Source organism: Bradyrhizobium sp. RD5-C2 (genome assembly GCF_019972155.1).
Taxonomy (GTDB): domain Bacteria; phylum Pseudomonadota; class Alphaproteobacteria; order Rhizobiales; family Xanthobacteraceae; genus Bradyrhizobium.
Map to the genome: position 1 here is coordinate 1 of NZ_BOVL01000003.1, position 41,134 is coordinate 41,134.

Genomic DNA, 41,134 nt, shown 5'->3' on the forward strand with positions numbered 1-41,134 from the left:
CCAGGAAGCTGCTGACGGTCCTCAATGCCATCATGCGAGACCGAAAGCCGTACCTGCAAACCAAACCAACATAACAGTTGCCGGATCGCGCTTCCCTTGCCCGGGACGGCAGCGGAAATTACTGCGAGAGATTCCTCAGCAGTAACTCCAGCGCCGCCTTCGCAAACGCCTGCATGTTGGCCTGCCGGTCGCCGCTGGCGGTTTCCAGTGTGATCACCTGTTGCTGCGGACCTGCGACCGCCATGCAGCTATGGCCGGCGGCATCGCCGTAGCGGTTGCCGGTGGGGCCGGCGGCGCCGGTCTCCGACAATCCCCAATCGGTCGAAAGGCGTTCGCGGATCTGCCGCGCCAGCAATTGCGCATAAGGCTCCGACGACGAGCGGAGGCCGCGCATGGCGTCGTCGGGAATGTCCATCAGCGCGCGCCGCGCATCGCGGGTGTAGATCACGCCGCCGCCGAGAAAATAGGCCGATGCGCCGGGCACGGCGAGCAGCGATGCCGAGATCAGCCCGCCGGTGGAGGATTCCGCGACCGCGATCGTCTGCTTGTTCGCGATCAGCTTCGCGGCGACCTGCTCAGCGATGGATATGAGTGCGTTCATCGGCGCTCTTTCTCGTTGCTTGCCATGAAAATAGCGTGGGGCGTTCTGCCTTCCTAGCACACCACGTAGGCGTCTGCCGAGTTGCGGATATTGGCACGGCCTGCTTGTATGTCGGACAACAACCATGCGACGCCCCCGACAGTTCTTGTGAGAGCGTCTCGCAGAGGAAACACCATGACGTCGCCGATCGCGGGTGGCGTGGATTGCGATCTGCATCCCGCTGTGCCTCACCTCACCAGCCTGCTGCCGTACCTGAACGACTACTGGCGCGACCAGGTGACGACCCGCGGCATGACCGACCTGATCTCGCAATCCTATCCGACCAACTCACCGATCGCCTCTCGGCCGGACTGGCGGCCGGCGCAAGGCAAGCCGGGATCGAGCCTTGCCGACATGCAGCGCCAGGCGCTCGATCGCTTCGGCACGGCCACCGGCATCTGCAATCCGCTCTATGGCGTGCAGATGGTGTTCTCCGAGGACATGGCCGATGCCTTCTGCCGCGCGCTGAACGACTGGCTGGTCAAGGAATGGCTCGACAAAGACGATCGCCTGCGTGGTTCGATCGTGATCCCCGTTCAGAGCATCGAGAAGGCGGTCGCCGAAATCGAGCGGTGTGCGCCGGACAAGCGCTTCGTGCAGGTGCTGATGCTCGTGATGGGCGACATGCCGCTCGGCAAGCGTCACTACTGGCCGATCTACGCCGCGGCCGAACGGCTCGGCCTGCCGATCGGCATCCATGCCGGCAGCGCCTATCACAACCCGCCGACCTCGGTCGGCTGGGGCTCCTATCACATCGAGGATTACGTCGCGCAGGCGCAGGCGTTCCAGACCCAGCTCACCAGCCTGATCGTCGAGGGCGTGTTCGCGCGCCATCCGAATCTGAAGATGGTGATGCTGGAGTCCGGCTTCACCTGGCTGCCGCCGTTCCTGTGGCGGCTGCACAAGTTCTGGCGCGGCGTGCGTATGGAAACACCGTGGGTCGACCGCGCGCCGCTGGAGATTGTGCGTAGCAACATCCGTTTCTCGCTGCAGCCGGTCGACGCGCCGCCAGACGGCGACACCTTGAACCGGCTGTTCGACCATATGCAGTCGGACGAATTGATCCTATTCTCGACCGACTACCCGCACTGGCAGTTCGACGGTGACGAGGTGCTGCCGAAGGGGTTATCGCAGGATCTGGTCCGCAAGATCATGATCGACAATCCGCATGCGACCTATCCGCGCTTGCAGGTGAAGGAGACGACGCCATGAACATCCAGATTCGGGAACGTCCCGACGGGGCCGCGTCGACCAGCGTCAAGACCGCGATCGCCGATTGCGACATCCATCCGGCACGCGCGACCAAGGACGAACTGCATCCTTATCTGGCCAAGCGCTGGCACAGCCATCTCGAAACCTTCGGCGTCCATCCCTATCAGGGCATGATGGAGGGGCCGCCCTATCCGAAGGCGCAGCCGAATGCCTCGCGCCGCGATGCCTATCCGCCGGAAGGCGGCCCGCAGGGCTCGTCGCTGTCCTTCATGCAGAAGCAGCACCTCGATCCCAACAATGTCGCGCTCGGCGTGCTCAACCCGCTCAACACCGGGCAGGGCATCCGCAACCAGGATCTCGCCGGCGCGATCTGCGCGGCGGTCAACGACTGGCAGATCGAGAAATGGACCAGCAAGGATTCGCGCCTCAAGGGCTCGGTCGTCGTCGCCAATGAGGACGGCGTCTCGGCCGCGGCCGAAATCCGCAGGCGCGCCGGCGACAGCAATTTCGTCCAGGTGCTGCTGCTGAGCCGCAATGTCGAGCCGCTCGGCCAGCGCCGTTACTGGCCGATCTATGAGGCGGCGCAGGAGGTGGGATTGCCGATCGGCGTGCACGCCTTCGGCTTCGGCGGCAACCCGATTACCGCCTCGGGCTGGCCGAGCTATTACATCGAGGAGATGGTCGGGCATTCGCAGTGCCAGCAGACCGCGCTGGCGAGCCTCGTGCTCGAGGGCGTGTTCGAGCGCTTCCCGAAACTGAAGATGGTGATGGTCGAGGCCGGGTTCGGCTGGGCGCCGTCGCTGGCGTGGCGGCTCGACAAGGTGTTTGCGCGGCTGCACGCCGAGGTGCCGCATCTGAAGCGCAAGCCGTCCGAATATATCCGCGATCACATCTGGTGGACGACGCAGCCGATGGAAGATCCGGAGAGCCGCGACCATCTATTCCAGACCATCGAGTGGATCGGCTGGGACAAGCTGCTGTTCGCGACCGACTACCCGCATTGGGATTACGACGAGCCGTCGCGGGTCCTGCCGGCCGGCGTCAGCGACGCCAACCGCAAGGCGTTCTATCTCGACAATGCGAAGCAGCTGTACGGTATCGCATGATCCGGAAAAGTGGGAACCGGTTTTCCGAATCAGATCATGCGTGAGAACAACTAGATGGCGCGTCATGTGATTGCCCCGGTGGACGAACTGCCGCCGGGTTCGCGAAAATTCCTCGAGATCGACGGACGGCCGATCGCCGTCTTCAACGTCAAGGGCGAGTTCTTCGGCCTGTTGAACCGCTGTCCGCATCAAGGCGCGGCGCTGTGCGAGGGGCCGCTGATCGGGCTTGCCTCGTCGTCAGACCCCGGCGAGATCGAATACACCAAGCTCGGCGAGATCCTGCGTTGTCCCTGGCACGGCTGGGAGTTCGACATCCGCACCGGCCAGTCCTATTGCGACCCGCGCCGCTTCCGCGTGCGCGCCTACCCCGTCAGCGTCGAGCCGGGCACCAATGTGGTGAAGGGGCCGTATGTCGCTGAGACCATCAAGGTCGCGGTCGAAAGCGACTACGTCGTGGTGGATCTCTGACCACCCGTTATTCCAGTTGTCATTCCGGGGCGTCGCGAAGCGGCGAGCCCGGAATCCATTCCACCGCTTGTTCTCCCGCCCGATGGATTCCGGGTTCGCTTCGCGCCCCGGAATGACGGCGGTTGGAACTTACTCCGCCTTGCCTTGCATCACCTGGCGTTCCCGCGCGTAGCGCACCAGCGCGACGAAGCGGTAGATGCCGTGCACGAACTTTCCGTAGGGCATGGTGATGAACAGCGCGAACACCACGCCGAGATGCAGCGCGAGTAGCGGGCCCATCGCGGCGCTCTCGCGCCACAGCAGCAAGGCAAGGCCGGTAATGCTGGTCAGGAACAGCATCAGGATGAATGCGGTGTCCATGTCCATCTGCTGCGCGTCGACCAGCACGCGGTCGCGTTTCCATTTCTCGCTGAGCAGCCCGATCGGGCCGACCACGAGGCCGATGCCGCCGAGCGTGCCGAGCACCACCGGCAGGTCCCACCACGCATAGGGCGCCTCGCGCGCCAGCAGGTAGTGGTACAGCGTGCCGACGCAGGTGGCGGCGAAGCACAGGGCGAAGCCGTAGAAGGTGAAGTGGTGATACAGCTTGCGGCGGTCGGTCGGGTGATCGTCCTCGTTGAAGCAGCCGACGCCGCCGCCGTCGAGGTAGCGCAGCTCGCCGGCGTCACGGACCGCCTGCAGCAGCGATCTTGCGTCGGTCTTCATGCCGACGGGCTCGCCGATATCGCGCCAGAACGCCCGCACGCCCATCACCAGCGCGAGGATCGCGTAGAGCAACGCGGCGCCGAACAGCAGCGCCATCGCATTGTGCGGCATCAGTTTGTAGAATGCGCCGGGCCCGGTGTGGATGCCCGTGAGCGCGCCGCGGTCGTTGATCGCGGCGAAGCCGAAGATGAAGGCGGCGACGCTGATTGCTGCGATCAGGCTGATGACGAGGCCGTTGCGCGCGAACGCGCCCGCAAAGGCACGCGGCCAGGCGTAGGCGGCGTAGGACTCGGCGCGCGCCACCGCCAGCGTCTTCGGGACGTTGACGTTGAATTCGTGCGGTGGCGAGAACTGGCAGTCGGTGTAGCAGGCGCCGCAGGCGTGGCAGAGGTTGGCGAGATAGTTGAGATCTCCGTCGGAGAAGGCGCGCCGCATCTCCATCGCGGGAAACACCGCGCACAGGCCCTCGCAATAACGGCAGGAATTGCACACCGTCATCAGACGGTCGGCTTCCTGCAAGATCCTCGTCCCGTGCATCGCGCCAGCCTTGTCCTCAGTTCCGCGCATTCTTCGCCGCTTCCCGTCCGGCGACGCGGCCGAACACGCTGCCGATGGTCATGCCGATGCCGGCGGCGTAGCCCTTGCCGAGCACGTTGCCGGCCATGATCTCGCCGGCGGCGAACATGTTGGCCGACGGCTTGCCGTCCTTCATCAGCATCCGCGACTGCTTGTTCACGCGGGTGCCGAGATAGGTGAAGGTGATGCCGGGCCGCACCGGATAGGCGAGATAGGGCGGCGTCTCGATCTTGCGCGCCCAATGCGTCTTCGGCGGCGTGATGCCTTGGGTAGCGCAGTCGTCGAGGATCGTGTGGTCGAACGTGCCGGGCTGCACCGCGGCGTTGAAGTCCGTGATGGTCTTTTCCAGTGCTGATGCATCGAGCTCGAGCTTGCCGGCGAGCTCGGCGATCGTCGCGCCCGCGATCGGCGGAAACAGCGTCGGCATGAAGCTGGTCACGACGGTGGAATCGAAGATGATGTAGGCGATCTGGTCCGGCTGTGCGGCGACCAGGCGGCCCCAGATCGCGTAGCGCTTCGGCCAGATGTCCTCGCCTTCATCATAGAAGCGCTCGGCATGCTTGTTGACGACGATGCCGAACACGACCGAGTCGTGGCGGGTGATGATGCCGCCGTCGAATTTCGGCGCACGCGCATCGATCGCCACCGCATGGCATTGCGTGGGATCGCCGATCTCCTGCACGCCCTTGGCGAGCAGCATCTTGAGGATCGCGCCGCGGTTATAGGGCGTGCCGCGGATCAGGAAATTGTCGGCGGCCTCGCCCCAATATTGCTTCAGCCATTCGATATTGGCCTCGAAGCCGCCGGCCGCCGCGACCAGCGTCGAGGCGCGCACCTCGGTCTTGCCGCCGACCGGCTGCTTCAGCTGCGCCGACAGGAACATGCCGTCCTCGATCACGAGATCGATCACCTCGGCATCGTAGAGGACGTCGACGCCGAGCTCCTCGGCGGTGCGATAGAGTGCGTTCAGCATCGCGCGGCCGCCGCCGAGGAAGAACGAGTTGGTGCGGCCAAGGCTGAGCGTGCCGCCGAGCGAGGGCTGCCAGCGCACGCCCTGTTCGACGATCCAGTTCAATATGTCCTTGGACTCGTGGATCATGAAGCGGGCCAGTTCCTCGTCGGTCTGGCCGCCGGTCACCAGCAGCAAATCCTTCCAGAACTCCTCCTCGGTGTAGGGGCCGGTGAGGATCTCGGTCGCCGCGTCATGGGCGCAGCGCATGTTGCGGGTGTGGCGGGTGTTGCCGCCGCGGTAGAATTTCGGGGCGCCCTCCAGCACCAGTACGGAGGCGCCGGCGCGCCGTGCGCTGATCGCAGCGCAAAGGGCGGCGTTGCCGCCGCCGATCACCAGCACGTCGAACCTGCGCGTCAGATCAACCATGCGCTCTTGTTATCGTTGTTGGCATGGAAAGCAACATGTCGGGGCAGGCGATCGGCCTGCCCCAATTGCATGCACAGAATCAGGCCGCAACCGTCTCGCGCTGCTCGATGGTCTGGCCGCCACGGTAGACGATTAGCGCGGCGATGATGCCGAGAACAGCGCCGAACATCAGCCAGTAGGCCGGCGAGGCCTTGTCCTGCCCGGTCATGGCGATCAGCTTGGTCGCGACAAAGGGAGTCGACGTGCCGAATATGCCCGCCGCCAACGCGAACGCGATCGAGAAGCAGGTGGTGCGGACATGCGCCGGCACGATCTCGACCAGGCATCCCAGCATCGTGCCGCTGTAGACGCCAAAGTAGAACGAGAACATCATCTGCACAGCCAGCAGTTTTCCGAGCGTGGGCTCATGCGCGAGCCACGACAGTGCCGGGTAGGCGGTCACGAACGACAGGCTCGCGATCGCGATCAGCACCGGCTTGCGGCCGATTCGATCGGACAGCGCGCCGCCGACCGGATTCCAGATGAAATTCGTTACCGCAACGAGCAGGGTCACCAGCAGTGTCCCGGAGGCCGAAAGGTGCAGTTCCTTGCCGAAGCCGGGCGCATATACGGTGATGAAATAGAACGTCGTGGTGGTCAGGACCGCGATCATCATGCCCAGGATGACGATGCGCCAGTTCTCGAGTGCCGAGGCGAACACTTCGCTTGGCGTCGGGTGCTTCTTCATGGCCAGGAAGGCCGGCGTCTCCTCGAGCGAACGCCGCAACATGAAGATCACGGGAATGATGAGGCATCCGATGAAGAACGGGATGCGCCATTTGGCGACGCCGCCGCCGATCGCATCCAGGAAAGTGTCGCCCGGAATCACCTCTCTCAGGACGAAGCCGATCACGGCCGCAACAAAGATGGCGACCTGCTGGCTGGAGGATTGAAACGAGGTGTAGAATCCGCGGTTGCCGGGCGTCGCGATCTCGGAGAGATAAACGGAGACGCCGCCCAGTTCGACGCCGGCGGAGAAGCCCTGGATCAGCCGGCCAATCAGCACGATGATCGTTGCGGCAATGCCGATCGATGCGTAGGACGGGCAGAAGGCGATCACCACCGTGCCAAGCGCCATCAGCGCGAGCGTCACGATCAGGCCCCGGCGGCGGCCGATGCGATCGATGTAGGAGCCGAGCACGACCGCGCCCACAGGACGCATCAGCGCGCCGAGCCAGAATACGCCATAGGCATTGAGCAGCGCCGCGGTCTCGTTCTGGGCGGGGAAGAATGCTTTCGCGATGTCCTGCGCATAGAAGCCGAACAGGAAGAAGTCGAATTGCTCGAGGAAATTGCCGCTGGTCGCACGCAGGATGGCGCCGAGACGCGACTTGATTTGCGGTGCTTGCGATGAACTCGACTGCGACATAACGCCCATTCCTCCCCGTGACACAAAGGCCGGCGCAAATTGTCTCGCCGGCCAAGGCAGTTAACTGCCATATGCGGCAATTTGGCACGGCTGTTCGGCGCGACCAACCCGAAATCACGCCGCCGCCATTGGAAAAAAGCCGTAGGTGGAAATCTCGGAGCGCTTTCGCACGCAGCTTCAGCGCCGCGTGCGCCGCATCAGGGCGTCGTATGTGCCGCGGCGCCGAGCCAGGAGCGAAATGCCGAGAGCTTCGGTGAATCGGCGCGTCCCTGCGGCGTGACCAGGTAGAAGCCGGCGTCGGCCGGCAGCGCGATCTTGAAGGGAACCACGAGGCGGCCCTTGGCGATGTCGTCCTGCACATAGGAGGTACGGCCCATCGCGATACCGATGCCATCGATCGCAGCCTGGATCGTCACGAACAGCAGGTCGAAGGTCACCCCCGGCTGCTTCGAGATGTCGGTCGCAAGGCCGGCTGCGGTCAGCCACAGCCGCCAGTCGTCGCTGTTGGCGTTGCTGGTGTGCAGCAGCACATGGTCCCTGAGGTCTTCGGGGCATTTCAGCGGCCTGGTTCCATCCAGCAGCGACGGACTGCACACCGGAAACAGCTCATCCGCCATCAGCCAGTCCGAGCGCAGACCGGCCCATTGTCCGCGGCCGTAGCGGATCGCCGCATCGACCTTGTCGCGCTGGAAGTCGACCAGGCTGGTCGAGGTGGTGATGCGGACATCGATGCCGGAATGCGCCTCCTGGAATGCCGACAGCCGCGGCAGCAGCCATTTGGCGGCGAGCGATGCCAGCGTCGAGACGGTCAGCACATGATCGTCGTCCCGGCGCAGCAGGCGATCAGTCGCGAGCCTGAGGTCATTGAAGGCGGCGCGGACGCCGGGAAGGTATTCGGCGGCCTCCGGCGTCAGGCTCAACGAGCGGTTCTGGCGCACGAACAGACGGACGCCGAGCTCTTCCTCGAGGCGCCGGATCTGATGACTGATCGCGGTCTGCGTCACGTTCAATTCGGAGGCCGCGACCGTGAAGCTCATGTGCCGCGCGGCGGCCTCGAATGCCCTGAGCCCATTCAGTGAAGGCAGACGGCTGGTCATCTCCGGATGGTCTCCAAAAACATGACTTTAATTCATGCGAAGCGGTACAAAGTGTCGTTTGTGAACAGGCCGAATAGCTCCGATATTGGGCCCAACAGGTTACCGATAGGAGCCGCAAATGTCCATTTTCACCCATGAATCGATGACAAATCATCATACGCCGGGCCTGTGGAATCAGGTCGGCGAGACCCTGCACGTCTGGTGGGATCGCTATGAGCGCCGCCGCGAGCTGTCGCAGTGGACCGAGCGCGACCTGCACGACATCGGCATGTCCCGCAGCGACATCGTTTTCGAGACCGACAAGCCGTTCTGGCGGGCCTGAGAAGGACGCCATCGCCGGCGCCGCCTCGATCGAGGGGCGCCGGCCAATTCTTCACCCGAGGAGCGTGTCATGACTGCGCTGCATCTCGACGATCTCAAGCAATACTCTGATGTGCTGCGCGCCAAGAACGGCAGCGAGATCAAGGTGCGCTTCGTCGAGCCGCGCGATCGTGAAGAGCTGCAGAATTACATCCGCTCGCTCTCCGCCGGGTCCCGTTACAATCGCTTCCTGGGTGCACTAAGCGAGCTGCCGAAGATGGAGCTCGAACGTTTCATTCACGTCGGCGAGGCTGACCGGTTCACGGTGGTCGCGACGATGCTGGTCGATGGTTTTGAGACCATCGTCGGCGAAGCCCGCTATGCCTTCCATGCCGATACGTCGAGCGTCGAGTTCGGCCTGTCGATCGATGACCGGTGGCAGGGCCACGGCCTTGGCAAGGCGCTGTTGAAGAATCTCGAATGCCGCGCGGCGTCTTTCGGAGCGGAGCGCATTTTCGGCGACACGCTGCGGTCGAACGCCACGATGATCGGCCTCGCCCGCAAGTCCGGCTATGCCTTCGCTGCAAGCCCCGGCGATTGGAAGCTGGTGCGCTTTGCGAAAGAGATCCACGTCGAACCGCAAGACATTCCCTGTGCCAGCTGGCGGCTCGCCGCCACTTCCCGCTCGGCCACGATGTCCTCGCTTGCGGTTTGACTGACTAGGCCCGGTTCTGGCCCCTCCAGAACCGGGCCCTTTTCTTTTTGATTGCGCCGACCCGTAGCTCGATGAAGCGGAGCGCAATCCGGGATCGCTCTCACAGCGGAGAAGCCTGTCCCGGATTTCGCTGCGCTCCATCCGGGCTACGTGCTCTTGCCACGATTCTTGCTCGTCATGCGCGGGCATCCATCCACAGAAAGCGTTTGTCGTGCGATGGATTGCCGGATCAAGCCCGGCAATGACGGCCGCGCAAGCGGAGGCTTAGTTGCCCCGGAACACCGGCTTGCGCTTCTCGATGAAGGCCTGCACCGCTTCCTTGTGATCGGCCGTCGTGGTCAGGCGGATCAGCCGTTCGGCCTCGTGGTCGCGCGCGGTGGCGAAGTCGAATTGCAGCGCCTCGTCGAGATTGTCCTTCATGTAGCGCAGCGCCAGCGTCGGGCCTTCGGCCATCGACTTCGCCAGCGCGAACGCTTCGTCCTGCAGCGTCTCGTCCGGCACCACGCGGTTCACGAGGCCGATCTGCTCGCACCTCGCGGCATCGACCTTCTCGGAGGTGAACATCAGCTCGCGGGCGCGCGAGGTGCCGACCAGGCGCGTCAACAGCCAGGCCATGCCGTAGTCGCCGCTCAGCCCCACCCGCAGATAGCCGGTCGAGATGAAGGCAGATTGCGCCGCGATCCTGATGTCGCAGGCCATCGCGATCGCAAGGCCGGCGCCGACCGCGGGTCCAGGCAGCGCGGCAATGGTCGGCTTGCGCACCGAGGCGAGCGCGCCGGTGAGCAGGCGCTGGCGCTCCTGCAGGTCCGCGACCTTGTCCTCATAGGACATTTCGAGCTTCTTCGGGTCGCGATTGGCGCCCATGCCCTTGACGTTGCCGCCGGCGCAGAACGCCTTGCCGGCGCCGGTGACGAGCAGCACGCCGACCTCGGGGTTCTCGCCGCAGGTCCGGATCATCGTGCGCAGCGCCGGCGTCAGCGTGTCCGACAGCGAGTTGCGGGCGTCCGGGCGGTTCAGCGTGATAACGGCGACGCGGTCGCGGATCACGCAGAGCAGTTCGTCGGTGCCGGTCTCGATCTTGATTTCAGCGGTCATGGTTTCTTCCCTGTTTCCTTCGTCATTGCGAGGAGCGAAGCGACGAAGCAATCCATCTTTCCCCAAGACGAGGCATGGATTGCTTCGCCCCGCTCGCAATGACGGGCGTGGCGGCGGTTGGCATAGAGCCTACGCCGCTTGCATGATCTCCGTCATCTCAAAACTTCTCAACCCAGGGCCGCAATTCCAGCTCCCAGGTCCAGGCGCTGCGTGGCTGTTGCAGCACGTTCCAGTAGCTCAACGCGATCGCGTCGGGATCGAGCATCGAATCCGGGCGGTCGGCGGGCTCGGTGCGCGCGGCGCTGCGGATGCCGCCGTCGATCACGAAATGCGCGACATGGATGCCCTGCGGCGACAATTCGCGCGCCATGCTCTGCGCCAGCCCGCGCAATGCGAACTTGCCCATCGCGAACGGCGCTGATTGCGCATAGCCCTTGACGCTGGCGGAGGCGCCGGTGAACAGGATCGCGCCCTTCTTGTTGGGCAGCATGCGCTTCGCCGCCTCCTGTGCCACCAAGAAACCGCCGAACGCCGAGATCGCGATCGCCTGCTCGACCTCGGAAGGGACGAGTTCAACGAAGGGTCCGCGCGAGCGGCCCGAGGCGTTATAGACCACGAGATCAGGTGTTCCGATCTCGCGTTCGACCAGGCCGAACAGACGTTCGACATCCTCGGCCTTGGTGGCATCGCAGGCATAGGCGCGCGCGCCGGTCTCGTTGCACAACGCACCAAGTTTCTCGATGCTGCGCGCGCCCAGCGCCACGCGAATTCCCTCCCGCGAAAATAGCCGCGTCAGCGAGGCGCTGAGGCCCTCGCCGGCGCCGACGATCAGGGCGATCTTGTACTTCGGAATATCCATTGGGCTTTCCTTTGCGAGGCCGGAGGAGGATAGTCGTGCCCAAACAAATGAGCACCGCAGCCGGGAATTCAATGCAGCCGCACAAGCAGGATCCGAAAACGTCGTCCGCCAGCCAGCCGGGCCTGTTGGCGCCCGATACGACGGGAATGAACTTCTACCGGGCCGATCCCGCGCTGATCGATCTTCTGAAACTGCATCTGCCCGAGGCGTTGTTCCGCCATATCGAGCCGCATCTCGACCGGCTCGGTGGATTGGCCGGCGGCTATCTCGACGAATGCGCGCGGCTCGCCGACCGGCATACGCCGGTGCTGCATCAGCGCGACAAGTTCGGCCGCGACGTGCAAACAATCGAATATCATCCGGCCTATCGCGAGATCGAGAAGGCGGCCTTCGGCGAGTTCGGCATTCACGCGCTGTCGATCCGCAAGGGCATCATGGGCTGGCCCGACAAATATCCTGTGGTGGCCAAACACGCCTTCACCTTCCTGTTCAACCAGACCGAATTCGGCATGGGTTGCCCGATCAACGTCACCGATGGGTGTGCAAAGCTATTGGCGAATTTCGGCAGCGAGGCGCTGAAGGCGAAATATCTCGACGGCCTGACCCAGACCGACATGAGCAGACTGACGCAGGGCGGCCAGTTCATGACCGAGAAGGAGGGCGGCTCCGACGTCGGCACACTGACCACACGCGCCGTGCAGGAGGGCGACCACTGGCGGCTCTATGGCGAGAAGTGGTTCTGCTCGAATGCCGACGCCAAGGTGGTGATGCTGCTGGCGCGCCCCGAGGGCGCGGGGCCGGGCACCAAAGGTGTCGGCCTGTTCCTGATGCCGCGCTTCCTCGACGACGGCTCGCAGAACCATTACCGGATCGTGCGGTTGAAGGACAAGCTCGGCACCCGTTCGATGGCCTCGGGCGAAATCAAGCTCGACGGCGCGATCGCGTATGCCGTTGGCAAGCTCGACCGCGGCTTCGTGCAGATGGCCGAGATGGTGAATTCGTCGCGGCTCTCCAACGGCGTGAAGTCGACCGCGCTGATGCGCCGCGCCTGGCACGACGCGATCACGGTCGCGAGGGGCCGCGTGGTGTTCGGCCAGCGGATCATCGATCTGCCGCTGGCGCGGCGGCAATTGATGAAGATCATGCTGCCGACCGAGCAGGCGCTGTCGATGAGCTTCCTCACCGCCGATGCGCTCGACCGCGCCGAGGCCGGCAGCCAGGATGCCGCGGCATTGCTTCGCATCCTGACGCCGACCCTGAAATTCCGCGCCACCCGCGACGCCCGCAAGGTCTGCGGCGACGCGATGGAGATGCGCGGCGGCATCGGCTACATCGAGGAATTCGTCACGCCGCGGCTGCTGCGCGATGCGCATCTCGGCTCGATCTGGGAGGGCACCGGCAACATCGTCGCGATCGATGCACTGAAGCGCGCGGTCGGACGTCATGGCGCCGACAATGCGCTCGCCGCCGATCTGCATGCGCGGCTCGATGACAGCCCAAACGTGCCGCAAGCCTGGCGCAACCGGCTGCGCGATCTCGGCGACCGTGCGATCGGGTTTGCGCGCGAAGTCGCAAGCCGTATCGACAATGAGGGCGATGCGCGGCGCGCCACCAGCCTGCTCTATCATGTCGCGAGCGCGGTCGCGCTGGCATGGGAGGGCGGACGCATCCACGAGAGGCGCGGCGATGCGCGCCGGCTGCTGCTGTCGCGGATGGTGATCGATCACCGCGTGATGCCGGGCGATCCGTTCCGGCTTGCGGAAAATACCGTTCAGCGCCGGATGACCGAGCACCTGCTCGGCGATCGTGCCGTCGGCATGGCCGAGGTTGGCGAATTGCTATCAGCAGCGTAGTCTGCCGCGCGAGCGCAACGCTTAATCAAAACAGAAACGCCAAGGGAGATCCCGATGAAGGCCGCCGTCCTGCATGAAGTCAATCAGCCGTTGGTGATCGAGGATGTCAGCGTACCCAATCCGGGGCCGCGCGAGGTCTTGATCCGCACCGCGGTCGCGGGCCTCTGCCACTCCGACCTGCATTTCATGGAAGGCCTCTATCCGCATCCGCTGCCGGCGGTGCTCGGCCATGAATCGGCCGGCGTGGTCGAGAAAGTCGGCTCCGACGTCAATTACGTGAAGCCCGGCGATCACGTCGTCACCTGCCTGTCGGTGTTCTGCGGCACCTGCGACAATTGCACCACCGGCCGCACCGTGCTGTGCACCGACACCACGGTGAAGATGCTGCCTGGCGCCTCCAACCGCCTGTCGTGGGGCCGGAAGGAGAAGCTCAACCAGTTCCTCAACCTGTCGTCCTTCGCCGAGCAGATGCTGGTGCACGAGAACGCGATCGTGAAGATCAAGAAGGAGATGCCGCTCGATCTCGCCGCGCTGATCGGCTGCGGCGTCATCACCGGCTATGGCGCCGTGGTGAACACCGCGAAGGTCACCGCCGGCGAGACCGTGGCCGTGATCGGCTGCGGCGGCGTCGGCATGGCCGCGATCAACGGCGCGCAGATCGCCGGCGCCGGGCGCATCATCGCGATCGACACCAATCCGGCGAAGCTGCAGCTTGCGACAAAGCTCGGGGCCACCGACATCGTCGACCCCGCGCGCGGCGACGTGGTGCAGCAGGTGCGCGAGCTCACCGGCGGTGGCGTGCATCATTCCTTCGAGGTGCTTGGCCGCAAGGAGACCGCGGAGCAGGCCTTCGCCATGCTGGCGGCGGGCGGCACCGCGACCATCGTCGGCATGATCCCGTTCGGCCAGAAGATCGAGCTGCACGGTTTTGACTTTTTGCGCGAGCGTCGCATTCAAGGTTCATCCATGGGGTCGAACCACTTCCGCGTCGACATGCCGCGCCTCGTCGACTTCTACATGCGCGGCAAGCTGCATCTCGAGGACTGGATCTCGGCCAAGCTGAAGCTCTCCGAGATCAACGAAGGCTTTGCCAACATGAAGGCCGGCAAGACGCTGCGCAGCGTGATCATGTTCGACAACTAGTCTCAGTCGTCGTCGCCCGGCTCGTCCGGGCGACCCAGTACGCCGCCGCAGAAGTCGTGTGAATCAACTGCTGCCGCGGAGTACTGGATGCCCCGCGTGAAGCGGGGCATGACAGCGGAGGGTGACGCTGCGAACGTTGCCCTCACCGCGCGACGTGCGCGGACACCGCGAGCCATTTGCCGTTCTGCCGAGCCCAGCAATCGGTGTAGCGGCCGTGCGTAGGCTGGCCGTCCGCGCCGGTGTAGCTGGTCTGGGCGTGGATGATGGCGAAATCGCCGAGGATGCGGATTTTGACGTCCTCGGCCTTCAACCCCTTGATCTTCACCGGGATTGCCGTCTGCTTCAGGAAGGCGGCGCGGTCGACCAGGCTCTTGTCCGGATTGGTGCAGTAGAAATCCTGCGCCAGGATTTCATCGAAGCGCTTGACGTCGCAATTCTGAACCGAGTCGACGTAGTCCTTGTTGAGCTTCGTCAGCTCGTCGAGGTCCTTGCTCATTTTGCTCCTCCCTGTGGCTATTGTTCGTCATTGCCGCGCTCTCGATACCGTCATCCCCGCGCAAAGGCTTTGCCTTTGTCGCTGGAGGTGCGAGCTCTTGCGAGCCTCGAAGGATGCACGGCCACAGTCGGGCCGTCGACCCTTCGAGACGCGCGCAAGGGCGCGCTCCTCAGGGTGACGGTGATAGGTTAGGTGTGCCCGTCGTCGCTCTGCAATGACCGCATCAATCATCGAACATTTTCGGCGGCACGAAGCCGCCGAACTCGCGCTCGATCAGCTCGGCGAGCTTGAGCGGCGTGCGGTCTTCCAGCATGGGACCGACGATCTGCACGCCGACCGGCAATCCGTCGGGCGCAAAGCCGGTCGGAATCGCGGTCGAGGGCAGGCCGGGCAGCGTCGCGATGCCGGGCCAGGCGAGCTGGTTGGTGTAGACGTGCGGCTCACCGTCGATCAGAATTCGCCGCTGCTCCTGGTCGGGCGAATGATCGTGCGGATAGGCCGGCGTCGGCATGATCGGGCAGATCACGGCGTCGAACGATTTGAACAGCTCGCGCCATTGTGCGCGCAGCCGTGCACGGCCGCCGTCGGCGATCACCCAGTCGCGGTGGCTGAGCGCGATGCCGCGCAGCCGCTCGGCTTGCAGGCTGGTGTCGCTGGCCGGCAGCGCAGCTGCTGCCGCGCAGGCACCGGCATAGACCTCCGGCGGGAAGGTCGCCGCCAGGAACGACAGTAGGATCCGCATGTAGAGCCGCGAGGACGCGGCGAAGTCCGGCAGCAGCGGGCTCGAGCGAGACACTTTCGCGCCGGCTTTGTCGAGGTTACTGGCGAGCTTGTCGATGGTTCCGCGGATCACCTTGTCGGTCGGCATCACCGGGTCGCTGTCGATCACGAGGATGCGGAAATCCTTCAAGGCGGTGTGCCGCGCCGCCGGCAGGTCCAGCCGGTAGGCCTTGCCGGCTTCGAGCGGATCGGGGCCGGCCATCACGTCGAGCACGAGGGCGAGGTCGGCCGCGCCGCGCGCCATCGGTCCGATCACGGAAAGGTCGCGATCGAACGGCAGCGGCGGCAGCGGCGGCGGGGTGTGGCCGCGCGACGGCAGCAGCGCGAAGGTCGGCTTGTGCGCATAGATGCCGCAGTGGAATCCCGGCACGCGCAGTGAACCGCCGATGTCGGAGCCGAGCGATAGTGCGCCGTAGCCCGCGGCGAGCGCGGCCGACGATCCGCCGGACGAGCCGCCCGGCGTGCGGCCGAGGTCGTAAGGGTTGTTGGTGGTGCCGTAGATCTCGTTGTAGCTCTGCCAGTCGGCGAGGGCGACCGGCACGTTGGTCTTGCCGAGGATGACGCCGCCGGCATCCTTCACCCGTTGGATCGAGAGCGCGTCCTCAGCCGGCACGAAATCCTTTTGCGGCGGGAAGCCCCAGGTGGTCGGCAATCCGGCGATGTTGAAGGATTCCTTCACCGTCATGGGAATGCCGAGCAGCGGCTTGTGTTCGCCGCGCGCAATGGCCGCGTCGGCGGCGCGGGCCGCAGCGAGGCCGCGCTCGAAGTCGCGCACGCAGACCGCGTTGACCTTGCCGTCGTGACGCTCGATGCGGCCGATCGCGTCTTCTGCGAGCTCGACGGCGGAGATCTGCTTGTCGCGCAGGGCTTTCGACAGTTCGACGGCGGTCTTGAAACTGTATTGCGATTTGGCCACGGCGTGCTCCCTGATTTTGGCGGCGATCATGCGCAGAATGGAGCGGGCGGGCAAGACCGGCTTGATCGCAATTGCGCTCGCGTAACCTCGACGTCACACATCGCCTAACGCGATCGTGATCATCGGGCTCTGCCTGATGCCGGGGAGCCCGATGGGCACCTAATAAGGTGTGGTGCGAGCTGACATATGCGCCATGGGATTGATGGGGCCGCTCGCGCTGGCGCGCTCACTGCTCTCCTTGGTCCCGGGCACCTGGAAGGCGTATCCGATGATGGTCTTGACGACGAGCCGGTCGGACGCCCGCGTCAGGCCGTAACCGACGCCGAAGTCGATGTCGACGTCACCCACCTTGAAGTCGGTCACCGCGAACAATGTGTGCTGCTGCTCCGCGCGTGGGCTGAAGGCGCCGATCTTGCCGAAATCGGCGTAATATTCGAGGCCGACATAGACATCGTCCTTCAGTTTGCGCGCCACGCGCGCGGCGGGCGCGAAATCCGCCTCGCCATATTTACCGAAGCCGATGTCGACGATCGGGTTGACGATGAATTCATAGTCCGCCTTGCGTACGCCGATGATCGGCCGAATCTCCAGGCCCCAGCGGGTCTGCGCGAATTTCGGCATCTCGTAGCTCAGCTCGAAATTGATGCCGTAGAACAAATTGCGCTTGTCGGCGTTCGGCGAGACGAACAGCGTGCGCAGCTTGAAGGTGTCGGACAGGAATTGCCGGTCCTGCACGGCAAACGGCAGATAGAGCCCGAGCTCCCACCAGTCCGTCATGCCATAGGCGAACTCCGGCGTGCCGTTGAGGCTGTGGTTGGAGGGAAAGCCGCCGGGGAAGGGCGGATCCTTCCGGCCGATGCCGACATAGTTGAGATGCTGCTGGATGGTGAGCTGGCCGACCGCCGCGATGCCGGCATTGTAAACCTGGATCTCGTCGGTGGCCCGAGCATCGGTGCAATGTCCGACCGCGGCGAGAGCAATCAGCGCTGCGCCGGCGGTGTCTCGACATTGGCGTGGTCGCATCGGTGATCTCGCCGCCGTTACGCTGCGCCGATCAGGATGCCGACTGCGAGCACGATCGCGCCGCCCAGCACGATCTGGAACACCGCCTGCAGGAACGGCGTGTCCATGTAGCGCGAGCGGATGAAGGCGATCGCCCACAATTCGAAGAACACCACGATCCCGGCGATCGCGGTCGCGATCCAGAATGCGTTCGGCCAGGCGTCGGGCACCAGATAGGGAATGGTGTGGCCGAGGCCGCCGAGCGTCGTCATCAATCCGCAGGTGATGCCGCGCAGCCAGGGCGAGCCGCGCCCGGTCAGCGAGCCGTCGTCGGACAGCGCTTCGGCAAAGCCCATGCTGATGCCGGCGCCGATCGAGGCGGCAAGGCCGACCAGGAACGTCTGCCAGTTGTGATGCGTGGCAAAGGCGGCGGCGAACAGCGGCGCCAAGGTCGAGACCGAGCCGTCCATCAGTCCGGCGAGGCCCGGCTGGACATATTGCAGCACGAACATCCGCCGCCGCGTGCGGTCTTCCTCCGCGCGCACATCGGGCTTGAGGATCTCGCCGGTCAGGCGGACCGCGAGCTTCTCGTGGCCCTTCTCCTCTTCGGCGAGATCGCCGAGCAGCCGGCGCACGCCGACATCCTCTGCCTTCTCGGCGGCCCGGGCATAGAAGCGCTCGGCCTCCAGTTCCATGGTCTCGACTTCCTTGCGGATGGTGTCGAGCGGCAGGTTCTTGGTCAGCCAGATCGGACGGCGGCGCAGAAAGCCTTTGACGTCCTCGCGCCGGATCGGCGGCAGATGCGGGCCGAAGCGCTGCTCATAGGTTTCGAGCAGCCGGTGGCGATGGCCGCGCTCTTCCTCCGCCATCTCCTCGAAGATCTTTGCGGTATCCGGATAGCGTTCGGTGAGGTCCTCGGCGAAGGACATGTAGATGCGGCTGTCCTCCTCCTCGGAGGCAATCGCGACCGCCAGCACCTCGCGCTCGGTCAAATCGGCGAAATTCTTCACGGCAACGCCCTGTTTACTCAGTTTAGAATAATTCTAATATTAGTGGGCAGCGCCGCGGTCAATCGTCAAAGCCGCGCCATGGTCCTGTTCGTGATCACGATGAAGGGAACCGGGCCGCGCCCGCACGAGTTCCTGTGGCTCACGAGGGGGCAGGAGGGGGATTCATGGACAGGGTCAAATATCGACTAAACGACGCGCGCCTGGCGCCGCGGCGGACCAAACTCGAGATCCCGGGCTGGGCGGGTCAGCGCGAGCCGCGCGCCGATGGCTCACGCGAGCAGGTCTGGCATTGCGTGCCGTTCTCGGAGGGCGCGCAATACGGCATCGAGTTGTTCTACCCCTATGACTTCGAGCTGCACGTCACCACGCGGGATGGCCAGCTGCACCTCGATGCGGATTGGGGCGAACCGCCGGACAGCGGCGTGCAGTGGCCGCCATTCCGCAATTTCGGCACCACGTTTTACACCTACCAGATCCTGCTCGACCTCAAGGTCGAACAGGGCATGGCGGTCCGCACCGAGCCGCATCCGCGATTCTATACCGACCGCACCGACAGCGTGCCGATCGCCGTCCCGGCGCTGATCCGCAACTGGTGGCCGATGATGTTCTTCTGCGTGTTCAAGGCGCCGGCCGAGGGGCGCACGCACATCTTCCGGCCGAACGAGCCGTTCGCGCAGATCATCGTGATCCCGGAGGAGGCGAACTTTCAGCTCGAGCCGATGGGCGAGGAGGAAGCTGCCGAACGCGAATTGCAGGCGCGCCGCATCTACAACAGCCGGCCGAAACTCGCCGCCGGCACCGAGTGGACCTCGTCGACCGACACGGTGTTCGACGGCACCTACCGCCATCTCCACCGCGCCGCGAAGGAGAAGGCGCGCCAGGACTGAGGCGGCGTCGCATCATGGTCGGCAAAGAAGAACGGGGCCCGAGGGCCCCGCTGTCGCATCACCAGACTGCCGCCGCTCAGTAGTCGCGCCGGTAGAAGCTGTGATGGTGATGGTGATGATGATGATGACGATAGTAGCGCCGATCACGCGGCACCACGACCACGGGGCCTTCATAGCGGCGATAGTAGCCGTGATGATGGTGATGGTGGTGATGATGATGGTGATGATAGAACTGCGCGAGCTGCACGTCGTCGCGGGCCTGCAGCGGCACAGACTCGTCGAGTGCCTGCAGCTTCGTCGAGGCGTCCGCGATCGGCTGCAGCAGCTCGGCGTAGGAATTCGCCTGCAGCACGTCTGCCGGCGCCGGTGCGGCCTGGGCGGCGCCGAACGCGCCAAGTGATGCGACGGCTCCCAACAGTCCGGCAATCTTCTTTTCCATGGTCTCTCCTCATGATCAGTCGCCGGACGCACAGCCGACTGACCGCAACGCCAGGTTCCACGGAATGTTCCCGGATATTTCCAGAGCAATGTCCTATCGCGATGCACGCGCGAGGAACTGAAGCAGCAGCCGGCTGACTTCCTCCGGCCGCTCCTGCTGCACCCAGTGGCCGGCGCCGTCGACCAGATGACAGCCGATCATTTTGGTACAGGCCTTGGTCTGCATCGTCTCGAACACGCCGGGCCGCTGATGGGTGCCCCAATCCTGCTTGCCCGAGATGAACGCGGACGGCTGGTCGATGCTGCGGCCGCTCCAGGTCTGCAATTCCGCCATGAACGCGCCTGACGTGCCGCAGCGGTACCATTGCAGCCCGCCCTGGAAGCCCGTGCGCTGATACTCCGCGCTGTAAAAGGTCAGCTCGCGATCGGGCAGCCAATTGTTGGCGGCGATCGCATCGCGCGACGGCATCTCCTCGGCGACCGTCGCGGCCATGTCCTTGGCGAGATCCATCACATAGTAGGTCGGCAGTTTGGCCAGCTCGCCCGCCGACCAGGATTGCAGCGGATAAGGCCTGTTGTCTTTCCAGTCCGCACTCTTGTGATGATAATAGGCGCGCAGGAAATCGTGCACGCCCTGCGGTGCGCGATGCATGTCGGCATTAGCCGGACGTGTCGAATAGTACCATTGGTAATGCTTGCGCGGCCGCGGCAGCGCGGCCAGCTCACGATGCACGGGGTCTTCGCTCGCGGGCTTCCCCGGTTCATTGGCAATGTTGAACGGCAACGACGGCGGCCCCGAGAACGGCGCGCTCATCATCACGACCGCGCGGAACACGTCGGGGCGGATCAGCGCACACCATGCCGCAACCGACGAGCCGAAATCGTGCCCGATCACGGCATCGACGTGCTTGTAGCCGAACGCCGCGACCAGCCCGAGCGCATCGCGCACCAGATTGGGCAGGCGAAACGCCGTCAGGTCGCCGTCATAATCCGCGTTCCAGCCGGTCGTGCGACCATAGCCGCGCTGGTCCGGCGCGATCACGTGATAGCCGGCCGCGGCGAGCTTCGGCATCACCTTGCGCCAGGAAAACGCCAGCTCCGGGAAGCCGTGCAGCAGCAACAGGCAGGGCCGGCCGGATGTTTCGAAGCCTGCTTCGAGCACATGCATGCGCAGGCCATTGATCCCGTCGACATAACGCGAGCGGATGGTGGAGGGGAGCGGGACGTCGGGGAGCGTTTCCATGGTGCAGATCACCTGTTGGGCATCGCCGCACAACCAGCGCATTTGGCTGTATGCTGGCGGCCATTGATTCACGATAGCAACTTTGGCCACGGGATGCATACCGCATGCGCCACGCAAGGATTGCAGAGCTGCCCGGCTGGATGTCGCGTCTCGGCGTGATGATCGTGGCCGCCGGCCTGTTGCTGGTGCCTGCGGTGCGCGCGGCCGACATCAAGGAGCTCACCGAGAAATTGCCGCGCGCCTATATCGGCGAATTCCTGTGGGACGGCGACAACACGGTGCAGAACGTCGTCATCACCTTCGACAAGGTGCAGGCCTTGAACGAGCAGAATGCGGAAGCGCGCGGCTGCGGTTCATATGAGGTCGGCCGTCATGTGACCAGGATCGGCGTACAGATGTTCATCCGGCTGTCCGATCTCGAGGTCGAGATCTTCGAACGCTCGCCTGACGACAACGGGGCGTTCGAGACCGACGGCAGCCATCGCGGCAAGCTGTCGGAGGATCTTCAGCAGATCGATGCGCAGTGGACCACCACGGCGTCAGGCAAGCACGGCCAACTGCATTTGCGCGCCGTGGCGTCGGTGGCATGCGGACCGGCGGAGGATCTGTAGCGCTGGATACGACCCGCGATGTGGCGGGGTTTGGCGGGTCTCTGACACGCGATGTGTCTTCATCCTCCCCTGGAGGGGTCGAGACGAGCGGAGCTCGCTCTGGGATCGGTTCGCATGAAATGCGAACCGAGGTGGGGTGAAGGTCCCTCGTATCGGGCGCTGCCCGTGCTGAGAGATCACCCCACCCCGGCTCACATCTCGCTTCGCTCGCTGTGAGCCGACCCTCCCCCTCCAGGGGAGGGTGAAGAGCGGCTACGCCTTCACTGGCGCCTTCGGCCAGTACCTGTCGCGCAGATGCCGCTTCACCAGTTTCCCGGTCGGGGTACGCGGCAGCTCTTGCTCGAAATCGATGCTCTTCGGGCATTTGATCGGCGACAGATGCTGGCGGCAGAACGCGATCAGCTCGGCTTCGAGTTCCTTGCCGGCCTTGGTGATATCGTGCGGCTGCACCACGGCCTTGACCTCTTCGCCCATCTCCTCGTTCGGCACGCCGAACACCGCGACGTCGGAGACCGCCGGATGCGTGATCAGCACGTCCTCGGTCTCCTGCGGGTAGATGTTCACGCCGCCGGAGATGATCATGTAGCTCTTGCGGTCGGTGAGATACAGGAAGCCCTCTTCGTCGAGGTAGCCGACGTCGCCGAGCGTGGACCAGCCCTTGGCGTTGTAGGCCTTCTTCGTCTTCTCGGGATCGTTGTGATAGGTGAAGACAGGCGCGTCGGCGAAATAGACCTGGCCGATCTGGCCGGTCGGCGCCTCCTCGTCGTTCTCGTCCAGAATCTTGACCTTGCCGACCACGGCGCGGCCGACCGTGCCGCGATGGCTCAGCCATTGCTGCGAGGTCGAGACGGTGACGCCGTTGCCTTCGGAGCCCGCGTAATACTCGATCAGGATCGGTCCCCACCAGTCGATCATCTTGGCCTTGACGTCGACCGGGCAGGGCGCCGCGGCGTGGATCGCGCCCTTCAGCGAAGACACCTTGTAGCGGGCGCGCACCTCGTCGGGCAGCTTCAGCATGCGCACGAACATGGTCGGCACCAGCTGCGACTGCGTCACCTTGTGCTTCTCGACCTGCTTCAGGAACTCCTCGGCGTCGAAATGCTCCATGATGACGGAGGTGCCCCCGAGCACGGTCGCCATCATGTTGAAGCGCAAGGGAGCCGCGTGATAGAGCGGCGCCGGCGACAGATAGATCGAGTCGGCATTCATGCCGCACATGTCGGCGGTGAGAATCCGCAGGAACGGGTTCGGCACGTCGATCCGGTTGCCTTCGAACTCCTTCTTGATGCCCTTGGGCCGGCCGGTGGTGCCGGAAGAGTAGAGCATGTCGTAGCCCGCGACCTCGTCGGCAACCGGCGTGGTCGGCTGCGCGCCGGCCTCCTTGTCGTAGGAGCGGAAGCCCGGTGCCGGCTCGTCCATCATGTAGAACAGCGGCTCGCCCACCTCGCCCTTGATCAGGCCCTTCACCTTGTCGGCGCATTGCGGGGTGGTGATGAACACCTTCGCTCCGCAGTCTTTGATGATGTAGGCGATCTCCTCTTCCGTCAGGTAGCGGCTGATCGCGGTGTAATAGAGCCCCGAACGCTGCGCGGCCCAGCAGATCTCCATGAAGGCGAGGCGGTTTTCCATCAGCAGCGCGATGTGGTCACCGGCCCTCAGGCCGAGCGAGCGGAACAGATGCGCGCCCTGGTTCGAGAGCTCGTCGAGCTCGCGATAGGTGATCGCCTTTCCGGACGTCGCCATCTGGTAGGCGATCTTGTTCGGATGGTTGCGCGCGTGGATGGAGGGATGGGTCAAAGATGTTTCCTCAGGTGATGCGTCGTCCCGGCGCAGGCCGGGACCCATAACCACCGTTCTATGTTGTTGAGATGAGTTGGGGCCGCAGCCCGGCATAACCACATGCGCTGTGGTTATGGGTCCCGGCTTTCGCCGGGACGACACCTTTTGTGTGGCCGCTTGTACGGCTTGTGTAGCCGCCGATGCGGTTCTTCTTGTTCTACAGCCGCTCGACAATCGTCACATTCGCCATGCCGCCGCCTTCGCACATGGTCTGCAGGCCGTAGCGCTTGTTGCGCTGCTTCAGCGCATGCAGCAGCGTCGTCATCAGCTTGGTGCCGGAGCCGCCGAGCGGATGGCCGAGCGCGATCGCGCCGCCATTGACATTGAGCCGGGCCGGATCGGCGCCGGTGGTCCTCAGCCACGCGGTCGGCACCGAGGCGAAAGCTTCGTTGACCTCGAACAGGTCGATGTCGTCGATGGTCATGCCGGCCTTCTGCAGCGCGCGCTGGGTCGCCGGCAGCGGCGCTTCCAGCATGATCACGGGGTCGCCGCCCATCATGGTGAGGTGATGGATGCGCGCCATCGGCTTGACGCCGAGTGCCTTGAGGCCCTTCTCGTTGACGACCATGACGCCGGAGGCGCCGTCGCAGATCTGGCTGGCGCTCGCCGCGGTCAGCTTGCCGTTCTCGGCGATCAGCTTGACGCCCTTGATGCCGTCGAGGCTGGCGTCGAAGCGGATGCCTTCGTCGATATGGTGGGTGTCGGTCGAGCCGTCGGCGCGGGTGATCTTGACCGGCACGATCTCGTCCTTGAAGTGGCCGGCCTGGGTCGCGGCGATCGCGCGCTGATGGCTGTTGTAGGAGTACTCGTCGAGCTCATCCTTCGAGAGGCCGTACTTCTCGGCCATCATCTCCGCACCGGTGAACTGGCTGAAGACGATGTTGGGATACTTCGCCTCGATGCCCGGGCTCTTGTAGTGGCCGAAGCCGTTTTTGGCGGGCAGCGAGGAGGCGAGGCCCATCGGAACGCGGGTCATCGATTCCACGCCGGCGGCGATCACGCAGTCCATGGTGCCGCTCATCACGGCCTGCGCCGCGAAGTGCAGCGCCTGTTGCGAGGAGCCGCACTGGCGGTCGATCGAGGTCGCGGGCACGCTCTCCGGCAGCTTCGAGGCCATCACCGCGTTGCGCGCGACGTTGTTGGACTGCTCGCCGGCCTGCATCACGCAGCCCATGATCACGTCCTCGACCTGCGCCGGGTCGGCGCCGGATCGTTCGACCAGCGCGTCGAGCACGGTCGCGGCCAGATCGGCCGGATGCCAACCTGAAAGACGCCCTCCCTTGCGGCCGCCGGCGGTGCGGGCGGCGGCGACGATATATGCCTCGGCCATGACTGATCTCCCTGATGTTTCTGGATTGGGCGGTTTCAAGTTGGGCCGGATTTAAGGGGCGGTTCAGCATTTAGTCAATCAATCAATTAACTCTTGAGTGCAGCCCCGCCATGGGCTTATGTGCGGCCTCGATTTACCGGCGAGCCGAGAAACAGCCGGGGACACAGAGCGGGACCAGAGCGCAGTTGAACACCAGCGTACCGACGAAACTTCCGGCCGGCAAAAATGCCACTGCCGACAAGCTATTGGTCGCAGCCAGCGAGCTGATGATCGAGCGCGCCTCGATCGAGGTCTCGCTGTCCGACATCGCGCAGAAGTCGGGCGTCAACGCTGCGCTGGTGAAATATCATTTCGGAAACAAGGACGGGCTGTTGCTGGCGCTGCTCGCGCGCGACGCCGCCACCGAGATTTCGCAGCTCGAATATCTCATCAGCCAGCCGATCACGCCGTCCGCGAAACTGCGCCTGCATATCGGCGGCATCATTCGTGCCTATCACCAGTTCCCCTACATGAACCGGCTGATTCATTATCTCCTGCACGAGAGCTCGACTGCCGCCGCGAACGAGGTGTCGAAATTCTTCGTTGCGCCGCTGCTGGATTTTCACCGCCGCCTCCTTGCCGAAGGCATCAAGGCCGGCGAATTCCGCAAGATCGATCCGGTGCTGTTCTACACCAGCCTGATCGGCGCCTGCGATCACCTGTTCTTCGGCCGCCATGCGATGTCGCGTGCGGTCGGCGTCGGTCCGGTCACCGACGAGGTCTGCCGCGAATACATCAAGCATATGGAAGCCTTGATCTTCGGCGGCGTGCTCAATCCCGATAAGGAAACGGCAGCGGTCGCCGCCGGATAACAAAGTTCGAGTCTAGAGAAGAAACGCCCAAGGAAAGGTTGTTCCCATGCAGTTGAAAGACGTTGCCGTTCTCATCACCGGCGGTGGCTCCGGGCTCGGTGCCGCAACCGCGCGCGCCATGGCCGCCAAGGGCGCCAGGATCGGCGTGATCGACCAGAACAAGGAAAATGCCGAGAAGGTCGCCGCCGAAGTGAAGGGCGTTGCCCTGCACGCCGACGTTACCGACGAGGAAGCGATCAAGGCGGCGATCGCCAAGGCGGAAGCCGCGCACGGCATCGCGCGCGTGCTGATGAACTGCGCCGGCATCGGCGGCTCGCAGCGCATCGTCGGCAAGGACGGCGTCTATCCGCTGGCGAAGTTCGTCCGCATCATCAACGTCAATCTGATCGGCACCTTCAACGTGCTGCGCCTGTTCGCCGAGCGCCTCGCCACCGAAGCCCCGATCGGCGAGGAGCGCGGCGTTGCGATCAACACCGCATCGGTCGCGGCCTATGAAGGCCAGATCGGCCAGATCGCCTATTCGGCCTCGAAGGGCGGTGTCGTCGGCCTCACGCTGCCGGCCGCGCGCGACCTCGCCAGCCTGAAGATCCGCGTCAACACTATCGCGCCGGGCCTGTTCCTGACGCCGCTGCTGATGGGTCTCAACGAGGAAGCCCGCAAGAGCCTCGGCGCCCAGGTGCCGCATCCGGCCCGCCTCGGCGATGCCTCGGAGTACGGTAACCTCGCCGTCCACATCGTCGAGAACCCGATGCTCAACGGCGAAACCATCCGCCTCGACGGCGCCATCCGCATGGCGCCGCGCTAACGGCGAATTCCGTCGTACTTCCCTTCTCCCCTTGTGGGAGAAGGTGGCCATAGGCGGCCTACGGCCGCCGTCCCTTAGAAAAGGACGCCGATGCTTTGCATCGGCTACGGCGACGGATGAGGGGTTCTCTCCGCGGAGACCGACCCCTCACCCAACCGAATGCAAAGGCAATAGCGAACATGCCCTCTCCCACAAGGGGAGAGGGCACAGCAACGAGCGTCGCGTTCGCTGAACGGTCGGGAGGACCATGCGCGTGTCTCAGCCGCTGCTGATCGAACATCACGATGGGGTCGATTGGGTCACGCTCAATCGACCGGAAAGCCTCAACGCGCTCGATCCTGCGATGATCGATGCGCTCAATACCTACTTCCAGGGCTTGCAGCGCAATCGCGACACCCGCGTCGTGGTGCTGAAGGGCGCCGGCGCGAATTTCTGCGCCGGGCTCGACCTCAAGCATGCGATGGCGCGCCGTGGCGGACAGACCGAGCCGCCCGGCGTCACGGAATCGCTCGACTCGCAGCGCCGCATTGCCGACATCGTGATGCTGATGCGGCGCTGTCCGCAGCCGATCATCGCGCTGGTACAGGGTGCTGCCGCCGGCGGCGGTTTCGCGCTGGCGCTCGCCGCCGACATCCGCATCGCGGCCAAGAACGCGCGGATGAACTGCGCCTTCATCAAGCTCGGCCTTGGTGGTTGCGACATCGGCACCAGCTATTTCCTGCCGCGCCTCGTTGGCGTCTCCGTCGCCTCCGAACTGATCCTCACCGGGCGCTTCATCCATGCCGACCGCGCGCTTGCGGTGGGCCTTGTGTCCGAGGTGGTCGAGGCCGCTGATCTCGACGCTGCTGCCAATCCTTTTATCGATGCAATGATGACGGCCTCGCCGGTTGGCCTGCGCCTCTCGAAGGAATGCATCAACATGAGCGTCGATGCCGGCTCGATCGAGGCCGTGATCGCGATGGAAGATCGCAATCAGGTGCTGTGCAGCCGCTCGGAAGATTTTCAGGAAGGCATCAAGGCCTTCCTTGAGAAACGAAAGCCTGTCTATATCAGGCGCTGAGAACAGATCCTCAAAAGGACAAGAATTCCGGGAGACGCAAAATGGATGGAGACCCGGCGATGCTGACGAAACCTGCCTTCCGCAAGGTGGATTGGCTCGTGCGTGACATCGCAGTCGAGCGGCGCACTGACGGCACCGTCGTCCTGAAGTCGCGGATCCCGTTGCAGGCCTACGAGACGCATATCCCGGCCTATCTCGCCAAATGGGCGGCGCAGGCCCCGGAGCGGATCTGGCTCGCGCAACGCGGCGGCGCCGACCGGCAGTGGCGCAAGGTCTCCTATGGTGAAGCCAAGCGCACCGTCGATGCGCTGACGCAAGGCTTGCTCGATCTCGGCATTGGCGACGGCCGACCGGTCGCGATCCTGTCAGGCAATTCGATCGAGCACGCGCTGATGACGCAGGCTGCGATGCAGGCGCGGCTGCCGGCGGCGCCGGTGTCGCCCGCCTACTCGCTGATGAGCCAGGACCACCTCAAGCTCAAATATCTGTTCAACCTGATCAAGCCGGCCGTCGTCATGGTGCAGGACGGTCCGACCTTCGAGAAGGCGCTGAAGGCGATCGACCTCACCGGCATCACGGTCGTTCACGTCCTGCGTCCCTGCGACGGCATCAAGAGCGTGGCCTTTGGCGAGCTCGCGGCGACGCCGGTGACGGCCGATGTCGCCGCGTCGATCGCGAAGATCACACCCGACACCGTCGGCAAGCTGCTGTTCACCTCCGGCTCGACCGGCATGCCCAAGGCCGTCATCAACACCCAGCAGATGATGTGCGCCAATGCGGCGATGATGATGCAGGTGCGCCCGCGCGAAACGGCCGGCCCGATCCCGACCGTGCTCGACTGGATGCCGTGGAATCACACCATGGGCGGCAACGCCGCGTTCAATCCGGTGCTGGTCGATGGCGGCACGCTCTATATCGACGACGGCCGGCCGATGCCGGGCCAGCTCGAGGAGACGATCAGGAATCTGCGCGAGGTGTCGCCGACCTATTACGCCAACGTGCCGGCGGGCTATGCGGCGCTCGCATCCGCAATGGAGAAGGACGCGGCGCTGTGCGCGAGCTTCTTCAAGAACCTCTCGATCATGGCCTATGGCGGCGCCCGGCTGCCCGACGATCTCTATGACCGGATGCAGGCGCTGGCGGTGAAGACCACGGGCGAGCGCATCGTGTTCTATACCGGCTGGGGTTCGACCGAGACCGCGCCGACCTCGACAGGCACCTATTGGGACACCGAGCGCGTCGGCCTGATCGGCCTGCCGTTCCCCGGTGTCGAGCTGAAGATGGTGCCGTGCGGCTCGAAATACGAACTGCGGCTGCGCGGCGTCAACGTCACGCCTGGCTATTTCGGCCAGGCGGACCTCACCGCCAAGATGTTCGATGAAGAAGGCTTCTACTGCATCGGCGATGCCGGCGTGTTCGTCGATCCCGAGGATCCGCTACAGGGCATCATCTTCGCCGGCCGCGTGGTCGAGGACTTCAAGCTGACGACAGGGACCTTCGTCCATGTCGGCTCGCTGCGCACCGATGCGATCGCCGCCGCGACGCCGGTCGTGCATGACGCGCTGGTGGCGGGGCAGGACCGCGAGTTCATCGGCCTGTTGTGCTGGCCCAACCTGCATGCCTGCCGCCAGATCGTCGGCAATGCGGATGCGAGCTATGAAGACGTGATCCGGCATCCCGATGTGCTCGCGTGTCTCAAGAAGGGCTTGCAGGCGCACAATGCATCCACCACCGGCAGCAGCATGCGCATCGCGCGTGCGATGCTGATGGTCGAGCCGCCGTCGATCGACGGCAACGAGCTCACCGACAAGGGCTACATCAACCAGCGCGCCGGTCTCGAACGCCGCGCCGAACTGGTGGAGAAGCTCTATGCCGGCAAGCCCGGCGATGAGGTGATCGTGCTGTGATGAGGCCGACGCTCTCTCCATTCGTCATTCCGGGATGCGCCCACTTGGGCGCAGGCCCGGAATCCATCAAGCCACATCATCTGCGGCTCAATGGATTCCAGGCTCACGCTTCGCGTGCCCCGGAATGACGGCCAATTGAAACGACAAGAACCAAAAAGGTAGCCGCCATGAATTTCGATTTCTCCGACGAACAGAAGCAGATGCGCGACGAGGCGCGGAAATTCCTCAGCGAACAGTGCCCGCCGAAGGCCGTGCGCGAGGTGCTCGACGGCAAGGCGCCCTACGACAAGGCGCTGTGGAAGGGCCTCGCCGAGATGGGCTTCCTCGGCGTCGCGATCCCGGAACAGTTCGGCGGCGCAGGCGCCGGGCATCTCGAGCTCTGCGTGATCGCGGAGGAAATGGGCCGCGCGCTGGCGCCGGTGCCGTTCTCCTCCACCGTGTATCTCGCCGCCGAAGCGATCCTGATCGCAGGCAGTGACGCGCAGAAGCAGAAGTGGCTGCCGAAGATCGCCTCGGGCGATGCCATCGGCACGCTGGCGCTGTTCGAGGGCAAGGGCAATCCGTCGCCGAAGGCCATCAACGTCACGGCCAATGGCGGCGTGCTCAACGGCGTCAAGAAGCCGGTCGCCGACGGTGCGATCGCCGATTTCGCTGTGGTGGCTGCGCGCACCGGTTCGAGCGGACGTGAGTCCGATATCTCGCTGTTCATCGTCGACCTCAAGGCGGGCGGCGTTGAGGTCAAATCACTGACCAACATCGATCTGACCCGCGGCCAGGCCGAGATCACCTTCAAGGACGCCAAGGCGGAGCCGCTCGGCGCGGCCGGCGAGGGCTGGAGCGTCATCACCCAGGTGCTGGATCGCGCAGCCGTGCTGACGGCATTCGAGCAGGTCGGCGGCGCCGATCGCGCGCTGGAGATGGGCCGCGACTACGCGCTCGACCGCATCGCGTTCGGTCGTCCGATCGGCTCGTTCCAGGCGGTCAAGCACATGCTGGCCGATATGTACGTCTCGGCGACGCTGGCGCGCTCGAACTGCTACTACGGCGCCTGGGCTCTCTCGACTAACGCCGGCGAATTGCCGGAAGCCGCCGCCGCCGCGCGCATCAGCGCGACGCAGGCGTTCCAGCACTGCGCCAAGAACAACATCCAGGTCCATGGCGGCATGGGCTTCACCTGGGAGTTCGACTGCCACATGTACTACCGCCGCGCCAATGCGGTGGCGCTCGGCCTCGGCAGCCTGTCCTATTGGGAAGACGCGCTGATCGACCGCATGCGCAAGAAGAACGCGGCGTAGTTCCACGATTCGTCATTCCGGGATGCGCGAAGCGCAGGCCCGGAATCCAGAGGTTGGAAATCGAGATTCCGGGTTCACGCTTCGCGTGCCCCGGAATGACGGAAAGAGATCAGGATGAATTTCGACGACACCCCGCAGGAGGCCGCATTCCGCGCCGAGGCGAAAGCCTGGATCGCGGCCAATGCGCCGAAGCAATATGAGGACGAACTGCGCAAGGCCTCACTCGGCCGCGTTGCGCTCAAGGGCGCCAATATCCTCGAAGTGGCAAAAGCCTGGCAGAAGAAGAAGGCCGATGCTGGCTGGGCCTGCCTGCACTGGCCGAAGGACTATGGCGGTCGCGGCGCCTCGCCGATCGAGCGCGTGATCTGGCAGCAGGAGGAGGGCCCGTTCGGCCGCCTCAGCTCGATGTTCATCATCGGCCACGGCATGTGCGGCCCGACCATGATGGCGTTCGCCGGCGAGGAACAGAAGCGCAAATACCTGCCGCCGCTCGCCTCCGGCGAGAAGGTTTGGTGCCAGCTGTTCTCCGAGCCGGCCGGCGGCTCCGACGTCGCGGGCCTGCGCACCCGCGCCGAGAAGCAGGGCGACGAATGGGTGATCAACGGCCAGAAGATCTGGACCTCGGGCGCGCATTATTCCGACTACGGCATCCTCTTGACCCGCACCGATCCTGATGTCGCGAAGCACAAGGGGCTCACCATGTTCTTCCTGGACATGAAGAGCCCGGGCGTCGAGGTCAGGCCGATCAAGCAGGCGAACGGCGCCTCCGACTTCAACGAGGTCTATTTTACCGACGTGCGCATTCCGGACTCGCAGCGGCTCGGCAATGTCAATGACGGCTGGAACGTGTCGCTGACCACGCTGATGAACGAGCGGATGTCGATCGGTGCCGGCGTCTCCACCGGCTTCCCCGAGCTGTTCGACTTCTGCAACAGTTTGATGCTGGAGGATGGCCCGGCGATCGAGAATCGCGCGGTGCGTGCGAAACTTGCGAACTGGGCGGTGAAGGCGAGCGGGCTGAAATACACCAGCATGCGCGCGATCTCCGCGCTCTCCCGTGGCGAACGCCCGGGACCGGAGAACTCGATCGGCAAGCTGGTCGCCGGTTCGATGATCCAGGATGTTGCGACCTACGCGCTCGACCTGCAGGGCGCCGCCGGCGCCTTGAACGGACCCGAGGACGCCGAGGTCGCTGGTAAATTCCAGGCGATGCTGCTGCGCGCGCCGGGCACCCGCGTCGAGGGCGGCACCGACGAGATCATGCGCAACATCATCGCCGAACGCGTGCTGGGCCTGCCCGGCGACATCAGGGTCGACAAGGACGTTCCCTTCAACAAGATCCCGACCAAGGGCCGCGCCTGAGCGCGCGAAAAATCAAAAGAGGTTCGCCATGAATTTCGATGACACGCAGCAGGAAGCCGAATTCCGCGAGATCGCGCGCACCTGGATCGCCGCCAACGCGCCAAAGGAATTCGAGGAGGAGTTGTCAAAATCCTCGCTCGGCCGCATCCGGCTCGCCAAGCACGACATGGTCGAGGTCGGCAAGGCCTGGCAGAAGAAGAAAGCGGAGGGCGGCTGGGCCTGCCTGCACTGGCCGAAGGAGTATGGCGGCCGCGGCGCCACGCCGATCGAGCGCGTGATCTGGCAGCAGGAAGAGGGCGTCTACGGCAAGCTGACGCAGCCGTTCCAGATCGGCGAGGGCATGTGCGGCCCGACCGTGATGGCCTGGGGCTCTGAAGACGCAAAACGCCGCTATCTGCCGAAGCTCGCCTCCGGCGAAGAGATCTGGTGCCAGCTGTTCTCCGAGCCGTCGGCCGGCTCCGACGTCGCGGGCCTGCGGACTCGTGCCGAGAAGAAGGGCGACAATTGGGTCGTCAACGGTCAGAAGATCTGGACCTCCGGCGCGCATTATTCCGACTACGGCCTGTTGATCGCGCGTACCGACCCGAATGTGCCCAAGCACAAGGGTCTCACCATGTTCTTCCTCGACATGAAGAGCCCCGGCGTCGAGGTGCGGCCGATCAAGCAGGCCAACGGCATGCAGGAGTTCAACGAGGTTTATTTCACCGACGTGGTGATCCCCGACAGCCAGCGCCTTGGCGCAGTCGGTGAGGGCTGGAGCGTGTCGCTGACCACGCTGATGAACGAGCGCATGTCGATCGGTTCGCGGCTCGCCACTGGCGTACCTGAAATGTTCGAGTTCTGCTCTAATTTGATGCTGGAAGATGGCCTCGCGATCGACGATCCGGCGGTGCGCTCCAAGCTTGCGAGCTGGGCGGTGAAGGCAAGCGGCCTGAAATACACCAGCTACCGCGCGATCTCGGCGCTGTCGAAGGGTGAACGGCCCGGTCCGGAAAATTCCATCGGCAAGCTCGTCTCCGGCCTGATGCTGCAGGACATCGCGACCTATGCGATGGACCTCGAGGGCGCCGCGGGCAGCCTCACCGGCACTGACGAGGAGCAGGCCAACGGCCAGTTCCAGCAGATGCTGCTGTCGTCGCCCTCGATGCGTATCGCCGGCGGTACCGACGAGATCCTGCGCAACATCATCGCCGAGCGCGTGCTCGGCTTGCCGGGCGACATCCGCGTCGACAAGGACGTGCCCTACAACAAGATCCCGACCAAGGGCCGCTGAGCATGGATGCCACCACCAAGCCGGGTTTCGCCGCCGAAGACCGCATCGGTGCGCTCGAGGAGTTGCTCAACGAGCGCTACTCGGTGCGCGCGTTCCAACCGCGCGAGGTGCCGCGCGAGATCATCGAGCACATCCTGACGACCGCGCAGCGCACCGCGTCGTGGTGCAACAGCCAGCCCTGGGAAGTCCTGATCGTGTCCGGCGAGGCCAAGGAGCGGTTCCGCAAGGCGATCTATGCCGAGGCTTCGCGCGGCCTCGGCGAGGATTACGATTTCACCCCGCCGCGCGAATATGTCGGGGTCTATCTGGAGCGCCGCCGCGAAAGCGGCTTCCAGCTCTACAACACGCTCGGCATCGCGCGCGGCGACAGAGCGGCGTATGCCAAGCAGGCGCTGGAGAACTACAATTTCTTCGGCGCGCCGCACATTGCCGTGATCCACACCAACGAACCGCTCGGCGTCTATGGCGCGATCGATTGTGGCGGCTATGTCTCGAACTTCATGCTGGCCGCGCAGGCGCTCGGGCTCGGTACCATCCCGCAGGCGGCGATCGCGCGGCATTCCGGCCTGATCCGCCGCCATTTCAACCTGGCCGACGATCGCCGGGTTGTCTGCGGTATCTCGTTCGGCTATGCGGATCATGCGCACAAGGTGAACAGCTACCGCACGTCGCGCGCAACTGTGGCGGATACTGTCACATTTGTGGATGTATAGTTTCCTCAAGGCGGGGAGGCCGGTTCACCCTCCCGCCGAGGACAAGAAGAAACGACAAGAAGAACGACTAGAACAACAATGGCGAATAACGCCTCCCTGACGCCGGCGGAGATCAGCTGGCAACTGCACCGTCTGCCTGCGCTTGAGCGCGACGCGTTCATCGCCGCGCATTATCTGGGACAGCCTGTTGCCTGGAAGACCCGCTTCTTCGACGCGATCGACTGGGGCGCGGGCTCCGTGCTGCAATTCAGCTTTCTGCAGCGCGGCTGGCACCGCCATTCGCGGCTCGACAACCCGATCTATGCCTATATCGATATCGAGCAACATCCGGAAACACGCGGCCTGCGCCGCGGCTGGCGGATCGATCTCGAGGGCACGATCAAGGGCGTCGACTTCGTGACCGGGATTACGCTCACGCTCGACCGGTTCGAGATACTGCCGGTCAATTTGCTCGACCGCTTCGTCATCAGCTCCGACAGCCGTTACTAACGGCGGGCAGCGCGGCGCGGCGGCGCGTCCGCATAGCGCGCGGCCATCGCGCCCGCTAGCTCGGCCATCTTGTCGCGCAGCTCCTGTGGTTCGATCACTTCGGCCTCGGCGCCGAGCCGCAGCAGCTCGCTCGCCGCATGCCACACTGTCTTGCCGACCGGCATGGTCGCGGTCCGCCAGCCGTCGGGCTCAGTGCCATCGGCAAGCCGCATCCGTGCCTTCACGTAAGGATGGGCCAGCGCGTCGAACAGTTTCAGCCCGAGCGGCGACAGCCGCACCGTGGCCTCGTTCGGATGCAGCTCGGCCTCGAGCCGCGCGATCGAGGCGCGCCAATAGGTGGCGAGATCAAACTCCGTCGGCCGCGCGAACGGCGTCTCCAGCGCGGTGCAATCCAGCACCCGGGCGACGCGGTAGGTGCGGACATTGCCGTCAACCAGGCCGGCGAGATACCAGCTACCGCCCTTCAGCACGAGGCCGAGCGGCGCCACGCGCCGCCGCTTCTCGGCCTTCCAGCTCTGGTAGCGGATCTCGATCAGGGTCTCGCGCAGCACCGAGGCTGCAATGGCGCGCAGATGCTTCGGCTCCTCGGTCTCGCCGAACCAGCCCGGTGCGTCGAGATGGAAGCGCTGCTGCATGCCCCGCGCGTTAGGGCGCAGCTTCTCCGGCAGCGCAGCCATCAGCTTGGTCTGCGCCGCCGCCATCGCGGCATCGAGGCCGAGCGCTGCGGCGGGGCCGGGCAGCCCGGCCATGAACAGCGCCTCGGCCTCGCCCTGCGACAGCCCGTTCAGCCGCACCCGATAGCCGTCGAGCAGGCGATAGCCGCCCTCGGCGCCCCGGTCGGCATAGACGGGGACGCCGGCAGCCGAGAGCGCATCGATGTCGCGATAGATCGTGCGCACTGAGACCTCGCAGGCCTCGGCCAGCTCGGGCGCGGTGACCTGTCCCCGCGCCTGCAGGGTGGTGAGGATGGAAAACAGCCGGCTCGCGCGCATGGCTAGATCATACCTGACACAAGATGTCAGGTATAGGCGGACATAAGGAGGCCATGCGCCCTGATGGCGCAAGGAGATCCGCTGATGACCACCGCTGCCACCACCGACCGCATCACGCTGTATTACTCGCCGCAGAGCCGCGCCACCGGCACCCGCGTGCTGCTGGAAGAGCTCGGCGCGCCCTATGATCTGCACGTCCTCAACATGAAAGCGGCCGAGCAGCGCAAGGACGCCTATCTCGCGATCAATCCGCTCGGCAAGGTGCCGGCGATCAGCCATCGCGGCGGGCTGGTGACCGAGCAGGTCGCAATCTTCATCTATCTCGCCGATCTGTTTCCGCAGGCGGGTCTCACGCCCACGCTGGACGACCCGCGCCGCGGCCCGTATCTGCGCTGGATCGCCTATTACGGATCCTCGTTCGAGCCGGCCGTGATCGACCATTTCATGAAGCGCGAGCCGGCGCCGATCACGCAATCGCCCTATGCCGATTACGACACCATGCTGGGCGCGCTCGAGGCGCAGCTCGCAAAGGGCCCCTATCTGCTCGGCGAAGAGATCACGGCGGCTGACATCCTCTGGGGCATCGCGCTCTCCTGGACCATGATGTTCGGCATCGTCCCGAAGCGAGACGTGTTCGTCCGCTATACTGAGCGTATCGCCGGGCGCCCGGCGTTCGTCCGGATATCGAAGGCCGACGACGAGATGGCGGCGCAGCATGCGGCGGCCGCCGGAGTGTGATACGGATCGTGCCGATGGCGAAACCGTTGTACAGCACCAACTGCTTCAACACCCTGATCCGTGTCGCCGAGGATTGCCCGACGCAGCGCGGCGAGGAGCCGCAGCTGCGTGGCGGCCAGCCGACGGTTGCCGTGCTGCAATTCCGGATGATCGCGGGCGCGCCCTACAAATACACCTCCGACGACGTCGTGTTCGCGACGTCGTCGGCCGGCCGCGCGCTCGATACCAAGACAGGGAAGAAGGAACGCAGCCTCGCCCGCGAGACGTTCTTCTCGCGCGGCCAGGCCTGCATGCGCGCCTCGCCGCTCGGCAAACGTTTCGGCTGGGGCGTCCACGCCGATGCCGACGGCCGGATCGCGCTCTTCGCCGTCGACAGCAAGCGCTACCAGGCGCTGGCCGGGGACCCTGAGGTCGCGCAGACGCGCGCGATGCGGAGCAAGCGGGCGTAGCGCTCTTTATCCTCCCCTGGAGGGGGAGGATCGGTTCGCATGCAATGCGAACCGAGGTGGGGTGATCTCTCCACTCGGGCCAGCCGGGCCGTCGACCCTTCGAGACGGCCGCTTCGCGGCATCCTCAGGGTGACGGTCTTGAGAGTGGGCGCGACGAACTAAAACCTCGGCGCCCGCTTCTCGGCGAAGGCCTTGATGCCTTCCTTGATCTCGTCGCCGCGCATGCTGTCGCGGTGGCGCTGGTCGGCGGCGGCTGCATCCAGCTCGCCGCGGGCGAATTCGTTGATTGCGCGCTTCATGCCGGCCATCGCCTTGGGTGCATTGCCGGCCAGGATCGTGGCGAGCTTGTCGACCTCCTCGTCGAGCAGGTCGAGCGACACCATCGCGGTGAGGTAGCCGATCCGCAGCATCTCCGGCGCCGTGATCTTCTGCGCAGTCAGGAACAGCATCTTGGCGTTGTCGACCCCGAGCCGTGTGACGTAGCGCTGGATGCCGCTCTTGTAGTAGTGCAGCCCGAGTCGCGCCGCGGGCATGAACATCTCGGCGGTATCGACGCCGATGCGGAAATCGCAGGCCAGCGCCAGGTCGGTCGAGCCGCCATAGACGCCGCCATTGAGCCGGCAGATCGTCGGCACGCAGAGATCCTCGAGACGATTGACCACGACCTCGAATGCCGAGCCCGCGCTCTGTTGCTCATTGGCGCTCACCGCGCGCTCGGCCACCGAGTTGAGGTCGTAGCCGGCGGAGAACGCGCGGCCGGTTCCGGTCAGCACCAGCACGCGGATCGCGGGATCGGCCTCGATCCGGTCGAACAGCCTGACGAGCTCGCCGAGGTCCTCGGCCTGCAGGCGGTTGAGATGCTTCGCCCGGTTGAGGCGGATCGTGGCGCGTGCGCCGGCGATTTCGAGCACGGGTCCGCTGGCGGTGTCGGCCAACTCGGCCATATCGGTCTCCATCATTGATTCTCGAGTTCGCGGCGCTTCGCCTCGGCGTCGATGGTCTCGGCGAGATCGGGATGCCTTGCCATCAACAGGCGGAAATCGACGAGGTCAAGCACCAACAGCCGGGTCACCTTGCTGGTCGAGACGCTGGCGCCCCGCTTGGCGTTGCCGAGCAGCGCCATCTCGCCGAAGAACGCGCCTTCGCCGAGCTTCACCTTGCGTCCCGGCAGGTCGACCTCCACCTCGCCGGCGGCGACGAAGTACATGCAGTCGCCATTGGTGTCCTTGCGGATGATCATGGTGCGCGGCGGTAGATCCATGGTCCGCAGCACCTGGGTGACGTCGGCGATCGCGGCCGGCCCGAGATGCGCGAAGAACGGTACCTTGCTGACGGTCTCCCAGGTTCTCAGAAAATTGTCACGGCGGGTTTCCGCGGCAAAGCCGGTCGCCAGAATACCGGTCCACAGCCCGAACACGCCGAGCCCCGAGATCATCACCATGGCGGCGACGACGCGGCCGAGCAGGGTGATCGGCACCACGTCGCCATAGCCCGTCGTGGTCAGCGTCACCACCGCCCACCAAAGTGCCGCCGGCACGCTGCCGAAGGTCTGCGGCTGGACGTCCCGCTCCAGGAAGTATTCGGCGACCGAGGCCAGGAACACCACCATCAGGAAGATCACCAGCACGCTGAGCAGCGGGCCGGATTCCACCACCAGCACCCGCCGCAGCTGGCGCAGGCCCGGAATGCCCGGCACCACCTTGAGCACCCAGAGCACGCCGAGCAGCCATGCGGTTTTCGGCTCGATGCCGGCAAGCAGCGCCAGCGGCACCGCCAGCGCGCCGACCGCATCGACGACACCTGCGCTGGACAGCGCATAGAACCAGAATTTGTCCTGCCGCCGCATGTGCCGCAGCCGCACCAGCCATTCGAACACGAAATAGGCAAGGCAGGCCCACAGCAGCGCATCGACCCAGTGCGGGACCGCGTCATAGGCCGGCGCGACCGTCAGCAGCGTCATCATGGCGACACCGACCGTGACCGCGACATAGGCTGCCGTGGTCATGTTGCGGCCGGCGGTGGCGGAAACGAAGCGCGTCAAGGCCGGAAGGACGAGCGGCTTGGACATCGGAACGGAGCTTGCCTGTCGCTGAACTGCTGGAATCGAGGCCCTGCGAATGGCCGAGCCTGTTCACAACGTGCCTCTCCCGGTTGAGGCCGTCAACGCGCAGGCGATCGCGGGACGGTCGCGGCGAGAGGCCAAACATTGGACGAATGGCCTAACCATGTTGGCCCGTTTTTGCGCGCGCGAATGTGAGAAATCAGACAAATCGTCGCTTTTTCACCGTATATCAGGGATGCTGGTCGCCTATGCGACCTCAGCCGGAATGAAGCGACTAATAAGGCGATCTTGTTCACTTCTTGAGAAATTGGTTGGTTTCCGATGGATACCTCACATCTCGCGGAGCACGCCGGCGCCGCCGGCAGTTTCTTCGCATCGATCTTCGTGGTCGCCACGCTGTCGATGCGGACCATGATCCCGTTGCGCGTCTTCGCCATCCTGACCAACATCATCCTGATCGCGACCGCCGTCCCGACCCATAATTACGCGACGCTGATCCTGCATGCCGTGCTGCTGCCGGTGAACACCTATCGTCTGCACCAGATGCTGCAGCTGGTCCGCAGCGTGAAGAAATCGGTCAACAGCGATCTGTCGATGGATTGGCTGAGGCCGTTCACGACGGAGCGCAAATGCACCGCGGGCGAAGTCCTGTTCTACAAGGACGAGAAGGCCGACAGCATGTTCTACATTGTCAGCGGCCGCTTTCGCCTGGTCGAATCCGGCATCGAGCTGCCGGTCGGCGCGCTGGTCGGCGAGTTCGGCATGCTGTCGCCGTCGAACACGCGCACCCAGACACTGGAGTGCGTCGAAACCGGCATGGTGCTGTCGGTGACCTATGACCAGGTCGAGCAGCTCTACGTTCAGAACCCGGCGTTTGGCTTCTACCTCCTGCGTCTGTTCAGCGCCCGCCTGTTCGAGAATATCTCGACGCTCGAGCAGCGGCTCGCGCAGCACGCCACCCCACAGGTCGCGGAGCCGAAACCTGCATGAGCCCCGCGACGAGTCCTGGAGGCGCCGCAGTGCCGGATGACGACAGTCTGCTGGCTTCGCTTCGTTACCTGTTTGCCGACATCATCGGCGATGAGGACGAGGGGCCGCCTGTGCTGCCCGACGCCTGCCCGGATCACCTCGGGCCCGCGGTCACCCAGGCCATCGATCTGTTGATCGCCTATCAGAGCACGAGCTACGCCCAGCTCTATATCGACCGGCTCAAGCGCTTCGTCGGCCGCCGCGGCGTTGACGACGCCCTGATTGCCGAGATCGCGCGGCTGATGGCCGAGCGCATGGCCTATGAGGACGCGATCCGCATCGCGCAGCTCAAGCTCGGCGAAGTCAACGCGGCGGGCGGCCTTGCGGCGCGCTCGGCCGACGACGTCAAGAAACTCCGCCTCGACGAGTTGATCGACGCCCTGCCGGAGATGGTCGCCGATCCGGTGCTTGCCGTGCTCGACCGGCTCGGCTGGCGCCGCCGCCGGGTCTCGATCCGTTTCAGCGCCAACACCCGCTTTAGCGTTCGCCGGCTCAGGATCGAGGCCGGCCTGAAGCGCTGGCGGCTGTTCTCGGGGCGTTACGCCAAGGAGCGGATCTGGGTCGAGCGCTGGCTGCATATGATCGACCGCAGCCTCACCAAGCAGCCGGCCGCGGCCCAGGCGGTCGCGGAGACCGCGACCATGATCCAGGGCTACGGCGATCCCTATCGTCAAGGTATTGCGGACTGGCACGTGATCATCGACGGGCTGGTCAAGCCGACCTTCGACGGCGTGCTCGTGCTCCCCGATCTTGCCGCCGCGATCACCGAAGCCCGCGCCGCCATCATGCCCGATCCGCGGCAGGCCGCGCTGAAGCGCAAGGTCGCCGAGATTCGCGCCCGGGTGCCGGCGAATCCATCACCGTCACCCTGAGGAGCGCGCCCTCGCGCGCGTCTCGAAGGGTCGACGGCCCCACTGTGGCCGTGCATCCTTCGAGACGCGCTACGCGCTCCTCAGCGACTGTGTTCTTCGTCAAGCGGGTTGCCATGGTTTTTGGTCCCTG

Annotated in this window: 40 protein-coding genes; 22 read left to right on the forward strand and 18 right to left on the reverse strand. The window is 64.7% G+C overall.

Annotated features, from left to right (window positions below; translation table 11 throughout):
* Positions 1–118: 118 nt before the first annotated feature.
* Complete coding sequence (locus BraRD5C2_RS01150) at positions 119–601, reverse strand: CinA family protein (RefSeq protein WP_223966262.1); 483 nt, start codon at positions 599–601, stop codon at positions 119–121.
* 174 nt (positions 602–775) lie between these two features.
* Here BraRD5C2_RS01150 and BraRD5C2_RS01155 point away from each other — a divergent pair, with 174 nt between their 5' ends.
* Genes BraRD5C2_RS01155 through BraRD5C2_RS01165 form a run of 3 tightly spaced genes read left to right on the forward strand, consistent with a single transcriptional unit; the run spans position 776 to position 3,426 of the window.
* Positions 776–1,852 (forward strand): amidohydrolase family protein, encoded by a 1,077-nt coding sequence (locus BraRD5C2_RS01155; RefSeq protein ID WP_223966264.1) that lies wholly within the window; start codon positions 776–778, stop codon positions 1,850–1,852.
* On the forward strand, positions 1,849–2,958 hold the full coding sequence (locus BraRD5C2_RS01160; RefSeq protein WP_223966265.1) for an amidohydrolase family protein: 1,110 nt from the start codon (positions 1,849–1,851) through the stop codon (positions 2,956–2,958). Before BraRD5C2_RS01155 ends, BraRD5C2_RS01160 begins: the two co-directional genes overlap by 4 nt.
* Before the next feature lie 54 nt (positions 2,959–3,012).
* Positions 3,013–3,426: a Rieske (2Fe-2S) protein gene (locus BraRD5C2_RS01165; RefSeq protein WP_016846808.1), complete on the forward strand. Its 414-nt coding sequence runs from the start codon at positions 3,013–3,015 to the stop codon at positions 3,424–3,426.
* Positions 3,427–3,555: 129 nt separating this feature from the next.
* On the opposite strand, the gene tcuB is transcribed toward BraRD5C2_RS01165, so the two are convergent.
* The 4 genes from tcuB to BraRD5C2_RS01185 all read right to left on the reverse strand — a co-directional run bounded on the left by tcuB (position 3,556) and on the right by BraRD5C2_RS01185 (position 8,590).
* On the reverse strand, positions 3,556–4,668 hold the full coding sequence (gene tcuB / locus BraRD5C2_RS01170) for a tricarballylate utilization 4Fe-4S protein TcuB (RefSeq protein ID WP_223966311.1): 1,113 nt from the start codon (positions 4,666–4,668) through the stop codon (positions 3,556–3,558).
* Positions 4,669–4,684: 16 nt separating this feature from the next.
* On the reverse strand, positions 4,685–6,085 hold the full coding sequence (gene tcuA / locus BraRD5C2_RS01175) for an FAD-dependent tricarballylate dehydrogenase TcuA (protein ID WP_223966266.1): 1,401 nt from the start codon (positions 6,083–6,085) through the stop codon (positions 4,685–4,687).
* Positions 6,086–6,164: 79 nt separating this feature from the next.
* Positions 6,165–7,493 carry an MFS transporter gene (gene tcuC / locus BraRD5C2_RS01180; protein WP_223966267.1) on the reverse strand — a complete coding sequence of 443 codons (1,329 nt, stop codon included), beginning with the start codon at positions 7,491–7,493 and terminating at the stop codon, positions 6,165–6,167.
* 197 nt (positions 7,494–7,690) lie between these two features.
* Positions 7,691–8,590, reverse strand: a complete 900-nt coding sequence (locus tag BraRD5C2_RS01185) for a transcriptional regulator GcvA (RefSeq protein ID WP_223966268.1) — start codon at positions 8,588–8,590, stop codon at positions 7,691–7,693.
* Between the two features lie 118 nt (positions 8,591–8,708).
* Here BraRD5C2_RS01185 and BraRD5C2_RS01190 point away from each other — a divergent pair, with 118 nt between their 5' ends.
* Positions 8,709–8,912, forward strand: coding sequence for a DUF1127 domain-containing protein (locus tag BraRD5C2_RS01190; protein ID WP_223966269.1), 204 nt, complete (start codon positions 8,709–8,711; stop codon positions 8,910–8,912).
* Between the two features lie 69 nt (positions 8,913–8,981).
* Positions 8,982–9,605 (forward strand): GNAT family N-acetyltransferase, encoded by a 624-nt coding sequence (locus BraRD5C2_RS01195; protein ID WP_223966270.1) that lies wholly within the window; start codon positions 8,982–8,984, stop codon positions 9,603–9,605.
* A gap of 264 nt (positions 9,606–9,869) precedes the next feature.
* On the opposite strand, the gene BraRD5C2_RS01200 is transcribed toward BraRD5C2_RS01195, so the two are convergent.
* Together BraRD5C2_RS01200 and BraRD5C2_RS01205 are read right to left on the reverse strand one after the other, a co-directional pair.
* The gene (locus BraRD5C2_RS01200; RefSeq protein WP_223966271.1) at positions 9,870–10,700 is read right to left on the reverse strand and encodes an enoyl-CoA hydratase; all 831 of its coding nucleotides are present in this window, start codon (positions 10,698–10,700) and stop codon (positions 9,870–9,872) included.
* Between the two features lie 157 nt (positions 10,701–10,857).
* On the reverse strand, positions 10,858–11,559 hold the full coding sequence (locus BraRD5C2_RS01205) for an SDR family NAD(P)-dependent oxidoreductase (protein ID WP_223966273.1): 702 nt from the start codon (positions 11,557–11,559) through the stop codon (positions 10,858–10,860).
* Positions 11,560–11,630: 71 nt separating this feature from the next.
* Here BraRD5C2_RS01205 and BraRD5C2_RS01210 point away from each other — a divergent pair, with 71 nt between their 5' ends.
* Both BraRD5C2_RS01210 and BraRD5C2_RS01215 read left to right on the forward strand, forming a co-directional pair.
* Entirely contained in the window at positions 11,631–13,412 is a 1,782-nt protein-coding gene (locus tag BraRD5C2_RS01210) for an acyl-CoA dehydrogenase family protein (RefSeq protein WP_223966312.1), read from the forward strand.
* Positions 13,413–13,466: 54 nt separating this feature from the next.
* Positions 13,467–14,555 carry a Zn-dependent alcohol dehydrogenase gene (locus BraRD5C2_RS01215; protein WP_223966275.1) on the forward strand — a complete coding sequence of 363 codons (1,089 nt, stop codon included), beginning with the start codon at positions 13,467–13,469 and terminating at the stop codon, positions 14,553–14,555.
* Between the two features lie 142 nt (positions 14,556–14,697).
* Here the strand turns inward: BraRD5C2_RS01215 and BraRD5C2_RS01220 are convergent, their stop codons facing one another.
* The 4 genes from BraRD5C2_RS01220 to mbfA form a co-directional block, all read right to left on the reverse strand.
* Positions 14,698–15,051, reverse strand: a complete 354-nt coding sequence (locus tag BraRD5C2_RS01220; protein ID WP_223966277.1) for a nuclear transport factor 2 family protein — start codon at positions 15,049–15,051, stop codon at positions 14,698–14,700.
* A gap of 223 nt (positions 15,052–15,274) precedes the next feature.
* Positions 15,275–16,747, reverse strand: coding sequence for an amidase (locus tag BraRD5C2_RS01225; RefSeq protein WP_223966279.1), 1,473 nt, complete (start codon positions 16,745–16,747; stop codon positions 15,275–15,277).
* 159 nt (positions 16,748–16,906) lie between these two features.
* Positions 16,907–17,770 (reverse strand): hypothetical protein, encoded by an 864-nt coding sequence (locus tag BraRD5C2_RS01230; RefSeq protein ID WP_223966280.1) that lies wholly within the window; start codon positions 17,768–17,770, stop codon positions 16,907–16,909.
* Between the two features lie 17 nt (positions 17,771–17,787).
* Positions 17,788–18,759: an iron exporter MbfA gene (gene mbfA / locus BraRD5C2_RS01235; RefSeq protein WP_097677166.1), complete on the reverse strand. Its 972-nt coding sequence runs from the start codon at positions 18,757–18,759 to the stop codon at positions 17,788–17,790.
* A 164-nt stretch (positions 18,760–18,923) separates the two neighbouring features.
* Between mbfA and BraRD5C2_RS01240 the strand changes: the two genes are divergently transcribed.
* Positions 18,924–19,646, forward strand: a complete 723-nt coding sequence (locus BraRD5C2_RS01240; RefSeq protein WP_223966282.1) for a hypothetical protein — start codon at positions 18,924–18,926, stop codon at positions 19,644–19,646.
* A 76-nt stretch (positions 19,647–19,722) separates the two neighbouring features.
* Here BraRD5C2_RS01240 and BraRD5C2_RS01245 read toward each other — a convergent pair whose 3' ends face one another.
* Both BraRD5C2_RS01245 and BraRD5C2_RS01250 read right to left on the reverse strand, forming a co-directional pair.
* Positions 19,723–20,085, reverse strand: coding sequence for a hypothetical protein (locus BraRD5C2_RS01245; protein ID WP_223966284.1), 363 nt, complete (start codon positions 20,083–20,085; stop codon positions 19,723–19,725).
* Positions 20,086–20,178: 93 nt separating this feature from the next.
* Positions 20,179–21,327, reverse strand: coding sequence for an alpha/beta fold hydrolase (locus tag BraRD5C2_RS01250; protein ID WP_223966286.1), 1,149 nt, complete (start codon positions 21,325–21,327; stop codon positions 20,179–20,181).
* 104 nt (positions 21,328–21,431) lie between these two features.
* Here BraRD5C2_RS01250 and BraRD5C2_RS01255 point away from each other — a divergent pair, with 104 nt between their 5' ends.
* Positions 21,432–21,938 carry a hypothetical protein gene (locus BraRD5C2_RS01255; protein WP_223966288.1) on the forward strand — a complete coding sequence of 169 codons (507 nt, stop codon included), beginning with the start codon at positions 21,432–21,434 and terminating at the stop codon, positions 21,936–21,938.
* A gap of 252 nt (positions 21,939–22,190) precedes the next feature.
* Here BraRD5C2_RS01255 and BraRD5C2_RS01260 read toward each other — a convergent pair whose 3' ends face one another.
* Positions 22,191–23,735 (reverse strand): acyl-CoA synthetase, encoded by a 1,545-nt coding sequence (locus tag BraRD5C2_RS01260; protein WP_223966290.1) that lies wholly within the window; start codon positions 23,733–23,735, stop codon positions 22,191–22,193.
* A 199-nt stretch (positions 23,736–23,934) separates the two neighbouring features.
* On the reverse strand, positions 23,935–25,107 hold the full coding sequence (locus tag BraRD5C2_RS01265) for an acetyl-CoA C-acetyltransferase (protein WP_223966292.1): 1,173 nt from the start codon (positions 25,105–25,107) through the stop codon (positions 23,935–23,937).
* 185 nt (positions 25,108–25,292) lie between these two features.
* Between BraRD5C2_RS01265 and BraRD5C2_RS01270 the strand changes: the two genes are divergently transcribed.
* From BraRD5C2_RS01270 to BraRD5C2_RS01310, 9 genes are all read left to right on the forward strand, one after another.
* Positions 25,293–25,958, forward strand: a complete 666-nt coding sequence (locus tag BraRD5C2_RS01270; protein ID WP_173640304.1) for a TetR family transcriptional regulator — start codon at positions 25,293–25,295, stop codon at positions 25,956–25,958.
* A gap of 46 nt (positions 25,959–26,004) precedes the next feature.
* Positions 26,005–26,763: an SDR family NAD(P)-dependent oxidoreductase gene (locus BraRD5C2_RS01275; protein ID WP_029077953.1), complete on the forward strand. Its 759-nt coding sequence runs from the start codon at positions 26,005–26,007 to the stop codon at positions 26,761–26,763.
* Positions 26,764–27,016: 253 nt separating this feature from the next.
* Positions 27,017–27,823, forward strand: coding sequence for an enoyl-CoA hydratase/isomerase family protein (locus BraRD5C2_RS01280; protein ID WP_223966313.1), 807 nt, complete (start codon positions 27,017–27,019; stop codon positions 27,821–27,823).
* A gap of 41 nt (positions 27,824–27,864) precedes the next feature.
* Positions 27,865–29,730 carry an AMP-binding protein gene (locus BraRD5C2_RS01285; protein ID WP_223966293.1) on the forward strand — a complete coding sequence of 622 codons (1,866 nt, stop codon included), beginning with the start codon at positions 27,865–27,867 and terminating at the stop codon, positions 29,728–29,730.
* A gap of 167 nt (positions 29,731–29,897) precedes the next feature.
* Positions 29,898–31,025: an acyl-CoA dehydrogenase family protein gene (locus tag BraRD5C2_RS01290; protein WP_223966294.1), complete on the forward strand. Its 1,128-nt coding sequence runs from the start codon at positions 29,898–29,900 to the stop codon at positions 31,023–31,025.
* A gap of 114 nt (positions 31,026–31,139) precedes the next feature.
* A complete protein-coding gene (locus tag BraRD5C2_RS01295) occupies positions 31,140–32,387 on the forward strand; it encodes an acyl-CoA dehydrogenase (protein WP_223966295.1) in 1,248 nt (415 codons plus the stop codon).
* A gap of 28 nt (positions 32,388–32,415) precedes the next feature.
* Positions 32,416–33,660: an acyl-CoA dehydrogenase gene (locus BraRD5C2_RS01300; protein WP_223966296.1), complete on the forward strand. Its 1,245-nt coding sequence runs from the start codon at positions 32,416–32,418 to the stop codon at positions 33,658–33,660.
* Positions 33,661–33,662: 2 nt separating this feature from the next.
* A complete protein-coding gene (locus BraRD5C2_RS01305; protein WP_223966297.1) occupies positions 33,663–34,373 on the forward strand; it encodes a nitroreductase in 711 nt (236 codons plus the stop codon).
* Positions 34,374–34,451: 78 nt separating this feature from the next.
* Entirely contained in the window at positions 34,452–34,862 is a 411-nt protein-coding gene (locus BraRD5C2_RS01310) for a hypothetical protein (protein ID WP_223966299.1), read from the forward strand.
* Here the strand turns inward: BraRD5C2_RS01310 and BraRD5C2_RS01315 are convergent.
* Entirely contained in the window at positions 34,859–35,854 is a 996-nt protein-coding gene (locus BraRD5C2_RS01315; protein ID WP_223966301.1) for a helix-turn-helix transcriptional regulator, read from the reverse strand. The genes BraRD5C2_RS01310 and BraRD5C2_RS01315 overlap by 4 nt on opposite strands.
* An 84-nt stretch (positions 35,855–35,938) precedes the next feature.
* Here BraRD5C2_RS01315 and BraRD5C2_RS01320 point away from each other — a divergent pair, with 84 nt between their 5' ends.
* The gene (locus tag BraRD5C2_RS01320) at positions 35,939–36,592 is read left to right on the forward strand and encodes a glutathione S-transferase family protein (RefSeq protein WP_223966304.1); all 654 of its coding nucleotides are present in this window, start codon (positions 35,939–35,941) and stop codon (positions 36,590–36,592) included.
* A 14-nt stretch (positions 36,593–36,606) separates the two neighbouring features.
* Complete coding sequence (locus BraRD5C2_RS01325; protein WP_223966306.1) at positions 36,607–37,041, forward strand: DUF6157 family protein; 435 nt, start codon at positions 36,607–36,609, stop codon at positions 37,039–37,041.
* Positions 37,042–37,199: 158 nt separating this feature from the next.
* Here BraRD5C2_RS01325 and BraRD5C2_RS01330 read toward each other — a convergent pair whose 3' ends face one another.
* Positions 37,200–37,985 (reverse strand): enoyl-CoA hydratase/isomerase family protein, encoded by a 786-nt coding sequence (locus tag BraRD5C2_RS01330; RefSeq protein WP_223966314.1) that lies wholly within the window; start codon positions 37,983–37,985, stop codon positions 37,200–37,202.
* An 11-nt stretch (positions 37,986–37,996) separates the two neighbouring features.
* The gene (locus BraRD5C2_RS01335) at positions 37,997–39,109 is read right to left on the reverse strand and encodes a cyclic nucleotide-gated ion channel (protein WP_223966308.1); all 1,113 of its coding nucleotides are present in this window, start codon (positions 39,107–39,109) and stop codon (positions 37,997–37,999) included.
* A 315-nt stretch (positions 39,110–39,424) separates the two neighbouring features.
* Between BraRD5C2_RS01335 and BraRD5C2_RS01340 the strand changes: the two genes are divergently transcribed.
* Both BraRD5C2_RS01340 and BraRD5C2_RS01345 read left to right on the forward strand, forming a co-directional pair.
* Positions 39,425–40,093, forward strand: a complete 669-nt coding sequence (locus BraRD5C2_RS01340; protein WP_223966309.1) for a Crp/Fnr family transcriptional regulator — start codon at positions 39,425–39,427, stop codon at positions 40,091–40,093.
* Positions 40,090–41,004: a DUF6537 domain-containing protein gene (locus tag BraRD5C2_RS01345; protein WP_223966310.1), complete on the forward strand. Its 915-nt coding sequence runs from the start codon at positions 40,090–40,092 to the stop codon at positions 41,002–41,004. The genes BraRD5C2_RS01340 and BraRD5C2_RS01345 overlap by 4 nt, the downstream gene beginning before the upstream one ends.
* Positions 41,005–41,134 lie beyond the last annotated feature (130 nt).

Coding starts and splice junctions, on each gene's coding strand:
- BraRD5C2_RS01150 (WP_223966262.1), bottom strand. CDS start 601: ATGAACGCACTCATATCCATCGCTGAGCAGGTCGCCGCGAAGCTGATC.
- BraRD5C2_RS01155 (WP_223966264.1), top strand. CDS start 776: ATGACGTCGCCGATCGCGGGTGGCGTGGATTGCGATCTGCATCCCGCT.
- BraRD5C2_RS01160 (WP_223966265.1), top strand. CDS start 1,849: ATGAACATCCAGATTCGGGAACGTCCCGACGGGGCCGCGTCGACCAGC.
- BraRD5C2_RS01165 (WP_016846808.1), top strand. CDS start 3,013: ATGGCGCGTCATGTGATTGCCCCGGTGGACGAACTGCCGCCGGGTTCG.
- tcuB (WP_223966311.1), bottom strand. CDS start 4,668: ATGCACGGGACGAGGATCTTGCAGGAAGCCGACCGTCTGATGACGGTG.
- tcuA (WP_223966266.1), bottom strand. CDS start 6,085: ATGGTTGATCTGACGCGCAGGTTCGACGTGCTGGTGATCGGCGGCGGC.
- tcuC (WP_223966267.1), bottom strand. CDS start 7,493: ATGTCGCAGTCGAGTTCATCGCAAGCACCGCAAATCAAGTCGCGTCTC.
- BraRD5C2_RS01185 (WP_223966268.1), bottom strand. CDS start 8,590: ATGACCAGCCGTCTGCCTTCACTGAATGGGCTCAGGGCATTCGAGGCC.
- BraRD5C2_RS01190 (WP_223966269.1), top strand. CDS start 8,709: ATGTCCATTTTCACCCATGAATCGATGACAAATCATCATACGCCGGGC.
- BraRD5C2_RS01195 (WP_223966270.1), top strand. CDS start 8,982: ATGACTGCGCTGCATCTCGACGATCTCAAGCAATACTCTGATGTGCTG.
- BraRD5C2_RS01200 (WP_223966271.1), bottom strand. CDS start 10,700: ATGACCGCTGAAATCAAGATCGAGACCGGCACCGACGAACTGCTCTGC.
- BraRD5C2_RS01205 (WP_223966273.1), bottom strand. CDS start 11,559: ATGGATATTCCGAAGTACAAGATCGCCCTGATCGTCGGCGCCGGCGAG.
- BraRD5C2_RS01210 (WP_223966312.1), top strand. CDS start 11,631: ATGCAGCCGCACAAGCAGGATCCGAAAACGTCGTCCGCCAGCCAGCCG.
- BraRD5C2_RS01215 (WP_223966275.1), top strand. CDS start 13,467: ATGAAGGCCGCCGTCCTGCATGAAGTCAATCAGCCGTTGGTGATCGAG.
- BraRD5C2_RS01220 (WP_223966277.1), bottom strand. CDS start 15,051: ATGAGCAAGGACCTCGACGAGCTGACGAAGCTCAACAAGGACTACGTC.
- BraRD5C2_RS01230 (WP_223966280.1), bottom strand. CDS start 17,770: ATGCGACCACGCCAATGTCGAGACACCGCCGGCGCAGCGCTGATTGCT.
- BraRD5C2_RS01240 (WP_223966282.1), top strand. CDS start 18,924: ATGGACAGGGTCAAATATCGACTAAACGACGCGCGCCTGGCGCCGCGG.
- BraRD5C2_RS01245 (WP_223966284.1), bottom strand. CDS start 20,085: ATGGAAAAGAAGATTGCCGGACTGTTGGGAGCCGTCGCATCACTTGGC.
- BraRD5C2_RS01250 (WP_223966286.1), bottom strand. CDS start 21,327: ATGGAAACGCTCCCCGACGTCCCGCTCCCCTCCACCATCCGCTCGCGT.
- BraRD5C2_RS01255 (WP_223966288.1), top strand. CDS start 21,432: ATGCGCCACGCAAGGATTGCAGAGCTGCCCGGCTGGATGTCGCGTCTC.
- BraRD5C2_RS01265 (WP_223966292.1), bottom strand. CDS start 25,107: ATGGCCGAGGCATATATCGTCGCCGCCGCCCGCACCGCCGGCGGCCGC.
- BraRD5C2_RS01275 (WP_029077953.1), top strand. CDS start 26,005: ATGCAGTTGAAAGACGTTGCCGTTCTCATCACCGGCGGTGGCTCCGGG.
- BraRD5C2_RS01285 (WP_223966293.1), top strand. CDS start 27,865: ATGGATGGAGACCCGGCGATGCTGACGAAACCTGCCTTCCGCAAGGTG.
- BraRD5C2_RS01290 (WP_223966294.1), top strand. CDS start 29,898: ATGAATTTCGATTTCTCCGACGAACAGAAGCAGATGCGCGACGAGGCG.
- BraRD5C2_RS01295 (WP_223966295.1), top strand. CDS start 31,140: ATGAATTTCGACGACACCCCGCAGGAGGCCGCATTCCGCGCCGAGGCG.
- BraRD5C2_RS01300 (WP_223966296.1), top strand. CDS start 32,416: ATGAATTTCGATGACACGCAGCAGGAAGCCGAATTCCGCGAGATCGCG.
- BraRD5C2_RS01305 (WP_223966297.1), top strand. CDS start 33,663: ATGGATGCCACCACCAAGCCGGGTTTCGCCGCCGAAGACCGCATCGGT.
- BraRD5C2_RS01310 (WP_223966299.1), top strand. CDS start 34,452: ATGGCGAATAACGCCTCCCTGACGCCGGCGGAGATCAGCTGGCAACTG.
- BraRD5C2_RS01315 (WP_223966301.1), bottom strand. CDS start 35,854: ATGCGCGCGAGCCGGCTGTTTTCCATCCTCACCACCCTGCAGGCGCGG.
- BraRD5C2_RS01320 (WP_223966304.1), top strand. CDS start 35,939: ATGACCACCGCTGCCACCACCGACCGCATCACGCTGTATTACTCGCCG.
- BraRD5C2_RS01325 (WP_223966306.1), top strand. CDS start 36,607: ATGGCGAAACCGTTGTACAGCACCAACTGCTTCAACACCCTGATCCGT.
- BraRD5C2_RS01330 (WP_223966314.1), bottom strand. CDS start 37,985: ATGGCCGAGTTGGCCGACACCGCCAGCGGACCCGTGCTCGAAATCGCC.
- BraRD5C2_RS01335 (WP_223966308.1), bottom strand. CDS start 39,109: ATGTCCAAGCCGCTCGTCCTTCCGGCCTTGACGCGCTTCGTTTCCGCC.
- BraRD5C2_RS01340 (WP_223966309.1), top strand. CDS start 39,425: ATGGATACCTCACATCTCGCGGAGCACGCCGGCGCCGCCGGCAGTTTC.
- BraRD5C2_RS01345 (WP_223966310.1), top strand. CDS start 40,090: ATGAGCCCCGCGACGAGTCCTGGAGGCGCCGCAGTGCCGGATGACGAC.